General features: G+C 57.0%; 43 protein-coding genes and 5 pseudogenes (2 of these 48 cut by a window edge). 34 read left to right on the forward strand and 14 right to left on the reverse strand.

From position 1 onward, the window contains the following. Positions 1 to 569, forward strand: partial view of a hypothetical protein gene (locus C453_RS00445; protein ID WP_008321995.1) — the 3' portion only. 241 nt of this gene lie to the left of the window's left edge; the window shows 569 of its 810 coding nt (coding positions 242-810); the start codon falls outside the window, past its left edge; its stop codon occupies positions 567 to 569. A gap of 32 nt (positions 570 to 601) precedes the next feature. Continuing rightward, positions 602 to 1,546 carry a glycosyltransferase family 2 protein gene (locus C453_RS00450; protein WP_008321996.1) on the forward strand — a complete coding sequence of 315 codons (945 nt, stop codon included), beginning with the start codon at positions 602 to 604 and terminating at the stop codon, positions 1,544 to 1,546. A 68-nt stretch (positions 1,547 to 1,614) separates the two neighbouring features. On the opposite strand, the gene C453_RS00455 is transcribed toward C453_RS00450, so the two are convergent. Continuing rightward, on the reverse strand, positions 1,615 to 2,652 hold the full coding sequence (locus tag C453_RS00455) for a class I SAM-dependent methyltransferase (RefSeq protein ID WP_008321997.1): 1,038 nt from the start codon (positions 2,650 to 2,652) through the stop codon (positions 1,615 to 1,617). Between the two features lie 797 nt (positions 2,653 to 3,449). Between C453_RS00455 and C453_RS19335 the strand changes: the two genes are divergently transcribed. After that, positions 3,450 to 3,659, forward strand: coding sequence for a hypothetical protein (locus tag C453_RS19335; RefSeq protein ID WP_083881551.1), 210 nt, complete (start codon positions 3,450 to 3,452; stop codon positions 3,657 to 3,659). Positions 3,660 to 3,733: 74 nt separating this feature from the next. On the opposite strand, the gene C453_RS20095 is transcribed toward C453_RS19335, so the two are convergent. The 9 genes and pseudogenes from C453_RS20095 to C453_RS00500 all read right to left on the reverse strand — a co-directional run bounded on the left by C453_RS20095 (position 3,734) and on the right by C453_RS00500 (position 13,280). Beyond that, positions 3,734 to 4,306 carry a hypothetical protein gene (locus C453_RS20095; protein ID WP_160163375.1) on the reverse strand — a complete coding sequence of 191 codons (573 nt, stop codon included), beginning with the start codon at positions 4,304 to 4,306 and terminating at the stop codon, positions 3,734 to 3,736. Positions 4,307 to 5,441: 1,135 nt separating this feature from the next. Further along, positions 5,442 to 6,281: a hypothetical protein gene (locus C453_RS00465; protein WP_008321999.1), complete on the reverse strand. Its 840-nt coding sequence runs from the start codon at positions 6,279 to 6,281 to the stop codon at positions 5,442 to 5,444. 11 nt (positions 6,282 to 6,292) lie between these two features. Further along, a pseudogene (locus tag C453_RS20935) lies at positions 6,293 to 7,058 on the reverse strand (eCIS core domain-containing protein); the annotation flags it as partial. A 55-nt stretch (positions 7,059 to 7,113) separates the two neighbouring features. Further along, complete coding sequence (locus C453_RS00475; protein ID WP_008322001.1) at positions 7,114 to 8,148, reverse strand: hypothetical protein; 1,035 nt, start codon at positions 8,146 to 8,148, stop codon at positions 7,114 to 7,116. A 2-nt stretch (positions 8,149 to 8,150) separates the two neighbouring features. After that, the gene (locus tag C453_RS20885) at positions 8,151 to 9,101 is read right to left on the reverse strand and encodes an eCIS core domain-containing protein (RefSeq protein ID WP_338035945.1); all 951 of its coding nucleotides are present in this window, start codon (positions 9,099 to 9,101) and stop codon (positions 8,151 to 8,153) included. 17 nt (positions 9,102 to 9,118) lie between these two features. Continuing rightward, entirely contained in the window at positions 9,119 to 10,024 is a 906-nt protein-coding gene (locus C453_RS00485; protein ID WP_049907339.1) for a hypothetical protein, read from the reverse strand. After that, positions 10,024 to 10,884, reverse strand: coding sequence for a hypothetical protein (locus C453_RS00490; RefSeq protein WP_008322004.1), 861 nt, complete (start codon positions 10,882 to 10,884; stop codon positions 10,024 to 10,026). Before C453_RS00490 ends, C453_RS00485 begins: the two co-directional genes overlap by 1 nt. 22 nt (positions 10,885 to 10,906) lie before the next feature. Continuing rightward, a complete protein-coding gene (locus C453_RS00495) occupies positions 10,907 to 11,806 on the reverse strand; it encodes a hypothetical protein (protein ID WP_008322005.1) in 900 nt (299 codons plus the stop codon). Between the two features lies 1 nt (position 11,807). Then, positions 11,808 to 13,280: an eCIS core domain-containing protein gene (locus C453_RS00500; protein ID WP_008322006.1), complete on the reverse strand. Its 1,473-nt coding sequence runs from the start codon at positions 13,278 to 13,280 to the stop codon at positions 11,808 to 11,810. A gap of 210 nt (positions 13,281 to 13,490) precedes the next feature. Here C453_RS00500 and C453_RS00505 point away from each other — a divergent pair, with 210 nt between their 5' ends. The 8 genes and pseudogenes from C453_RS00505 to C453_RS00535 all read left to right on the forward strand — a co-directional run bounded on the left by C453_RS00505 (position 13,491) and on the right by C453_RS00535 (position 26,662). Further along, entirely contained in the window at positions 13,491 to 15,842 is a 2,352-nt protein-coding gene (locus C453_RS00505) for an ATP-binding protein (protein ID WP_008322007.1), read from the forward strand. 242 nt (positions 15,843 to 16,084) lie between these two features. Further along, positions 16,085 to 17,698 carry a transposase gene (locus tag C453_RS00510; RefSeq protein WP_008322008.1) on the forward strand — a complete coding sequence of 538 codons (1,614 nt, stop codon included), beginning with the start codon at positions 16,085 to 16,087 and terminating at the stop codon, positions 17,696 to 17,698. Between the two features lie 673 nt (positions 17,699 to 18,371). Then, a pseudogene (locus tag C453_RS19340) lies at positions 18,372 to 18,663 on the forward strand (IS6 family transposase); the annotation flags it as partial. 1,016 nt (positions 18,664 to 19,679) lie between these two features. Next, positions 19,680 to 20,655: pseudogene (locus C453_RS00515) on the forward strand (IS1595 family transposase). A 109-nt stretch (positions 20,656 to 20,764) separates the two neighbouring features. Continuing rightward, positions 20,765 to 21,619, forward strand: coding sequence for a DUF4097 family beta strand repeat-containing protein (locus C453_RS00520; RefSeq protein WP_049907327.1), 855 nt, complete (start codon positions 20,765 to 20,767; stop codon positions 21,617 to 21,619). Between the two features lie 913 nt (positions 21,620 to 22,532). Continuing rightward, entirely contained in the window at positions 22,533 to 23,756 is a 1,224-nt protein-coding gene (locus C453_RS00525) for a tyrosine-type recombinase/integrase (protein ID WP_008322011.1), read from the forward strand. Between the two features lie 774 nt (positions 23,757 to 24,530). After that, positions 24,531 to 25,274: a metal-dependent transcriptional regulator gene (locus tag C453_RS00530; protein ID WP_049907342.1), complete on the forward strand. Its 744-nt coding sequence runs from the start codon at positions 24,531 to 24,533 to the stop codon at positions 25,272 to 25,274. A gap of 218 nt (positions 25,275 to 25,492) precedes the next feature. Then, positions 25,493 to 26,662 carry a hypothetical protein gene (locus C453_RS00535; protein WP_008322013.1) on the forward strand — a complete coding sequence of 390 codons (1,170 nt, stop codon included), beginning with the start codon at positions 25,493 to 25,495 and terminating at the stop codon, positions 26,660 to 26,662. A gap of 1,839 nt (positions 26,663 to 28,501) precedes the next feature. On the opposite strand, the gene C453_RS20100 is transcribed toward C453_RS00535, so the two are convergent. From C453_RS20100 to C453_RS19735, 3 genes are all read right to left on the reverse strand, one after another. Beyond that, positions 28,502 to 28,678 carry a hypothetical protein gene (locus tag C453_RS20100; protein ID WP_160163376.1) on the reverse strand — a complete coding sequence of 59 codons (177 nt, stop codon included), beginning with the start codon at positions 28,676 to 28,678 and terminating at the stop codon, positions 28,502 to 28,504. Positions 28,679 to 28,861: 183 nt separating this feature from the next. Beyond that, on the reverse strand, positions 28,862 to 29,044 hold the full coding sequence (locus C453_RS00540) for a hypothetical protein (RefSeq protein ID WP_008322015.1): 183 nt from the start codon (positions 29,042 to 29,044) through the stop codon (positions 28,862 to 28,864). Between the two features lie 570 nt (positions 29,045 to 29,614). Beyond that, positions 29,615 to 29,830 carry a hypothetical protein gene (locus C453_RS19735; RefSeq protein WP_152417954.1) on the reverse strand — a complete coding sequence of 72 codons (216 nt, stop codon included), beginning with the start codon at positions 29,828 to 29,830 and terminating at the stop codon, positions 29,615 to 29,617. 4,123 nt (positions 29,831 to 33,953) lie between these two features. Between C453_RS19735 and C453_RS00550 the strand changes: the two genes are divergently transcribed. From C453_RS00550 to C453_RS00620, 16 genes and pseudogenes are all read left to right on the forward strand, one after another. Then, complete coding sequence (locus C453_RS00550; RefSeq protein WP_007542092.1) at positions 33,954 to 34,622, forward strand: CIS tube protein; 669 nt, start codon at positions 33,954 to 33,956, stop codon at positions 34,620 to 34,622. A gap of 2 nt (positions 34,623 to 34,624) precedes the next feature. After that, positions 34,625 to 35,653, forward strand: coding sequence for a phage late control D family protein (locus C453_RS00555; RefSeq protein ID WP_008322019.1), 1,029 nt, complete (start codon positions 34,625 to 34,627; stop codon positions 35,651 to 35,653). Then, positions 35,650 to 36,393, forward strand: a complete 744-nt coding sequence (locus tag C453_RS00560) for a phage baseplate assembly protein V (RefSeq protein WP_007542088.1) — start codon at positions 35,650 to 35,652, stop codon at positions 36,391 to 36,393. The genes C453_RS00555 and C453_RS00560 overlap by 4 nt, the downstream gene beginning before the upstream one ends. Positions 36,394 to 36,428: 35 nt before the next feature. Beyond that, positions 36,429 to 36,722, forward strand: a complete 294-nt coding sequence (locus C453_RS00565) for a PAAR domain-containing protein (protein ID WP_007542082.1) — start codon at positions 36,429 to 36,431, stop codon at positions 36,720 to 36,722. 6 nt (positions 36,723 to 36,728) lie between these two features. Continuing rightward, complete coding sequence (locus tag C453_RS00570; protein ID WP_007542080.1) at positions 36,729 to 37,127, forward strand: GPW/gp25 family protein; 399 nt, start codon at positions 36,729 to 36,731, stop codon at positions 37,125 to 37,127. Continuing rightward, positions 37,124 to 40,321, forward strand: coding sequence for a putative baseplate assembly protein (locus C453_RS00575; protein ID WP_008322020.1), 3,198 nt, complete (start codon positions 37,124 to 37,126; stop codon positions 40,319 to 40,321). Before C453_RS00570 ends, C453_RS00575 begins: the two co-directional genes overlap by 4 nt. 2 nt (positions 40,322 to 40,323) lie before the next feature. Continuing rightward, positions 40,324 to 42,276 carry a putative baseplate assembly protein gene (locus C453_RS00580; protein ID WP_008322021.1) on the forward strand — a complete coding sequence of 651 codons (1,953 nt, stop codon included), beginning with the start codon at positions 40,324 to 40,326 and terminating at the stop codon, positions 42,274 to 42,276. Beyond that, positions 42,273 to 44,540: a phage tail protein gene (locus tag C453_RS00585; RefSeq protein ID WP_008322022.1), complete on the forward strand. Its 2,268-nt coding sequence runs from the start codon at positions 42,273 to 42,275 to the stop codon at positions 44,538 to 44,540. The genes C453_RS00580 and C453_RS00585 overlap by 4 nt, the downstream gene beginning before the upstream one ends. 88 nt (positions 44,541 to 44,628) lie before the next feature. Continuing rightward, a complete protein-coding gene (locus C453_RS00590; RefSeq protein ID WP_008322023.1) occupies positions 44,629 to 46,125 on the forward strand; it encodes an eCIS core domain-containing protein in 1,497 nt (498 codons plus the stop codon). Positions 46,126 to 46,489: 364 nt separating this feature from the next. Beyond that, the gene (locus C453_RS20580) at positions 46,490 to 47,026 is read left to right on the forward strand and encodes a hypothetical protein (RefSeq protein ID WP_008322027.1); all 537 of its coding nucleotides are present in this window, start codon (positions 46,490 to 46,492) and stop codon (positions 47,024 to 47,026) included. Then, positions 46,954 to 47,988: pseudogene (locus tag C453_RS00600) on the forward strand (eCIS core domain-containing protein); the annotation flags it as partial. The gene C453_RS20580 and the pseudogene C453_RS00600, both read left to right, overlap by 73 nt. 2 nt (positions 47,989 to 47,990) lie before the next feature. Next, positions 47,991 to 48,890: a hypothetical protein gene (locus tag C453_RS00605; protein ID WP_241430637.1), complete on the forward strand. Its 900-nt coding sequence runs from the start codon at positions 47,991 to 47,993 to the stop codon at positions 48,888 to 48,890. A 32-nt stretch (positions 48,891 to 48,922) separates the two neighbouring features. Further along, a pseudogene (locus C453_RS20940) lies at positions 48,923 to 49,030 on the forward strand (DUF4157 domain-containing protein); the annotation flags it as partial. Positions 49,031 to 49,050: 20 nt separating this feature from the next. Beyond that, positions 49,051 to 49,389, forward strand: a complete 339-nt coding sequence (locus C453_RS00610; RefSeq protein ID WP_008322030.1) for a hypothetical protein — start codon at positions 49,051 to 49,053, stop codon at positions 49,387 to 49,389. Positions 49,390 to 49,393: 4 nt separating this feature from the next. Continuing rightward, entirely contained in the window at positions 49,394 to 50,371 is a 978-nt protein-coding gene (locus tag C453_RS00615; RefSeq protein WP_008322031.1) for a hypothetical protein, read from the forward strand. 275 nt (positions 50,372 to 50,646) lie between these two features. Continuing rightward, positions 50,647 to 51,552: a hypothetical protein gene (locus tag C453_RS00620; protein WP_008322032.1), complete on the forward strand. Its 906-nt coding sequence runs from the start codon at positions 50,647 to 50,649 to the stop codon at positions 51,550 to 51,552. A gap of 103 nt (positions 51,553 to 51,655) precedes the next feature. Here the strand turns inward: C453_RS00620 and C453_RS00625 are convergent, their stop codons facing one another. Next, positions 51,656 to 52,657, reverse strand: coding sequence for a hypothetical protein (locus C453_RS00625; RefSeq protein ID WP_008322033.1), 1,002 nt, complete (start codon positions 52,655 to 52,657; stop codon positions 51,656 to 51,658). Between the two features lie 184 nt (positions 52,658 to 52,841). Here C453_RS00625 and C453_RS00630 point away from each other — a divergent pair, with 184 nt between their 5' ends. From C453_RS00630 to C453_RS00655, 7 genes are all read left to right on the forward strand, one after another. Continuing rightward, positions 52,842 to 54,089, forward strand: coding sequence for a hypothetical protein (locus C453_RS00630; RefSeq protein ID WP_008322034.1), 1,248 nt, complete (start codon positions 52,842 to 52,844; stop codon positions 54,087 to 54,089). Positions 54,090 to 54,284: 195 nt separating this feature from the next. After that, positions 54,285 to 56,039, forward strand: coding sequence for a phage tail sheath family protein (locus tag C453_RS00635; protein WP_008322035.1), 1,755 nt, complete (start codon positions 54,285 to 54,287; stop codon positions 56,037 to 56,039). A gap of 53 nt (positions 56,040 to 56,092) precedes the next feature. Continuing rightward, positions 56,093 to 56,539, forward strand: a complete 447-nt coding sequence (locus C453_RS00640) for a phage tail protein (RefSeq protein WP_007542067.1) — start codon at positions 56,093 to 56,095, stop codon at positions 56,537 to 56,539. Continuing rightward, the gene (locus tag C453_RS20285) at positions 56,539 to 56,691 is read left to right on the forward strand and encodes a hypothetical protein (protein WP_007542065.1); all 153 of its coding nucleotides are present in this window, start codon (positions 56,539 to 56,541) and stop codon (positions 56,689 to 56,691) included. The genes C453_RS00640 and C453_RS20285 overlap by 1 nt, the downstream gene beginning before the upstream one ends. A 3-nt stretch (positions 56,692 to 56,694) precedes the next feature. Continuing rightward, positions 56,695 to 57,225 carry a hypothetical protein gene (locus C453_RS00645; protein WP_008322036.1) on the forward strand — a complete coding sequence of 177 codons (531 nt, stop codon included), beginning with the start codon at positions 56,695 to 56,697 and terminating at the stop codon, positions 57,223 to 57,225. Next, positions 57,222 to 57,491 carry a DUF6760 family protein gene (locus C453_RS00650; RefSeq protein WP_008322037.1) on the forward strand — a complete coding sequence of 90 codons (270 nt, stop codon included), beginning with the start codon at positions 57,222 to 57,224 and terminating at the stop codon, positions 57,489 to 57,491. The genes C453_RS00645 and C453_RS00650 overlap by 4 nt, the downstream gene beginning before the upstream one ends. A 25-nt stretch (positions 57,492 to 57,516) precedes the next feature. After that, positions 57,517 to 57,671, forward strand: partial view of a phage tail protein gene (locus C453_RS00655; RefSeq protein WP_007542059.1) — the 5' portion only. 298 nt of this gene lie beyond the right edge of the window; 155 of the gene's 453 nt are visible here — the first part of the coding sequence; the start codon lies at positions 57,517 to 57,519; its stop codon lies beyond the right edge, outside the window.

Raw genomic sequence — 57,671 nt, forward strand, 5'->3', positions numbered from 1 at the left:
CTGCCACTCTGAATGCACCAGTACTTATTCTCGGAACATTCGCAACAGGACTACTTGCCACTGATTTTGTGATCGTTCTTCGACACAGCGTCGGTCTGAGCGGTGCACATCAGATGTCGCTTGTTGTCAGTGCAGGACTGACCGTTGCTGTCCTTGCTCCGAGTGGGAGCCTCCTCGAACTAGCTGGAATTGGGTTTATCGCTGCTCAGGGTATCTTAGGGTACTTCATCTCTGGAGTAACGAAGGGGATGGGCAATGCCTGGCGCAGTGGTGATGCCGTCCTACTAGTATTGTCAACAACGACGTGGGGTCATCCATGGTTCTACGAAAAGGCACGGTCATTTCCTGGTCTGACGGCGCTCGCCAGTCATGGCGTCGTCCTGTTTGAAATTGCGTTCCCTGTGATCTTGTTGCTATCTCCACCCCTGGTCGCAGCAATATTCGGGGTCGCACTTGCGATGCACATTTCGATTGCCTTTGCAATGGGGATTAATGGATTTATCACCAGTTTCTCCTCAACGTATCCAGCGATCTACTTCGTTTCGAGGCAAGTCCCGACTATACTGTGAAAAGTCAGAAACCACCTAATCCAGAACTTAATATGAAAACTATCGACGCGATCGTAACCACGTATTACCGAAATGAATACCTCAAGACTGCCATCGAGAGTCTCCTCGCATCGAAAGGAGTGGTGGTAGAAGTGTATGTCGTCGACATGTCTTGCGAGCGACACGCTGAGGAAGTCGTACGAGAATATGATGTGAATTACGTTCCGATACAGTCCTACGATACCGACCATACACTCAAACAGATCGCTAAGGCACGGGATATCGGGGTCGCACTCTCGACTGAAGACTACGTTTTCTTCCTCGACGATGATGACACCGTCACGCCTGATGGATTATCGAAATTGGTCAACTCTCTGAATGGCCAATGTGGTGTCGCATTTGGGATGCCTGACTCTCTTCTTTCACCGGAGATGATCAAGCCGTTCTACACCAATGAGAACCCACTCAATCCTGAAAGGCTTCGTTCGTTCATGCTTGGGCTGTTGACTACTCCTCTATCAACGTGCGCAATGGTCGTTGAACGGGAGTCGATCGAATCAATTCCTCCGATTGCGAGTCTCCCTCATGACGACATTGCCACAGTCTTTGAACTCTCAACTACAACGAACATCGCGACTATTGACGAGGTCATCGTCCACTCACAACAAAAAGAGCCAGATGCCGGTCTCTCTAAAGAATCTCTGTATGGCCAAGCAAATATTTTCACAGAGTATCAGGACTATTACGATGAGATCCCAACTGAGTTCAGACTGACCGATAGGCAGTACGAAGCGGCGAAGTCAGAATATCACCGCTACAAAGCAATGGCAGCACTCAGCGATCGCTACTGGTCTTCCTCAGCGATCTACCAGTACTACAATTCCGCGAAGACTCGTCCGTACGGCATCACATATGGATATCTACGGTTTCTCGCGTCGCTATTTGGGTCGCTTGGGCTATTCTTATTTGCCAAGATACAGGGGAAGAAAGTCGCATAGGTGTAGTCTACGGAGATGAATATATCACATCCACAAGTAAATCGGAGCCCAGAGTCAACCTCACCTCCTCACGTGCGCATCCAGAGGCTAGATGGAATGCCGTTCGGACGTTCGAAGCCATACTGTGACCCAAGGGCCTCGTAGCTCTCGAATGCCTCCTCGAGGAGTTCGGGATACTCTTTGTGTAGATAATATGTTGCCCAGAGCACTTCTATGTCATTTCCAGCTAACAATGCACGGAGGAGGTACTGTTCGTTGAAGAACCAGCGGAATTGCGTAATCCAAGGTTTGGGATACTCGTACGGGAAGAAGATGTCATGACAGTGTACTAACACCCCATCATCTAGTCGGGGGATAATGTCGAGATATTCATACAGTACGTCGCTGCCAATTCTTCCAACGTGTGACGAGTCGATGAATAGTAAGTCGTCTTCCTCGAGTGAGTTAAAGACCGACATCGGCACATCCTGAACCTTTGCTTGGATGAGGTTCGCGTCGATTCCTTTGATCGTTTTCTTGGGGTCCGGGTCGATAATGAGGTGCTCTGACCGCTGATCGTTTTTCTGTAGTGCTGCGCTGGCAACCTGAGTCGAATTCCCCCCACCGATCTCAATCACCCGTTTCGGCTTATTTTCCCGAATCATTGAATACAGCACTTCAGTGTCGACTGATTCGAAGAGGTGGTTTTTGATTGCGAACCCGTTAAACTTCTCTGAGCGTTCGTATATCGGGAACTCACTGTACTCATCCCGATATTTGGATTTGAATGTTGAGAGCCGGTCAAGCTGTTCGTCGACCCGGAGGTCGATAGCTGGCATTTCTGATGGCTCTGTCCAGAGTTCGTCTGAGAGGCCTTGCACATTTGCGATCGGAGAAGACCAGTGAACTGGAGTCATATGGACACCAATAGCCTCCCAGAAGTCGAACATATCCACGTCGACGAACTCGGGAATCGACCTCAGAAAGTCAGCTCCAGGTCCGTCTTTGGCCATCGTTTCACGGATCTGTTTTGCGATTCCTGGATACTTCTCGTCAATGGCCTTCGCGAGTTCATGGACCTCCTCATCACTGAGTTCATCTTTGAGCCACAATTCCAAATTGTGCACATTCGTTCTTGTTATTTGAGAGTAATATATGCGTTTTCATGTTGGTTATATCTAGTTATAAATACAGACGGATGCTGTCCGCTGGAGTATTTGCTGCCGCTCTCACCAACAATAGTATTTCAGGTAACCAGCCCCGTAATCGGGTGGCCAGTGTCGTTGACTAACGGATACGTCGTCGGGAAGGAAATGATGAAACTGCTGTTGACACAATCGACGTATTCAGTATATAATATGGACGTTAGTCTAAATTTCGCCACAACCTTGGAGGATGGGTCTGACACGCGACCACGTGTCAATTTATTGTGCGGTTGTGCAGTGATATGCTGTATCGGTCTCATCGTGAGACGGCAGTACTGTTGTAACTGTAGATGCAATTTGATTATTGAATGTCTATTAGTGGCTACGATATTTCAGAATGATTCTGATGAAACGTCACCCAACTACGAAACGCAGCCACCGATAGGGTCCGCAGCAAACCCCCTCGTCGATGCAGGCTTCGCACTCACCAATCCCGAAAGCATCGCTGAATCAGTTGTATTCCGAATAGCCATCCGAACGACCCAGTGACTGGTCGGAAAGGAAATCAGCCTCAGCACTAGTATGCTGACGCGGTTGGGGTCGGTGATATAGGTTTGTGGACTGTGGCCGTTCGGGAAACTATGAGGTACCACAACCTCGAAAGATGAGTTTGATGCGTGGTTTGAGTACACTGTAGTTGTGAGTGAAATGGTCGCCCAGTACTATGGTCGAACGTACCGAAGGAATATTTATCATAAGGCGAGACGAATAATCACGTAATGTCACCAACTAATTCCAATGCGGGAGGATTGAGGTCTTCCCTCCGCACTGTGATTTTAGTTGTCCTCTCCCTGTTCGTTTTCCACCTTGGAAGGGGGTGGGCACGGGGACTTGTGGAAGGGAACTATCTGATAGGCATAGTAGGATTGATTCTTGTTCTCGCTCCGATAGTCTGGTTCCTGCTTATAATCAAAGATGAATATTTCTGAAGGTATCTAAAGAACGATTTTCGATTGGCTGCAGATACTAAGCCCAATGAAACTGGGATCATACTTTTTGACGATTATGAACAATCTAGTGTAGCGGATATTTCTTCGACCTGTTCTTCATCGTCATCAAAAAGCAATATTTGACGCGTAGCCATTTCCCCTTTGTTCAGGTCAGCTAGTTCAAAATAAACCCCAAGCGCTGAATCTGGAACGTCTGGACCAAAACTCGGATTATTAGCAGAGGGTGTCTGAGTAACCCCTACAAAAACATCTTCACTATCACTTGCGGAGGTTTTGCTCTCATTCGCCATCGGTCGTTCAGACTCAGATGTACTGTTCGTGCTCCATCGGGCTACGATCTCGTTATCTGGTGCTTGGACTTCAATTCTATTAATGACCGCTGTATTGATCCACAACGTTATCTGGAAACAACTATTGGCTGTCCACCGGCTACAGTTACCACCTTTATTGACATTGTTGCTCGTGGTGCCAAGATCATACATATATACGTGATCCTCTTCTTCGTTATGGTCATACGATAGTGAGCAATCTGGCCCATTACTAAACGGAGCCATACATCCTGAGGTGACTACAGTAAGGCCAGTCGCGAGAATAGCCCGGCGTGATGGCAAATCTTGGTTAGTCACATTGGATCGTTTTATTGAACAATATGTAAATGAATTGGCCACAATGATTCCGTTATCGAGTTGGTGAGGCGCGTCATGGGATGGGTTACTCAAGAGCTGAGTTAGGTGATTAGACACAAAGAGGATAATATATTCATGAATAAACCCACTCCTTTGAGGTATGGCAGCCCTCCAACCAAGTGAAGCGGCAACGAGGAAGTCGGTTTCAACTAGTCTCCTCACTGGTGTGATCCATGTCGTCCTTGCAGCCGTTTTATGGAGTACGTTTGGTTTTGAAGACTTAGTCGCTACATTTAGCGCTGAACCGCTGTATGTCACCTACGTAGNCGTCCTTGCAGCCGTTTTATGGAGTACGTTTGGTTTTGAAGACTTAGTCGCTACATTTAGCGCTGAACCGCTGTATGTCACCTACGTAGTGGTTGGCATGTCTCTCGTTGGGTTCGTCCCCGGCTTCCTGTACACTCAACATCGGATGTTTTCGCCGATTGTTGCTACTGGGGGACTGCTGGGTGTAACCGCTTTCGCGACGTGGCAAACTGTTCAGGCTGGAGCAACTCCGGTTGACCCGACACCCTTCGGGTGGTACATGCTACTCTGGATTGGGGTTCCGGTTCTCGTTGTTACCCTTGGTGGGGTCGAGTTCTGGATGCGACGTTCGCCGAATAGTTAACAGCCACAACCTCGGAGGATGCAAATGATGTGTGCCTTCTGTTCGGTAGGTAGCAACACGAAACGTCGGTCTACGTCCGCGTAGGACTCCCTGTCAGCCCCCCTCAGGCCGGACGGTCTGCAAGTAGACGCACGACCGTGCCGGTGACGGGTCGCATACTCGTGCTTTCACGAGCGGTACGTGTCGGATGTCACGAGGATTGACGTCTCAGTCACATCCATCGAAGATGCACGTCGCTACTGATCCCGATCAAGTGGCTCTCGGCGGCGGCACCAGTACGTCAGCACGGCTACGAACATACGCTATCGATTCCAATCGTGGACACGACCCTGCGATACCAGTGCCCCTTATTCCTTCCATCGCGGGTTGAATGTCCGGATCCAGCGAATGGCCGGGCGAGGAGATGCCGGTGGCGGACTCACGTGCCGACCGGGACGATTCGACGCTGGGGATTGTCACTGCCATTTAGAAGAGGTCCAGCAGTGGTCCAAACATCCCGGCGTTGAACGTATCGTTTGCTCGGTAGCCGTCCACGTCCGCGTCGTACTCGTGATACGCTGGCAGACAGTCCCGAGTCATACAGCGGGTCATCATGTGGTCCGTGCCAGGACCGAGCACGCGATACTCTTCCGGTGGGTCTTCTCCACGGGAGAGGTACGAGTCGCGGATCTGGCATCGGAGATGGTAGTCGAGGAACGTATCGAACTGCTCCCAGTCGATGTCGAGGACGACGTGTTCGAGTCGGCCGTCCGGTTGTCGGTCTGGATACGGGTCCTCGGCCCAGATATATTGTTCGTCGTTGACGCCACCGTAGTACATCACATGAACGCCGGAGCTCGCTTCGATCTCGCCATTGTCGGTCAGGTAGATGTCGAGTTTGTACTCGCGGTAGTCGTTCATCGCAGCGCGTGCTGGAACCGGATCAGGATGTGGCTGGACGATATCGGCGTCGTACTCGCCGGCTAGCTGTCGGTAGAACTCGTAGAAGTACGTCCTGAGTTCGTCGTCGACGCAGTCGTCGATGGCTGAGCGGACTGATTGCAGGCGCTCAGTATCCAGATACCACGGTACGGTATCGTGCTCGGTTTCCTGTGCGACGTACCACTTCGCATGGTCACGAGCCTGGCGAACCATCTCGTTGCCGTGACTCGTCCGTTTCTCGGAGTTGTCCGGGTAGCCCTCTTGTTCGTGGTAGGATATTTCTCCACTTTCGTATTTAATCTCTATCCAGTGTTCGACCTCCTGGTTGTCGGTGATTTCTAGGCCACACCCTTCGTCATCTCCACCTTCGATTGATGCTTCCATGTATTATTCCCTCATTTATAATCTGCAGAACCCGATCCAGTATTTGCCTCCTCGTCGAGATTTGCTTCGCTTTTCAATCCGAGTATGGCTTTGACTTTCTCGCGATTATCGTAGGTGGCTTGCAGTGCGGCGCCACTGAGTTTCCCCATCAACCCGCCGCCGGGAAGCCCGGACTCTTTGCCGGCTTCTTCCATCCCGAGCTTCAGGCTTTCGCCTATCCCGGCGTCGCCCGCCTTCTCGAACAGCGTCCCCTCGACCTTCATCGACAGCTCGTTGACCTTCGTCTGGAGTTGCTGTTGGTTGTTCGCCAGCGCGTACAATCGTTCTTCGACGCCGGACTTGTCTCCGACGTCGTCCAGTGATACCCCAGTGTCGTTCTCCCCGAACACCGATTCCTTCAGCGACGACAGTTTTTCTTTGACCGACCGCTGGACGTGCACCTCCGTCTGCCCGAGTCGCTGAATGCCCAGATCACCGCCCTCCATGACGCGCTGGGCGGTCTGTTCGGCTTCGCGTTCGAGTTGCGGATCAGGGTCGATCTCTAACTCCAGGTTCTCCTGTGGGAGCATCGACACGGCTCCACCAGTTTGCTGTCTCACGTGCGCGAACTCGTGCGCCAGCACGTGCTGGCCCTCTGGCGAACTTGGGTCGTACTCGCCGGCGTTGAACGCGACGTGAATTGCCCACCGTGAAGGCGCGAGCGTTGATGTCCTCGCAGGCGCGGGCCGCTGATGGCCCGGTGTGGATGCGCACGTCGCCGAGGCTGTCACCTATCTGGACTTTCCCGGTTGCAATGACCGGGAGTCTGTCACTCACCCAGCTGTTGAACTCGTTATCCACCGAACAGTGCACGTTTGATTAGTCCACTCAGTGTTTTCGCTTGCGATGACCCCATAAGGCTGCCACTCTCGATACCACCGGTGTCGAAGCCTGGCTGGCGATAGCCCTCAATCTCGGCGTCGGTGAGGTGGTACGGGTCGTACAGGTCGGTATGTTGGTAGCGGATCGTCTGTTCGTAGAGGCCTTGGCCTAGAATCCGGAACGGTTCCGGCGGGTCGATGCCCAATCGCAGGTATGCATCCCGGACCTGGCAGGTCAGGTGGTGCAGCACTAATCCCTGGATGATCTCCGTCGAGAGGTCCTGTTCGAGTGTCGTCTGCGGTGGGGTCATCTGCAGTTGGGCATCCGCCGGTCGATCCTGCGTGTGAGAGCGCTCGCCGACGGTCTTCTCTTCGATAGTGCCCCTGGAGTCTTTCGTCTGGTAGAGGACGTCCACTGCGGAGACCTCCTTGATTGGATTAGTGCCGTTATCCAGGTGTTCGGTGACCATCTCTCGTAAGGCCGTCACGAGATCGTAATCGTCGGTGATCCCCTCGACGTGGTCGAGTGGGTCCATCGCCTCGGGGTTGTCGAGGTAGTCCTGGAAGTCAAGTCTCAGGAAGACGTCCGCGCGGTAGATGATGCCGCCGATTGGACCGTCTGTCTCTGGGAGCTCGACGATGGGATCGATGTTTGGGCGGAGTGAACTGTGATACTGGTGGGCGTACTCACCGAAGCACTCCGCGAATGCGTCGAAATCGAGGGCGAAGACGGCTCCGAGCGTGTGCGCAAGCCACTCCGGCGTGAGATATGGGTAAAATGTTGGGTATCCTCGCTCACGTTGGACGTAATATCTGGCGTAATACTGCGCTTGTTCGATATAGATTTCATCCTCATCGGTCCGTAGACCGCTGTCGGGATAGCCTTCTTGTTGATAGCCTGTAATTTCTCCAGATTTATCTATCTCAAGGAGATGTTCGACCCCATTGTTATCAATGACACTTAGACCGATGATGTCATCTCCCTCTCCAGTTATTTTTGCATCCATGATTACTCTTCTCGACTGCTTGCTTTGCCTTCGAGTTCCGTTTCCGGCCGGATGTCAGCGTCCATTTTGTCGAAGAACGCCAATACCTGATCCTGGATACCGAGCGTTTTGCCGACCTCGTAGATGACGTAATAATCGTTGCGGTGCAGTCTATCTTTCCCGACGTGTATTGTCCCTCCTACAGCCAATGTCACAGCAATCGCTTCTGGCTGGCTCAGATTGCACTCCGTAGCCACTGTTTGTGCGATTCCGGTGGTCGTCCCGGCCGTGGCGAGATGCTCGGCATACTTGTACGCGTCCCGCAAGCGCTCCGACTCGATATCGACGTCGACAGGATTCAGATCGGCTTCCGCCAGACCAGTTGCGGCCTCGTCGAGTGAGACATCCCCTTCGAGGAGGTCTCGACGAGTCTTGTCAATCCGCGGAATGTGGACCTCAGTATCAGCCAGCCGCTGAATGCCGAGCTCGCCACCCGCCATCACTTGCTGGGCGGTCTCCTCCGCTTCGCGCTCCAGTCGTTCGTCCGGGTCAACCTCCAACTGACCTGGCTGGGGTAGCATCGACACTGCGCCACCCGTTTGCTGGCGGACGTGCGCGAGTTCGTGTGCGAGGACGTGCTGACCCTCTGGAGAACTCGGATCGTACTCGCCAGAATAGAAGGCGACGTGATTCCCCACCGTGAACGCGCGGGCGTTGATGTCCTCGCAGGCTTTGGCCGCTGACGGCCCGGTGTGGATGCGGACGTCACCCAGATTGTCGCCTATGCGGTCTTCCACCGCGCGCTGGATCGACGTATCCAGTGACTGGCAGGGCGAGGAGAGCACGTTTCGAACGCTCTCGGGGGTGGCTGTCTCACCGGCTGGACCGTCCTGATAGGCGGCGACAGTACTCCGCCGGATCGAGAGTTCGTTTTCCCGTTCCTGTGGGTCCATGCCCGAGTCGCGGGTCGACACCGACGAACGCTCTGCGATCATTCGTTCCAGGGTTCCCAGGTGGTGATCGTGGCTGTCGTGTCCCAGTAGTTCTCGTAGAGGTCACAGAACTTCTGGCACTGGAAGCCTTCGTAACTTCCCCAGCCGGGAACCTGGAACGCTGCCGGCGGTTTGACGCCCATCAGCAAGAACCGGTCGCGGATTTGGCACGCGAGGTTCGACACGACGAAATGCTGGAACGGCGCGACTTCGTCGGGGTTGGTGGTCATCAGTTCCACCCGAGCGTCGGGTTCTCTATCCAGCGGCTGCTCGCCCTGCGAACGCTGTTCATTGCCCTCCCCGTCGTTGTGAATCACGTGAATGCCAGAGACAGCCTCGATACCGAAGTCAAGAGCATCCAAGTCTTCCACCACGATTTCGCCTTCGTCGGGGACGACAGGTGAATCTGACTTGCCCTCGAAGCGGCCCCGGAACTGGTCGAGGACAGGTGGGTCGAAGTCTGTGGGGTCTGGCTGGAGGTAGACATCCTGCTGGTAGATAATCGCGTCGTCCGGGTCGGCGTCAGGGAATGGGAGGTCGACTGGGCTGTCGTCGTAGTGGCTGGCGAGGCGGTCCTCTAAGTCGCCGAAGAGTTCTTCGAAGCGGTACTCCGAAAGGTTTGAGACGGCGAGTAAGGCTGCGAGAATCCGGTCGGGATTCTCTGTCGACGGGACAGTGTCGTAGCCACGCTCGCGGTAGACGTACCACTGGGCGTAGCGGCGCGTCTGGTCGACACGTTCGCATTCTTCTCGTGTTCGTAGTGCTGGGTTATTCGCGACCTCGTCGCATTCGTGGTAAGTAATCTCCCCATCAAATGCAACGTGGATTCCGTGACTCGCGCCAGCATTATCCACTACTCGGATACCAGTCCCATCATCGTCTCCATCACCAAGTACCGCTTTCATCATTCAACCGCCTCCGGAGAAGGGATGTCATCAGGTGCCTGACCTTCTTCCAGCCACGTCCCCTCGCGAATCTGTTTCTCGATTTTCTCTGCCCGCTCTTTCAGGTCTCCACTTTCACTGTAGAAGATCTGCTTGATATCCTCCCAGCTCGAGATCTCGCCTTGACGCACTCGCCCGGTCGCCTGTTCTGCGTACTCGTCGGCGTCGTAGCCGGACATCTTGCTGGCGATCTCGGCGACAGGCAAGATGGCACCGATGCCGGTGGCAGAGAGAATGCCCTTGACGACCGTCCAGGGAACTTCGTCCCACTTTTTGGTACTCACCTGACCGAACAGTTCGTTGCGCTGGTCTTGAGTCAGCGCCACGTCTTCGAGGTCGGCGTCGACCTGTTGCTGTAACTGCTCGATTTGTTGTTTGACGTCAGCAATTGAGCCACCGCGTTGGGCGAGTTCCTTCTTAACAGCTTCGGGGTCGGTCGCCTGTTGGACCTCCTGCTTGATGTCCCGCATCCGTTCATGGTCCTGTTTCTCGATAACGTCCTGGGCGACATCGTGGAGGAAGCTAAGCTGATTTTTGTTGTGGGCCTCACGGTGCTCGCTGTTGTCAGCGTCGTCTTCGAGTTCACCCTGGAACAACGCCAGCGCCTCGAACACCTTCCCTTCGGGGATGCGCTGGATGTGAACCTCAGCACTCGTCCCGGGCAATCGCTGAATTTGAGCATCGCCCTCACCACTGAGTGCTTCTTTGGCAGCCTGATCAGCTTCACGTTCGAGGCGCTCGTCTGGGTCGACGACGAGTTCGGAATCCGGCTGTGGGAGTAACGAGAGTGCGCCGCCGGTCTGTTGTTTGACGTTGGCCATCCTGTAGAATCACTAATTACTATCAGGATGGGTTCCAGGACGTGATTGCAGCTTCTGAAGACCAGTAGTCTTCGTACAGCGAGCAGAACTTCTGGCACTGGAATCCCTCGTAGGTTCCCCAGCCCTGCGCGCGGAACGCGACGGGTGGTTTCACACCCATCAACAGGAATCGATCCCGAATCTGGTACGCAAGGTTCGAGACAACGTAGTGCTGGAAGGAGTCGACCGACGATGGGTCGAACGCCATCAACTCAACTCTCGCGTCGGGCTCCCGTTCGAGTGGTTGCTCCCTGCGGGCTACCTGCTCGTTGCCTTGACCGTCGTTGTGGACGATGTGCGTGTCCGAGACTGCTTCGATTTCGAAGACGAGGTCATCCAACTCGTCGGAGGATATGTCTCGGATGTCGTCTGTGACAAGTGAATCTGGCTCGCCCTCAAAGCGTGCTAGGAACTGATCGAGGATTGGCGGCTCAAACTCTACCGGGTTCGACTGGAGGTACACGTCCTTCTGGTAGATGATGGCATCATCTGGGTCGGCATTTGGGAACGGGAGGTCAACCGACGAGTCGTCGTAGTGACTCGCTAATCGTTCTTCGAGGTCGCCGAAATACCGCTGAAACCCCTCGCCAGAGAGCATCGTAATCGCGAGCAACCCCGCCAGCAGTCGGTCGGGATTCTCGATTGGCGGAACTGTATCGTAGCCACGATCGCGATAGACATGCCATTTTGCGAAACGGCGTGCTTGATCAACGCGCTCACACTCTTCGCGTGTCCTGAGTGCAGGGTTGTCAGCGTAGGCTTCGGACTGATGATGGTAGATTTCACCATCGAGTTCCATCTCAATCAGATGTTCGGATTTGATATTGTCGATTACACTTAAACCGACGGCGACTTCGTCTTCGCCGGTTATTGTTGCCTCCATCTTATTCACCACCGATTGTGCTTTGTGAGAGACCGCGAGATGCATCCTCGAGGAACGTACCCTCACGGATTTCTTGTTCGATCTGTTGGGCACGTTCTTCGAGGGTGCCGTTGGTCTGGGTCCAGATCTTTTTGATGTCTTTGAAACTCGTAATCTTGCGTTTGCGGGCGTGAGCGATGGTCTGTTTGGCGCGTTCGTTGATGTCGTAGCCCGCGGCCTGCGTACTCGTATCGGTAGAAGTCACTGCCTCGGAGGCAGATACCTCACCGGCAACGTTTGCGATATCGAGCAGTTGTGGGATTGCGGTTGCTGACAGAATCGATTTGACGACCGTCCACGAGACGTTATCCCACTTGTTCGTTTCCGTTTGTCCGTCGAGCTGGAGGCGCTGATCGTCGGTCAGCGCAACGTCTTCGAGGTCTGCGTCGACACTGTTCTTCAGATCTTCGATCTGGGACTTGAGGTCCGCAATCGAGTCGAACCGCTTCGAGAGTTCTTCAGCGGTTTGGTCGGGGCTCTTTGTGTTGGCCACTTCTTGTTTGAGGTCGAGTTTCTCCTGCGTATCCTGTTTCTCGATAACGTCCTGAGCGACCTCGTAGAGGAATCCAAACTGGTGGTTGTTGTGCTGTTGGCGATGGTCGCTGATATCTTCGTCACCGCGCTCGGCTTCGAACAGCGCCAGCGCTTCGAACACTTTCCCCTCGGGGATGCGCTGGATGTGAACCTCGGCACTCGTCCCGGGCAATCGCTGAATCCGGGGATTATCACCGTTTTCACCTTGGAGGACGGCAGCTGCGGCCTGGTCAGCTTCGCGTTCAAGCCGTTCGTCGGGGTCGACGACGAGTTCGGAGTCGGGCTGTGGGAGTAACGAGAGTGCGCCGCCGGTCTGTTGTTTGACGTGGGCCATCTCGTGGGCGAGGACGTACTTCCCGTGTGGGGTTTTCGGGTCGTACTCGCCGTCGTTGAACACGATGTGGTTGCCCGCGGTGAACGCCCTGGCGTTCACAGCGTCACAGGCTTTTGCGGCGTCCGACCCCGTGTGAATACGCACGTCGCCGAACGTCTCACCCATCTTCTCCTCGATATCGCTCTGGATGGGGCCACATAATCCCCGCCCGGGTGAAGAAAGCACGTCACGGACGGGCTCCGGGACGCCTGGGTCCTCGCCGTCCCAGTCCGGGCGGTCGTCCTTCGTTTTGCGCTGGAGGAGTCCGTTCGCGATGCTCCCCGGCGGGGCATCGTCTCGCTTGGTTTGGGCCGTCGTCTCCGTCTGGGGAGCCGCCGGGACGGTACTGGCGTAGACGCTGTCCGGGTCACGCTCGCCCTGGTAGTACACACCGCGTCCGTCGTCGGGTCCGACGTATGCACTCTGGTTGGTCCGCAGATCCGAGTCGATGTCGTGTGTTCGCCGATGAGAGTGATACGTCTGTGAGTCGTCGTCGGACTTGTTCTGGCGAGATGACCGTCTTCCCATTCGTGTCTCCACCGTTCGCTTGTTGCCTACGTCATCTCCGCCCCGTTATTTATTTGTATTGGTGCTGTAACGATAACAATTATTCACTATAACTCAGAATTTGAACTTCCGTAATAAATATGTGGGCACTGGAACGTTATCACCAATAGAAGCTGGGATGGTGGACCACCGGAACCGCGGCGGACGAGGTCCTGCGTCCTGCATTACGCCATGAGTTACGAGACATCAACCGACCATCTGCTGGCCGAACTCGACCGTGTCGACACGCTATTGGACGGATACCGTGACACTGTCAGTGAGAATATCTCAGCGGTGGAACTCGACGACTCGACAGGGCCTGACGTAGACCCGAAGTCGCTGTCGCCGCTGGTGGCCGACGACGTTCGAGCTGATCTCTCCGCCGCCGCAGAGTCGATCCGCAGTGACATCGAGCAGGCGCACTCGAACGGCGTGCGACTCCGGTTGGCACATCTGGCCGAGACGTTCGGTCTCAGCCGCCGCCATCTCGACGTACTGGTGCTGGCCCTCGCACCCGACATCGACCCCGACTACCACGAGCGGTTTCGCCAACTCCAGGGTGAGGACGCGCTCGACCGGCCGACGGTTGCAATGATCGCGGACCTGTTCGGGGCGACCAAGGCAACGAAACTCGTCGCGACGGAACTGGTCGCAGACGAATCGCCGCTCCGAGAGCACGATCTCGTTCGAACCGAGACAGTCCCCGACTCGGATTCCTCGCGCCAGCTCAGGACCGTCGCAGTCAGCGAGCGCATCTACACCTATCTCGCCACCCGCGACACACTGGCTCCCGCTATCGCCTCCTTCTCGACTCTCGAAACCCCCTCGACGACGCTCGACGATCTCCACCTCGATCCCGCAGTCGCCGAGCGCGTGGCCTCCCTCAACGAAACTCCCACCGAACAGCCCGGCCGGTACTACTTCCACGGCCCGGAAGGCAGCCGGAAGCGTCGGGCCGTCGAAGCGCTGACCGACGACCGTCTCCTCCAAGCAGACCTCGCGGGCGTCATCGAAGCAGGTGCTCTCGACCGACTCCATCGGGAGGCACTCTTGCAGGACTGCCCGGTCCACCTGACAAACGCCGATGCCGTCCACGAGGACGAGACGACGACACTGGAGGACATCTTCGACCGGTTCGCCGACGTACCGACCGAGTGCTACGTCACGGGCACCGACGCCTGGACGCCGACGGGCACCACGCTCGACCTCGACGCCATCGTCGCGTTCCCGCGACCCGGTATCGACCTGCGCCGCGAGTTCTGGGACGACCATGCCGACGCCCTCCCCGACGACGTCGACCCCGAGGTCCTGGCCAGCACGTTCGAACTCACCCAGGGCCAACTCGAGGCGGCGCTGGCGACGGCGCGCTCGCTCGCCGACGGGGATCCGACCGCCGAGAATATCCGGGCGGGCTGTCGCGCCCAGTCCGCCGACGGCCTCGACGAATTATCCCAGCAGCTCGACCCCGCGAGTAGTTGGGAGGATATCCACCTCCGCCAGAAGGCCGAACGCGAACTCGAACTGGTGCGCGAGCACATCGCCCGTCGAGCCCGCGTCTACAGCGAATGGGGGTTCGACGAGGCGTTCTCCCGGGGGACCGGCGTCGTCGCACTCTTCAAGGGGAAATCCGGCACCGGCAAGACCATGGCCGCCGAGGTCCTCGCGAACGATATCGGGATGGACCTCTACAAGATCGACCTCTCGAGTGTCATCTCGAAGTACATCGGCGAGACCGAGGAGAACCTCGAACGCATCTTCCAGGCCGCCGAGCAATCCAACGCCATCCTCCTGTTCGACGAGGCCGACTCCATCTTCGGCGACCGCGCGGAGGTCTCCGACGCCACCGACCGCTACGCCAACGTCGAAGTGAACTACCTCCTCCAGCGCATCGAGAGCTACGACGGCGTCGTCCTGCTTACGACGAACTACTCGACGAACATCGACTCCGCGTTCCAGCGACGCATCGACCACACCATCTCGTTCAACAACCAAAGGAGGAGACGCGGGACGCGATCTGGCGCGGGCTCTTCCCCGAGGACGCACCGACCGAGGGGCTCGATTACGAGTTACTCGCCGAGCTCGAACTCACTGGCGGGCAGATCAAGTCCGTCGGCCAGACCACCGCCGTCCTGGCCGCGGCCGACGGCGACACCATCGAGATGCGTCACGTCGTCCGAGCGCTGGAACGCGAGTTCAGCGCCCAGAACAAGATCCTCAAGGACGTCGACTTCGGCGAGTACGCACAGCACTTCCAGTCCCAGCACGGCCGGGCCGCCCTCGGGAGTACCGAAGAGACTGAGGAGGAATCCGAGGAGGCGGCTGACGATCAGTCGCCCGAGGCGGTCGTCCGACGATTCATCGAGTTGCTCGACGCCGGCGAGGCCGACCGCGCACACGACCTCTACCATTCGAACGCGTTACTCGACGAGGTCCCGTACAAGGAGCGCCAGGCGTTCGCCCACCGCGACGTATCGATCGCGGGCGAGATCGAGCGGCTTCGCGACGAATCGGACAAGGTCGTCGTGCGGTTCGACCGCCAGTTGAACGACCGGCGAACCAGCAGGGCGTACGAACTGCGGAGCGACGAGGCCGCCGACGGCGCCTGGCGGCTGTTCAACCTCCGCGAGAACCTGGCGAATCGTCGGTGAATGGAGTGGTGGGGCAGTCGGTGCAGGTCGGGCTGGTAGCAAGCAGTCCCTGCTTGCGGTTGTCGACGAGAACACCGGGACAGCGCGAACCCACGTTCACTTCCGTCGTGCTGATGCAATCAAGAGTCGATATCGGAGATGCTGGACCCACACTCGGAGCGTGCCTGCCGCATTACCAACGCCTACAAGACCGGAATCGAGCTCCGCGATACACTGCAAGATGGAGTGTGTCTCCGGGCTGCAGTGAGCGCGGTCACCATCTCCACAGACGAGCTTGAAGACGGCTATCCGGAGTGGCACCCGGCACCCGATTCGTTCCGGGGAATGCTCCGGCTGTTCATATACCGTGAGATAACTGGCGAGAGTTACCGAACGCTCGAAACCTTGCAGGAACTGGCCGAGGCGTTCGGACTGGAGCACGTCCCCGACGAGTCGGTGCTGTCTCGCACCTGGCGCAATCGCTTCGACGACAGCGTCCGTGAGTACGTGACCGTCACCGCCCACTTGGTCGTCAAGGAACTCCATGACTACGGTCCCAGTATTTCAGCGATACGCCCGAAAGAGGAGGTCACTGGCTCGAAGCCGGAGTCGGTTGAAGACGATTACCAGGACGAATCTATGGGCGGTGAGTTCTCGGACGAGCAGATTCGCCAGACGACCCGCCTCGCACGAGACCACGGCTTCGATGGATTCGACTCTGGTCGAGCGCAGAACGCCTCCTACGAGGATACGCAGTTCTTCGAGCTACAGACGTTCATGGGGATGGTGGGTTGTGGGACCGCACAGGGAGCCGCTCGCTTCCAATTTCGACGTGGTGAGGACTACGGTCCACATGGCGACACCCACCTGCGGGCGGTCAAGCAATTCGAGCCCACAGAACTCGTCGAAGGGTTCGACCAAGCCACCGATCGCTTGCTGTCTGCCATCGCTGATGAAGCATCATTTCGACGCCCAGTGACAGCCGCGATCGACATCACGACCGTCCCCTACTACGGCGACGTCGAGGGGATGACGATGGTCAGTGGGATGCACGGCGATGAGGAGCGAGCGTTCAAATTCGCGACGCTCTCAGTTGTCGGTGAGAACATCCCGCTCGTCCTGGCGATCGAACCCGTTCGTGAGAGCTCTGGCTGGGACGAGAATCCGTCGAATCAGGTCCACCGTGTCGTTCGGCGGTTGGTGAGTCGAGCGAAGGAGCACGTCCCGATCGAGACGGTCCTGTGCGACCGTGAGTTCGATTCCATGCAGGTGTATCAGACGCTCGCCAATCTGAACGTGAACTATCTCATCCCCAAACGAATCTCCAGTACTGAACGGGAGGCTATCCAGAGGATGGAGGCAGACGGCCACGACGTTGCGGTGGAGAACGCCTCCGTCGATGTCGAGGCTGGCTCCCACGCGATGCGGTTTCTGTACGTCCCGTCGACGAACGGTGGAGGAACAGCTGTGTTCGCGACGAACCTCCGGATACGACCTGAGGAAGCGGAATCGTTCTGTCGACGGTACAGTCAGCGCTGGCAGATCGAAAACGAGTACAAGAGCATCAAGCGAGACTTTCTGGCGAAAACGTCCTCGAAGGATTACCGTGTCAGGTTGTTCTACTTCGTGTTCGCAGTGCTCTTGTACAATATCTGGCGGCTCACGGACTTTTTGCTAAAAGCGGGCGTCGACGCTGAGATGGACTATCCGCCAGTCCTCACCGCGGGTGAGTGTGTCGAACTCGTTGCTTCGGCGATGATCCCGCCCGATTAACCGATTGAACCCACGCTGAGTCTGCTGCTGGGGAGTGGCAACACTTTCCAGCAGCGCCAGAATTCGCGAATTTTCTCACGCCTGACCGACAGATAGGCCCGAAAGGGTTCAGGTTCGGGGGTTGATTAGATAGAACCACTACGAATCGACGAAGATTCGGTCTAAAACTGGCCTATCCTCCGAAACTGTGAACAGCGTCGCCGGGGAATTTCATATAGCATCATACAATTCATTAACCTCAAAGCGAAGAGGCACGCTATTATGCTAAATTCGGTTGTCTGCACAGGACAACGTACTAACAAAATTGGTAATATTGTTGACTTCTCTCGCGAAATGGTGAAAAGCCCCGACTCTCAGCGCAGCGCAGGCCGAAGCCACGACTCTTTGATCGGTGTATCCCCACGACTACGATTTGCAGACAACGTTTTCGATGCCATCCCTGACTCCAAGCAATCCCACATCACTTGAGAAGCTTCCCGTGCCCAGACTTGCTAAGAGCTGGTGGGTAGTCTTCATACACTGTATTTCGATATATTGTCTTTCATTCGCTTGCTGTCGTCACTGATCCCTCACGACTAGAGGCGAGTTGGATCTTTGACGCGGTTGAAGCCACGAGTACCGCCTTGTATTCCGTGACAGCCGATCGAACAAAGCACAACCAATTAACAACTAATTATTTGGACGATATGGTATCGATCTGGCTGCTGTGTTTCTCGTTGATGGCTACGGTTATCAGACTGCACTCTCTCGATTAGGATTGAGTGGTCGGCTTGACTACGTCAAGCAAAACCTCATCCAGAAGTGGTTTCATACTCTCAAAATGTGAGTCGACCACTTCCATAATCGTGGGTGGACAGTCACAGAAGCGTCCGCGAGTGGTTTATACAATTTGGCAATACTATAACTTCCAACGTCCATATCAAGCGCTCAACGGACGAACGCCAGTTGAGGTAGTCACTAACTAGACAGTGCACGAAAAGCAAGACATCCAAGAATTGATGAAAACCAAGAGTAGTAAACTGAGTGTTGACGTTGACCACTCACTTCCAGACGAGTCGACAGGAAGTCCGGAACGAAGATATATCGTCGTTCATGATCGCCGCTATTCCCGCGTTAACGGTTCTCGAACAGCAATCACGGAAGAAGGTACAATTGGCAATAATGGTGGCTTCTCGATTTTAGCCACCAAATGTGAGAAAAGGGCTGGGTTTTGTGTTGCCGATATAATGGGGGGTTTCTTGGGATGTACACCAGGGCTCCTTACTTGTTCTATCACAGGACCAGTTGCAGCTGGTTGTGCAGTTGCATTGCTAGCGATTTGTGCTCCGGAAGCCGCGTTAGTAGCTGTCTCTGGAAATTGTTCTTACATCGTCAAAAACTGTGAAGTCGATATCTAAGTATGTTCGGCTCTGGTGAATCAACACGTGGGGGACACGGGTCGTCCACTAACAATACACCTACAAACCCACATTCTGTAACCAGTTTTCACTATGACACCACCCTAATCAGGACCACGTGACCTCAGCCGCAGTAGTGTAAAATACGTGGGCATTGTGTGTGTCGCGACGGTTCTCGTCCCGGTGCTCTTCGTCCTCGTAAGCCTCGCTTTTACCCCTGCCCCACTTTGGCTGTATGATAATCGGCTCATCGCGGCACTCGCAGTGCTGTTGGCTGCCGGTGCTGGCTATGGGAGTGCGCGAACCATTGGGACGCCCCGTGCAGCGGGCTGGACTGCACTCCTCATCTGTGGCGGGGAGTGTTGTTGGATGGGTCACAGTCCATGCATTCGGAGTCTGACCACGTCCTGATGGCTTCGATTCAGTGAGGACAGCAGGTTGTCTCCCCCGTTCAAGGGAGTTGAATCAAAATTCAGACTCCACTGGTTTGTCTGAGGGTCGTATCTCGATCTGAGAGTACCGCTCTTATGTAGAGCTGCGGAACGACCGTGTAGTTACGGTGAACGAGCCGAAACCATGAGGTTATGCCTCAAACTCAGCCAGCGTTCGGTGGGATGCTTCGCCAGCTCGTTGATCTTGGATTGTTCGAGTTGGACACCGAACCGCTCGATGCCGTCATCGAGCGGCGACTCAGGAGTTCTGGGAGTATACCACGTGTCCTCGTTGCGGCTACCCCAGCATCCACACGTGGGAATCGTCCGACCGCGTTATCTGCCGAAACTGCGATTTCAAACCCGTCTACACCTATGGCACGCCCTTCCACGAGAAGCACCTCGCCACAGGAGAGGTGCTTCTCGCGTACCTTCTGTTGCAGACACGTTGCTCAGTATCTCTCAAATCGCGGTTGTGCTCGACAGGACGTACAAGACCGTCTATTACGCGATTCGAGAGGTGGAAGCCGCGCGTGACCGCGGCTTCCCCCTCGTCTGGGAGCAATTCCAACACTCCATCTCGGGCCCAACGCAAATCAACGAATCGAGCACTGTCTGCTCAGGCTACAAAGGCCAAGACCCGCCGTGGAACAGCCGGTACCGCGGCGGGTCGTCCCAATCCGGGCGCTCACGATGGAAGGGAAGACATGGTGACCAGATAACGCTCGTCGCGGCCTGCCGCGACGTGCTTCGGGTGATTCGCGGTCATCTTGGAATCAGCTACCAAGGGGACCTCGAACCAGTACTGCAAGAGGCTGAAGACCTCTCCCAACCGCTGGGAGAGGTCTGGACAGATGGTCTGCAAGCGTATCGAGAGATGGAGTACGACCACCGAATTGTTATCCACGACGAACGGTACGTTTCGGCCGACAGCGTCCACATCAACTAGGTCGAGTGCCTCTTCTCACTGGTCAAACCGTGGCTGCGGAAGTTTCGCGGCCTGTTCCAAGCCCTGCTTGGACAGGCCGCTCACACCTTCGGTATCGTTCGTTCATTGAACCTGGTCGGCGCATCCCTCGAAATCGTCGTCGATTGCCTTGCTACGGGGGCACTCCGCAGTTCTATATAAGAGTGTCGAGCGGAGATTACACCAGTTAATGTCAATATAGTTTTCTATACAATTGAAAAGTAATTTGACCGAGAACGCCTTCTGTTAGTCTGTGAGGTAATATCCCCATATGGACCCCAATATGACTCGTCGACGAGCCCTTATTGCTGGTGCTGCCATCACAGTCAGTGGACTTGTATTCGGAGGGGTTGTGACCAGCCAGCTAGCTGATGAAAAAAGTGAGGAACACACGACAGATACGTTCAATGAAACCTACAACGCTACTGAAATCAGCGTGAATACTGACGTTGGTTCCGTCTCAGTAACTGGTGCTGACCGCGAAGCTGTCGAACTCGAAATCGAACAGTCCGGTTCAGTGAGTTCTCTGGATCGAACGACGTTAACAGTTGATAAGAGTGACAGTACCCTCAACGTGACAGTCAACTACGAGCAAACGATCATGGAGCGGTTCGGGCTGACAGACGACTCAAGGCCAAACTCCGAAATCGCACTTACAATCCCACACGAACTCGAGCGAGCGGTACTCGAAACCGAAAACGGGGCTATAGATGTAAGGGATATCGAAGCGACCGTAACCGCGAGTAGTACTAATGGAGAGGTCGGCGTCGATAACGTCTCGAAAATTGCAGGACTTAAGTCTACAAACGGTAATATCGACGCCGTTTCCAAGGCCCTCGCTGATGAGGCATTAATCGAAACAACGAATGGTGACGTTACTCTCGAGACGGATGCGCTCAATGGCGACGTGACATTCGAGTCGACGAACGGTGAGATCGACTACATGCTCGGCGACATCGTCGATGCGACCGTTACCGTTTCAACGACTAACGGCGAAATCAAGTTCAATAGCGACCGAGCGAGTGTCGAGACACAAACCGACGAGGAACTCGAAGCGGTCGTGGGTGAGGGGACCAACGATTTGCATTTCGAGACGGTCAACGGAGATATTACAATCGTCGATTGAAGTCCGCTACGGGAGCAGTTGGTTCGACCAATCGTCTCCGGCCAGGTCATTTCAACCATCGGAAACGTGATTCGAGTCGGATCTACCCAGAACAGAACGGGATTCCCGTCCGGTTGTCTCCGGGTGTCCGATTTGCATTCGCTCCGATCGGCGTGGAGTGTTCAATCATCGCCTCTCTTCTGTATCTAACGCTTTGATTCCCTGCTGATGTTAGGATGAAACAGCCGACAACGGGGGTCGTTCAAAGTACTGCCAGGCTATAGTATCAGGTCCCTCGGGTAACGAATCCTTTTTCAATACTCATACAAATTAAAATACATATTGTGATGCGGAGATTACGCCAAGTATTCTCTCCAGGAAGGATTGATCTAACTGAGACACGGACCTTCATTATGGCGTTGGTGCAAGTAGGGCTGGCTATCATTCAATTTTCGCTCATATTTTGGGTGGTAGCTGCCCTTCGGCTTGTAGAGCTTGATCCATCTCCGCCTTCGACAGCAATCTCAGCACTACTTTTGGGCTGTATTCCAGCACTTGCACTTGGCGCGGGTACCCCTTATCTTATTCAAAATCACAAATTTTTCAATAAAATTAATGCTCCTATGAAAAATAGATATCTCGGTGTTGTAATAACATTTGGAACATATTTCATACTGTTTTTTTACCACCCTGTGTCAAGTGTCGTATTTGCGGTTGTATATGTGATTAGTCGGATTATTACAGTCACAGGAATCTATAGCCGACCTCGGCTAGAGATGGTGCTGAGCTAACTTCTGACGATAAGACAACCGAATCAGGAGAATTAATTAGACTCTGATACGTGCGGTCACTAACCAACAAATGCGACGCACACGAACGCCCACCGCCGAAGCAAGCAAGCTTCTCCAGCCAAAAATCTACGGCTACAGTACAGATGAGTGAGTACCGCTGGTCGCAGAAGTCGCTCGACGAACTGCGAGAGTTCCATTGGGACACTATCAATCCTCAAATGATGCGCGACGGCCTCGACCCGGACGAGCCACCGAGCTATCAGTGGCTCGCAGACAAGGGCTGGTCGGGGCTCGCGTACACGCTTCGAGAGCACCACGACCTCACTGTCAAAGAGTTCTTCACCGATGTTGTCGGCCTCGAAGACGGCCGAGACAGTGACACCTACGAGTGGGGAATCGACGACTGCGACACCATCGAAGCGTTCGACGCCTATCTCTCGATGCTCGACCGTCGTCGCGGCCTCGCTGACTCCACACTCCCGACGAGACAAACCCATCTCGCGCGGTTCGCTCGCGTCTATCGTGACCTGCACGGCCGCGCCGACCTCCTCGACCGCCTCGACGACCGCGACAGCGAACCCGAGGAAATCGACCGCTGCCTGCGCGTCCTCGACGAGTTCGACCGAGAACTCTCGACCGACGGAACGAAGCTCAAATACCTGCAGACGGTTCGAAGTTTCTACGAATACCTCGTCGACTTCCGCCGGGCAGTCTACAACCCAGTTGCGAACGCCGCGAAGCAGTTCCGCTGGGAGCAAGGGACGCCAGACAACCGAACGATGACGGCCGACCAGATTCGAGCGATGTACGAGGCAGCGTCGTCTCTCGAAGACGAACTCCTCGTCTTGGGGCTCGCATCCTGGGGGTTGCGCCCGGGAGAACTGGCCTCCATGCACGCCTCACAACTCGTTCTCGACGTCGAGGAAGATACTGAACCCTACATCGCGTTCGACGAGCGAAAGAATGGCCCCGGTACGGTCGCGCTCTTGTACGGCGTCGACGAACTCTATCACCGTATCGACCACCTCGACGAACGCCCGTCGTGGAACGGGTACATCTTCCCGTCGTCGCAATCGACCAGTGGGCACCTGACGACCGACACCATCAACAACCGATTCAAGCGCCTCGCACGGGCGTGCGACGTTCGAGTCGATGGCTCGGTTCCGACGGCAAAGCTGTGTCGTCGCTTCTGGTATACGACTTACCAGTCAGCAGTCGGTGAGTTGCTCACGCAACTCGAGGGCGTCGCCGAGGACCAGGGAAGTTCGTCGGCAACAGTTGTAATGTCGAACTACCTTTCTGAAGAAAAACGCCGGCAGTTCCGTCGTGAAGCCATGCGAGAGTCACTCGCGGAGATATTCGAATAGGGAAAGCGCCTGTATGGTGGATTCTAAGTCCCGGAGGATAACCAAATCCATTACAAAAATACACATGTAATTGTGAACAATGGAGGAGAAGAAAAGTACGAGTAGAAAACATTTTTGGCCAATATGTATCTCCGTCACCGAGACTAGGGGCCCTCGACGATGTCGTAAACGATAGGCAGTCACATATGACAGGCGTACCCCACTGATGCTCCACAACAGAACCTCGACTCTGCCCGAATAAACTCTACCACTCGTATAAACTCTATTTTGCTATATTCAATCTATTTGCATCTGTAATCACACAGTCTCAGAAGCCAAACTGTTCGAGAGTCGCGGTGAGGCCCAGTGAGAAGTACTTGTCGTCGCTCGGTTGCTGGACAGTGACTACGAAAACTCCTGTTGCTCATGATTTGGTTGTGAACACGGGGAAGAAGCTGAACTACGAACTCGACCACCCCCGTGTTACAGGAGCTCATCCGGTAATCGGTACGGTTTGCGTCCCGACACTGTCGGAACGCACTCACAACTTGCCCCCGGAGGAACATAATTCTACCCATCTACACTCTACATTAGACAAGTCAAAATAATAGATTCGATAATAACGATTAAATAATTTGGAGCGGAAAGGTATTCTGAAACAACACAGAAGTCCATGTCCCAAGGTAGGGTTCGCCCGCGCACGTTTAACAAAAACAAAACGCAAAGCAGGTGTTCGAGCGCCGGGACGAGGTGAGAATCACCCGCTATCGATTCACTACAGAGACCACGCCACAGATGTCACGTTACAATACGTCCGAACCGACTGTTCGACAACTCACGACTGCGATGGAGGACGCGATAACAGGAATCTACCGCCTCCAAGAGACGACAGACGACCGCGTCTCAACTTCTGCACTCGCCTCAGCACTCGATGTAAAGCCGGCGACGATTTCGAGCATGTTCACTCGACTGAACGAACAAGAGCTAATCGAACGGGAAAAGCACCGGCCGGTCATCCTCACAGACGCTGGCGAGCGGCTCGCACTTCGAATCCTCAGACACCACCGATTGCTGGAGACCTTCCTTGTCGAGTGTCTCGGCTATGGGTGGGAAGAAGTCCACGACGAATGTGACCGTCTCGAGCACCACATCAGCCCACGGTTTGCCGACGCCCTCGAATCGTTTCTCGCGTCGCCCGAGGTGGACCCACACGGCGACCCGATACCAAACGAGAACCTCGAAATAGAAACCGAACACGAACGCGTCCGACTGGAGACCGTCGATACCAACGTTCCTGTAGCTGTTCGTCGAATTCTGACTGACGACCGAGACGTCCTCGACTTCCTCACGGACGCCGGCCTCGAACCAGGAAACCCAGTGCTCGTTGACGAGCGGTTCCCGATAGAGTTGCTGGCTGTCCGCACGCCCACTGGACGCCAGCAGCTTCCACTTTCTGTGGCGCATATTGTCGAAGTCGCTCCAGTCAACGAAGGCTCCGAGGTTCTGGCACCGCTTTTGGGCGATAGTCAGCACCCATGAGAAGCCCTGATGCTGGGGATTCGAGAATTATTGTCTATCTACAATCAGGACCATCATCTTTATAACCTGAGACTTGTTTTTATGTATTTAGTAAATGTGTGAATCGAAGGATGCCGGTATTGGTCTCCCCTTCCGACCGAACGTGAGCGGTGCGCCTGGAACGGGACGCAATGGTCGCTTCGTCGAACCAGCAGACAACCTAATTCACCCGTGAGAGCATGATTCGGCTGTTCCCCAAAATCCGAATGAAGATTAAGCGCGTCCACAAGCGACTCGGTCCAATCTTCCCGATTCTCGTCACGGCTCTAGTGACTGGACTCCTGACGTGGGGAATAGGTCGTCTTTTCGACCTCTTCCACCTCGCGCCGTCGGTTGCAATCAACGGGGTATTCAGTGGCAAGACGCTCTGGGTCATCGACCGACCAGAAGTCACGTTCATCACCGCGTTTATCTTTGGAGCGCTTCTCGGGACGTGGTACTTCGCGTATCGCCCGAATCGAGAGACAGTCTACGAGTACTGGGAGCAGATTCCCATGTGGGGGCAAGCGACGACGCTTGGGCTCGGAGGTGCCATTTTGGTGGTCCTTTGCTTGCTCGCATTCCGACACTATTGGACCATCTCCGACCTGACTGTCTTGGCTGCGTTCCTCGTCTCGTGGCCGTTAGCAACCGGTGCAGTCATCCTCGCAAACCGTCGCATCGACGACTGCCCCCGCTCGACGTCCATCAAAATCGGGTACATGCACGCGAGAGGATTAGAGAGTCGAACGATGGCCATCGTCGTAGGGGCGCTGTTCGCGGTGGCAAGCGGATTCGTGACCTGGGCACTCTCGACCCGGTTCACGGACTCGGATTCGGCACTCCCCGCCGTACTCGTCGCAGTTCTCCTGTGGATGCTCGTCACCGTGTTCGTCTACAATCGCTACGACGCGCAGACGAGCGAGCTATCCGGGCTGGCGATTACCTCCGTCAACCGTCCTGACACGCGAACGGCGTGGGAACTGACGATTAGGAACGAGTCGAACGAGACTATCGACCTCTCGCTCGCAAAAATTCGCGATACGAAGTTCGACCTCTATCAGTTCGGCGTCGATACGGACCTTGGTCCTGGTGCACTCTGTACGTTCAATGCACCCGAAGAGTTCCAATTGGCACCAAACGACGACTCGTGGGAGCTCCCCCTCGGGTACACTCTCAAACAAGGGTCGGAGACGCCGGTCATCCTGACCCGAACTGGACAGATATATGCACTGCAACGAGACAAATTCGACGGGACTGACATTGATTCGATACTCTCTGAGGGAGCCGACGAAGACGTAACAGGAACTGGCCAGCCCACCAGTTCTGCAGGTCAGTCACCCGGGACTAATCCCTCTACTCAGGACTGACTCTTCACAGGTCAGTTCACTGTTTGCCGCACGCGCTTCGACCAGCGGACGAGACACGCGCAAAGACTGCCGCGATGTCTTCCGGTTCCAACCGACAGATACGTAAGATGTCAACTCATGATGATTAGTAAGAATACCGCGTGCCACCGGACGCGGACCTTCGACACGCCGAGACAGTAACAAGAACGCACCCATGACTCGAGAACACTCACATCTCACGCTCGAATCATCCTGTCGTAACGTCGGTACGCTAACCGACTCCGACACGATTAGCTCGGGAGAAAGTGGTACGCCGCGCGCGACAGTTGGCGGGCTCCAACAGCGAATCAGCCCGATTTCGACGCTCGATGCGGACCGTCTCGGTGGGGCGTTCGCACAACGAATTATCCACAAACGAGGTGCGGCAAACCTCATCTTTCGGACGTTCCAGAACGCCGTCCAACAGCAAGCGGGGGAGCAAACCGACAGCTCGGACGACTACTCGGTTTCGTATCCGTCTCTCGAAGACACACACCCACAATACGGCGGAGAAGCACCCGAACTAGACATTCCAGACAGCCGAACATCACGTGCTAACACGGTCCTCAGAACGAACCGCACGAGCACTCCCGAGCCAACTTCCAGTGAGCAATCAGGGCAACCTGGGCAACCAGAACAAGCAGGCGTCTCACAACTGCAGATGCAGGCAGAGGAACAAACACGCTCACGAGGACATACAAACGACTCTGCACAGGCGCGGACACCTGCGCAGACGCAAACACGGACACAGGACTCAGCACAGACACGAGCACAGACAGCCACGCAGACTTCTGACCTACTTGCAGAGAGCGAGAGTCCAAACCACACGTCTCGAAGCACTCTTGGGAGGGTCAGCGAAGCGACGACGGGAGTCGATACGACGGGTAACTCAGAAAGTAAGTCCCGAGAGATTCCTCCAGTTACCGCGTCTTCCGGCCTTACAACCACTGCTAGCGACAGACAGGAGAACGGCCGTGAGACCGTCACTCGACGACAGACGGAGCGAACCAATCGTACCATTCGAGCGTCTCAGCAGCAACTTCGTCGCGTGACGCGCCGAGCTTCGGGAACACGAACGGTCCTTGTCGACCGGACCGACCAACCACCCACCACTTCGGACAATCGCCGTGTCGTCGGGGGCGACGCCCGGCAGCAACCAACCACGGAAGGGCCGACTTCACTCTCTGACTCCCCGTCTGAACATGACGCAGGGCAAACTTTCTTGTCCACAGACCAGCGGAGCGATTCCGGCCAGTCACAGTGGGCTTCGGGTGGAGTCAAGGGTTCCACAGACCGGCCTCAAGAAGTCGACTCTTCAACCGCGTCGAGACTGCGTTCGCCAGACAGTCATCAGGAATCTGCCTCCCAGCCTGCGGCGTCGCGACCAACATCCGAACCGGCAGGCCCGGCGACTGACGACGTGACCCCCAGCTCAGCAACCATGCAGAGTTCGACTGGGGAATCCCCGTCACTCCGAACACGGCACACGACATCAACAACTCAACAGCCAGAATCGCCAATACAGGCATCGACCGCAAGAGAGCGTCAGCCGAGGTCAGACTCGATATCGAGGGACTCACGGTCCAGGATGCACGAGCCCGTGGCATCGAGTGCTTCGCTCCGCGTGACAGCGTCCACGATTCCAGGACCCGATAGTAGAGCACTAACACAGGCGACGATGCGAACATCCGAGCACTCTTCGAACAGGGAGGTTGCACATCGTCCAGCTAGTCCAAGTCGGACCTCCCCCAATCGCGAACAGACCAATCTCTCGGGCGAGTCGGCACCGCCCACGACTAATTACAGGCGAATTCGAACAGGTCAGAATGCGGAGGCGAATTCGAACTGGTCAGGGACGACCGCGAGTGACACAGCCACAAGCAATTCAACCACAAGCAACCCAGCCGCAAGCACCTCAGCGGCAGCGAGGAACGAGGCTGCGACGGGGACAAGCAGCCCACAGAGCCCACTGAGGGCGACGGGCACCTCGCGAAGCACGACAAACCCCTCCCAACCAATCCAAGGTACGGGAGATAACACTCCGAGCCGACCATCGCTGGAGGTCGCACCGACGACGGTACTGGACGTTTCGACTCACCAACAGCACACTACTACGAAGTCGGTCGCTTCTGACCACGAGAGAGCTGGTCAGGCAAGCAGTCGAATTCGAACGGAGACGAGTCAGGCACCGGTTCGGTACCCAGGGAGTTCGGTGCCGACTCCATCTGACTCGTCGAGGATGCCAACCGATGTGGTGTCGAATACGAACGACTCGGCGACGACGCCCATTGATGTGGTGTCGAATACGAACGACTCGGCGACGACTACAACTGGTTCGACGCAACCAACGGCGACGAGAACCATAACGGACTCAACCCGACCCTCGTTGGAGAGAGCACCAACAACGGTTCTCGACGTTTCAGTCGCACAGCAGACGATAGATAATCCAGAAGCGGCAGTGCAGCAAGTTAGCGCTGAGTCGGTGACGGGTTCGCGGAGGCATGTGTTCGCTGCCGCAAACCCGAGGTCCACACCCGCAGTAGACTCATCTTCCGTGCCGGCTTCGGAAGCACGTTCTCAGTTCACTGAGACCACTTCTGCAAGCTCCAGTCGCACAGAAAGCAGGCTCACAGACCCGACGATACAGGACCGCAGCTCAGCATCCATTGAAACGAATCGGAATCACCCACAGACGACAGCGCTGGCTACGGGAACTCACCGTCACCCAACTGCTGATAACCCAGTCGCTAACGATTCAGCATTTGCAGAATCGACCACTGCAGTCACTGTCACAGACCTGCATTCCCGGACGGGTAAGTCGGCAGCACCGAATCGAGAGTCCTCTACGGGTACACCGACACAGGGACCACGACGAACGCTGACGAGGGCACTCGATACGAACTTACAATCGGTAGATACGAACGAAAGGCCATCTCAGTCGTCGTGGTCGGTGTCCGGTTCTCCCGAGACGAATGCCACGGACCTCCCGAAGAGCCAAACCAGAAGCGCGTCTCCGGTGTCTAAGCAGCCTCCCCAGACGAACTCCAACGTTCCAGTGGGTGGCTCTAATCCCACCGTACCAACAGCCGAGTGGACGTCTACATCATCGACAGACACCTCAACAACCGCGAACACGCTGTCGACAGCCACAGACACACCAGTATCGAGTGACAGCTTCGACAGACAGCAACCAAGACCGACTGGTCGAGACGGTCCACACCCAACAGCACAACGTTCCACCGTCCAGCGCCAGTCAACTGCACCCGACACGATAGCTCGACTAACAGTACACCGCCTGCCGACTCAATCGTCAGTCACAACTGTTCCAACCGGGCGTGCCCAGCCAAACAACTCACTGGGTGACGTGGAATACAGCAACACGTCGGACAGGAATCGCGACAGCCCGGGTGAGCAGTCGCCAGTGACCCGAGCAGCGCTGAACAAAAACTCACCAGCAACTCGGTCCAGTGTAATCGAATCGGATACCCACTCGACCGCCATGGAAGCGACGCGGCATCGGTCAGGGCTTCCAGCAGCGAAGAAGGGTACAACGACCCTCAGCAACCAGGTGTCCACCACCGGGTCGTGGGGGTTCGGACAACGCGCTGCTTCTAGCCCAGTCCCCTCCTTCGATGCCCATAGTCAACCCTCGAAAGCGGGTGGCCAAGCCTTCGATAGTGGTGGTAATGGTGATAGTGATAGTGGTAGCGATGGTGGTGGTGACGTTGATGGTGATGTGAGCGCCCATCAAGGAACGAGGTCGACGCTGACAACCTCCCGGTCGTCAGTCGCCGAGGGGCAGCACGGTCGACCGTCGGCGTCCCGTGCCACTGTCGAAGACCGTCTCCGAGAACAGAGTACACGGAGTGCAACCGAAGGCCAACCACCGACAATCGTTCGTAGCCAACGAGGCACGCAGTCAGTACGAACTGGCTCGCGAACCGTCGACTTACCGACGGTCGGGTCTGGACTCCGAACGTCGAGCGTATCGAATCTCGGGACCCAAACGAGAGCAACTGGAGACAGTGAAACCCACCTCACGGGAGACACCCCGAGGAACTCCACTGGGGACGGCACACGCCTGAGTCGGTTGCAGAACGCGTCGGCGACACAGCGTGTACAGCAGGCATTCCCACGAGGAGCACAGCAATCTTCCTCACCGAACTCCGCTGGCGATTCAGTCGACGACGTGGTGTCGGCGGCGGATACGTGGTCGTCTACTCCAACTGAATCCGAATCCGTATCTCGGATGCCACGTAGCCGACAGCAACCGGCTGGTCAGTCTCCGTCTAACCTGACCGAATCGTCGGTTGACCACGGACGACAGAGCGTGACTGGAGACCGATTGCAGAGAAGAGAGCCCGTATCCTCACGTTCATCTTCATCCTCGGGACGCGACACCCACCGAGAGACACCAGCCGAACGACCGCACCGGAAGCACCCCTCCAACGTTGGTCATCGACCGCAGTCTCGCACGGGCGAGATGACTACGCAGTACATCGAGACGGAGTCTACCAGCCCTCACAGTAACACAGGAATGGCTGGGGGTGTTGAACGCCCGTCGATTGCACAGAGAACGTCGGGGGCAGTCGGTCTGTCGTCGATTGCACAAACTGTGCTCGCACGTGCGCATCGATTCGGTCAGCGTGGGAGTCAAGCACCTTCGACCGGTCCATCCGCCAGACAACCATCGACTCACCCACAACGTCGAGACGTAACTCTACAACGTGACGCTGGGGTACCGACATCCGGGGCAACGAATACATTCGCGACACTACCCACCCAAGTCACGGGCCAGTCTGTGGAACAAAAGCCAGCCGATTCGGAAACAGCACGTCCGGACCTCGTTGTCGCATTCGGGGAGTCGCGTACGCCGACACACTCCGAAGGTGTCGATGCTGGTTCTGCTGGCCACGACAGCCAACCTGAGCAAACGCCGACCACAGCACCAACACATGGTGAACGCTACTCAGACACGCTGAGTCGTGACGCACCCAGAATACGGTCACGAGGAAGTAGCGAAATCCATCAACGTACGGGACTCGATACGAATGACTGGCGCGATGACTCGCGTGAGGGGAGTAATACGAGCACGCTATCGGGCGAGGTTACAAGCGCGCCATCGACCGACGATACAGCGGCGGCACTAGGTGAGCGTCGGGGGCCGGTGCAACGTAGGACATCGAACGTAAGCCAGCGTACAGCTCCGAATCCGGGGCGGCGAAAGACGCCTAGTTCGGTCCCAGCCAGTGTCGATGGCGATGACGCCAGTCAGTACACGAGCCAGAGCCGTTCGGTCGAAGGGGCTGCGAGACAGTACACGGGCGAAGTCGAAGCTGGGCAGTCGGGAGCGCTTCGGGACACTACCCAGACACGTGTCGCGTCTGCGGCGGCAACTCAATCGGGAGAGCAAAGCCAGGAAGACAGCCGAGAGGCAACCGACTGGTCGTCGCCAACGAGTGAGACAACGCTTCGGAGACGAGCGTCCCAAAGCGGCAGATTCGAGACAGCAGTGGTACAGCGACATCGGCCAACTGCAATTAGTACACCGGCACTCGGGTGGGTTGCGGAGACGACCCAGTTCGGAACGACCGGGGCGGAACAGTCGCCAGATGGCTACTCGGACACCCGAAGTCGGGACGCGGGGAGCACGACAGTTCGACGAACCACCGGAGGGCAGAAAACGAGTGCACCGAACCGCGGAGCCACACCATCGACTTCGGGAACCACGAGCGGGCAGCAACGAATCGACAGTGTAGACCGGCGAATCGCCGCTGTCCAACAGGAACGAGGCAGTGCAGACCCGTCTCGTGTGACAGGTTCATCTGACGTTGCAGGAGGGCGTCCGCAACGAGTCGTTCGTAAACTGGGGGCGTCAGCATCCCGTGGAGCGGCCGAAAACGAGCCAATCGTTCGTGGACCAAACACGTCGCCGACGGGGCGCAAGTCGGGCCTGACTGAAACTGGAATTGGAGGTATTTCCGAACGCGAGAGCGGAAGTTTCCAAGCCCAGAGTGTGGCATCGCCGGTATCACAGAGTGTGGCTCCCCGAGATTCGCAGAGCGCGACCTCTCGTTCCTCACAGAGTCAAAGCGTACCCCCCCGAGCTTCGCAGAGAGTGTCATTCTCGACAGAACACTCGTCGCCAAGTGTTTCGGCACCCACCTCAGGTCACACGCAGATAGGGACGACTGCCAGACTCTCATCGAGAGTCGCTACGGGAGAGCAGATGACCCAACAGACAGGGGACGCGTCGCCTGTCGAGGCCAACAGCGAAGGTGGAACTGTTGACCAACAGTCGGTGGCGAGTGCGGGTGGAGCAGTGTTCCAGCCGACGAACCAGCGTTCGAGCAGAGGCACTAAGAGAACCGAATTGGGTGCGACCGCTGCGAGCGATTCCTCGTCGGAACAGCCGTTCACCCGAGCCAATCGGGCTCGTACCGTCCTCTCAACGACGGCGAGTACCGAGTCAGGAGGTGAGAGTAGTTCGGTGGCCAACGCACGCGTACAGCCAGTATCTAACTCGGCTGGTGATATCCCGACTGATGAGTCTGAATCGACTGCTGTCGATTCGGCCGGTGTCAGTCCGTCGATGGACGTTGGCGTCCGCCATGGGGACACTTCATTCCGGGGCACCACATCATTTGTCGAAAGAATCAAATATCGGAATAAGAATATTGAATATGACACCACAAAAGAAGGACAGCGCGAAGGAGCCAGTGGCGTCACGCGGAACACTATGCTGGAATCACAGACCAAGCCCTCGCTCGTCTATCGACAGGACAGTCGGTCTGCTACCGACGACAACGTAGCCAGCGGTATGCAACACGCCTCACAGGCTGGCGCGTCGATGGGTGGTCACACACAATTCGCTCAACACCAATCTGGCTCGGCAAATCCACCTGCCCATCGAGACGGATTCGACACTGGGTCGGTATCCAGCCACGGACGACGAGGGACTGGTTCGAACCAGTCCCCCCGCCAGCAACAACACTCCGCGTCCCGTGTCGGTGATTCGACAGGCGGTTCTCCATTCGAGACGAGACGTTTACAGAACCCAGATACCGGCTCCACCCTATCACCGACGGGCGACCACAGGCAGCCCTCCGAAGACAACCACTCGCAGCGTGCACAGGGTCGCATCGACGACCTCGACGTTCAACTGGGTGAACAGTCGATGCAACTCAACGCCGACGTCGACCGACTAGTCGACGTTCTGTATCGGAAACTCGAACGCAAACATCGCATGGAACGACAACGGAGAGGATTCTAAATGAGTGCATCAGGGAAACTCGAGAAAGCACAGATTATCATCCTAAACGGGAACCACGAGAACACGACTATCGACTGCAAGTTCAATCCAAACTCCTACACGCTCGAAAAGAGCGTCAACTACGGGGAGTTGAAGGCGACGGGGTCGGGTGCATCCGTCCAGCAGTTCGTCGACGGAAACGCCGAACGACTGTCGATGGAACTGTTCTTCGACACGACAGACGAAGTCGACAACGCCAAATCGGTCGACAAAGTCGACGTCCGAGAGCAGTACACGAAGTACATCGACTTGCTGCTCTCGGTAGACGGTGAGCTTCACGCACCCCCAGTGTGCCGTTTCGTCTGGGGCAAAGGTATCGACTTCACGGCGCTCGTCCACAGCGCGAACAAGCAGTTTACGAAGTTCCTCCCCAGCGGTGTGCCAGTCCGCGCCCGCGTCTCTATCGTCTTTCAGGAGTTCAAAACGGCGGACTACCACAAGTCCGAGGTCTCCCCGGAATCGACCGACAAGACGAAGGTGTGGACGGTGAACGAGGGCGACACGCTCTGGCTCATCGCGTCCGAGGAGTACAGCGACCCGGCGCACTGGCGGACCATCGCCGAGCACAACAACCTCGATAATCCCCGAGACATCCGAGCAGGGGAGAAACTCGAACTCCCACCACTGTAAGCATGGCACCGCCCATCAACAACCACCCGGCCTATTCGCCGCGATTCAAGGTGCAAGTCGGGAGTAAGAAGTTCCAAGAACCAGGCGGTCGGATTGCAGACCTCGTCGTCGAAACCACGTTCGACGGGGCCGACCGGTTTTCGTTCACGTTGAACTACCCCTTCGACGAGGAGCGAGACCAGTTTGCTGGACTCGATTGGGACTTGTTCAGTATCGGAACCGACGTCGAAATTGCGATGGGGTACGGCGACGACGGACAACTCACAGACCTGTTGACCGGGAAGATTCACTCCATCAACACCGAATTCACGACCGACAGAGGGCCGTCGGTCCAGATTTCTGGATACGGACTGCTCTGGGAGATGATGCAAGGGACGAACTCGGATTCGTGGGAGAAGACCACGATTGGTGACGCCGTCAAGGACGTGCTGTCGTCGTACTCGTTTTCGACGACCAAGGTCAAGAAAGCGAACATCAAACGAGAGAAGCTCATCCAGGACGACCGTAGCGACTACAAGTTCGTCGAACAACTCGCGTCAGCCTACGGATTCGAGTTCTACGCGGAACGCGACACGGTGAAGTTCATCCCGCGGTCGTCACAGCCGAACGACAAAAAGCCGGTCGCCGAGTTGTGGTACGGTGAAGACCTCCACGACTTCTTCGGTGAAATTACCGAGCAGCGACAGAGCCATCAAGTAGAAGTTCGGTCGTGGGACATCCACAAAAAGGAAGAAATCAAAGCGACTGCGGGCAGCCGAAGCGCCAAACACAAAGAAGTATTCAGAATACCAGCCATGTCACGCGACGAAGCCAAACACATAGCCAAGACGAAACTCGGGAAGTTCTCAGACGGAATCGTTCGGGCTCACGGTGAGACCGACGGCATTCCCGCTCTTCGAGCCGGGGTTACAGTGAAACTCGAAGAACTCGGAAAGCGGTTCTCGGGGAAATACCACATCACGAACGCGACCCACCGAATGGGGGCGAGTGGCTATCGAACCACGTTCGAGGCGACGGAGGTGGCAGGATGACGCACCCAGACTTGTTCGGGTCCGAACAGTCCGGAAACGATGGTATCAGCGGCGTCGCGGTCGGCATCGTCACCGACAACCAAGACCCGAAAGACCTCGGGCGAGTCAAACTCCAGTTCCCGTGGCGAGACGCCGACGACGAGAGTTACTGGGCGCGCATCGCGACGGAGATGGCGGGCAAAAAGTACGGGACGTACTTCCTCCCCGAAGTCGAAGACGAAGTCCTCGTCGCGTTCGAAAACGGTGACATCCACAAACCGTTCGTCATCGGGTCACTCTGGAACGGGAAGCAGAAACCCCCGCAGAAGAACAGCGACGGGAAGAACAACACCCGTGAAATCCGGTCCCGGAGCGACCACAAAATCGCGTTCGACGACGCGAAAAAAGGGAGTATCACGATTCAGACGAGTGCCGGAAACGAAATCGTGATAGACGATTCGGGCGACTCCGAGACAATCGTCGTGCGCGACGAGAAAAACGACAACAGTCTCTCCATCGACTCGGGAAGCGGGTCGGTGAAACTCGACGCCAAGAAGGAGATAGAACTGTCGGCGCAAAATATAAAGATAAAAGGTAAAAAGAGCGTCAAGATTTCGGGGAACAAGGGCGTCAACGTCGCAAGCAAGGGCCAGATGAAGCTCTCCAGCAAGGCGAAGTTAGATATCAAGAGTAACGGCCTCATGAGTGTCAACGCGACTGGTCCGCTTCAAATCAAGGGCGCCCTCATCCAGTTGAACTGACGACACACTGCCACACAATCACAACGACTCAACCAATGAAACCAGCAGCCAGACTCGGCGATTCGACCGCTCACGGGAAACCACTCAGCGGCGGTACAGGGAGTCCGAACGTCCTCATCGGAGGAAAGCCAGCGTGGCGCGCCGGAATGGACATGCACGTCTGTCCGCTCGTCACGGGAACCGTTCCGCACGTCGGCGGCGTCGTCGCCAAGGGAAGCACGAGCGTCCTCATCAACGGGATGCCCGCCGTGCGGATGGGCGACAAAGTCATCGAGAGCGGGCCGCCGAACACCATCATCAGTGGCGACACGACCGTCCTCATCGGCTGACTGGACATGTCTGAAGACTTTCTCGGCAAAGGCTGGGCCTACCCAGTTCGACCCGACCACCGGGGAGACATCGAACTCTCGGAGACTGACGAGGACATTCGGGAGTCGATTCGTATCATCCTCGGAACTGCGAAAGGCGAGCGCATCATGCGTCCCGAGTTCGGGTGCGACATCCACGACCACGTCTACTCGGCCGCGACACCAGCCACACTGAACGTCATCGAGACGAGTGTCAGAGAAGCACTCGTCCGCTGGGAGCCCAGAATCGACATCGAAGACGTCGAAGCGTACACCGACGAGGACGACCCGAACAAGATACTCATCGCCATCGACTACCGCGTTCGAACCACGAACGCACTCGCGAACATGGTCTACCCCTTCCACATCACGGAGGGTGATGGATGAAGACGCCGCCGACGATAGACGACAGAGAGGAAGACGAGCTATTCGACGAACTGGTCGAACGAGCCGACGTCTACACCGATAGCTGGGACCCTCGGACGCCGGACACCGGCCAAACAGTCCTTCGAATCTTCTCGACGTTCGAAGCCGACGTCCGAAACCGCCTCAACAGCGTCCCCCAGAAGCATCGCATCGCGTTCCTCGACGCGTTCGGCTTCGACCGACGGCCCCCGAAAGCGTCCCGGGTTCCGCTTACGTTTCACGTGCCCAGTGACCTCGACCGGAACGTCGTCATTCCCGGTGGGACCCAAGCGGTCGCCAGAGCAGGCGACACCTCCCAGTTGTTCGAGATTCCGCGTGACAAAGGGTTCGAAGCGACGGGAGCATCCCTGACCGACGTTATCGCCGTCGACCCCACAGCAGACGCTCTCGTCGACCACTCAGACGTGCTCGACTCGGACGACCCGGTCGAACTGTTCGTCGGCGACAGTCTCCAACAACACCACCTCTACGTCGCAAACGAGAACGCGTTGAACCTCAAACCGGGGTCGACGCTCTCGATTACTGCACAGACTGATACCGATGCCGACGCGTTCGCAGACGCCGTCGTGTGGGAGTACTACGGTGAAGACGAATCTGGAGAGGAAGGATGGCACCCACTCGTCCCACCACGAACGGGGTCCAACACGCTCACGCCCGACAGTGGCATCGAAGCGGTCAGAGAGCAACTTCGTGGTCGCGGGTCGGAACAGGATTCGCTCGCCGGTGTCCAGTCCGAATCAGGAGGTGCCGCGAGCGATGGGTCGACGTACGAAGCCACCTTCCAGATACCCGGTGCCATCGTCGAGCGGTCGGTGAACGGGGTCGAGAGTCGCTGGCTTCGGTGCCGACTCACTGACACCAGTCCCGAACTGTTTTCGACGTCGATTCGGGACCTGTCGATTCACGTGGGGAGCACCGACGACGTAAACGGATTAGAGCCAGACCTCCTGCTGTCGAACGACATCCCGCTTTCGACCGACGACGGCGACGTCAAGCCACTCGGGCAACTACCACAACCACCGACCTCGTTCTACGTCGCGTGCGAAGAGGCGTTCACCAACTCCGGCGGGACTGTCACCCTCGAATTTTACCCGCCGGAAGCGGATGAAAACGCGGATGGCGACGACGACGCAGACGAGGAGGATGCGGCCGACGAAACGACTACCGCGTCTGGACGCGGTGCCGATATCGGAGTTATCGGAGGCGACCCACGGCTGTCGTGGGAGTACTGGAACGGCGACGGCTGGTCCCAACTCGACGCCGTCGAAGACGAGACAGACACGTTCCACCATGCGGGGACGGTCTCGTTCCAAATCCCAGACGACATCGACCCGACGACCGTCTCAGGACACGAAAACGTCTGGATTCGCGCGCGACTCGTCAGTGGGAACTACGGACAGCCGTCGATTTCGATTCCGGACAACGACGCCTTCGACGGGTTCCAAAGCGAACCAGACCCACCGGTGTTCGGTGACATCTCGATTCACTACGAACACCGAGAGCAATCGTTCGACACGGTGTTCAGACACAACAACGCCTCGTACAGCGATGACCTCACGGAACACATCGAGGCGTACGCGCCCTTCCAAGACCTCCCCGACGACGGCCAAACGGTGTATCTCGGATTCGACGACACCTTGCACGATGGGCCACTGACGCTTTTCGTCCCCATCGACGACACGACGTATCCACAGTCGTTCGACCCGGGAATGGAGTGGGAGTACTGCACGAGCCCAACAGAGTTCTCGTGGACCGAACTCGACGTTCGGGACCGAACTGGTGGCTTCACCGAGCGCGGTATCGTCACGCTCACCTTCCCGGAAGAGACGACAGCGTTCGACCTGTTCGGACGGACACGGCACTGGATTCGAGTTCGGACGACACAAGACGAGTTCGAGCGTCCCGACGCGACCCACCACGCAAACGGGTCCGCGACTGCCCAGCGTGTCGCCGACCGGTCGAGTCGAACGACGACACCACCGCTCTTGGAGGGCCTGTACCCCAACACGCGATGGGCGTACAACAAGCGCACCATCGAAGACGAGATTCTCGGGTCGTCAGACGGCTCTCACGACCAGTCGTTCAGATGCGCTCACGCCCCGATGATTACCATCGAGTTGTGGGTCGACGAGAGTGCGACGTTGTCTGCAGGAGAGCAACGGACGTTACTCGAAGAACGACCCGACGACGTCGAGCGAGTCTTCGACGACCGGGGCGACCTCGCTGAGTTCTGGGTGCGATGGACGGGCGTCGAGGACTTTCTCGATTCGGGGCCGACAGACCGCCACTACGTCGCCAACAAGACTACCGGGAGCATCACGTTCGGTGACGGAGAAAAAGGAGCAATCCCACCGAACGGACAGGACAACGTCCGGGCGACGTACACCACCGGCGGTGGAAGCGACGGGAACGTCGATGCCGGGACGGTCTCCGACCTGAAGAGCTCGATTTCGCTCGTCGACGACGTATCGAATCCCGAGTCCGGCGACGGAGGGGCTGACGTCGAGTCGATGGACGCTCTCGTGTCGCGGTCGGCGAATCGAATCAAACACCGCGGGAGAGCCGTCACGCCGTCGGATTACGAACAGGTCGCTCTCTCGGAGTTCAGAGAGCTCTCGACCGTGAAGTGCGAAACCACGTCGAACGGAGACGAAACACGGGTGGCCGTGATAATCGTCCCCGAGACCGAACGCGACAAGCCGGTTCCGTCGATGGCGTTGAAACACGAGGTTAGAGACGTGCTGACGGACTGTGCACCCGCGACAGTCGTCGAGTCCGACGACACGGACATCGTCGTTCGAGGGCCGGGATACGCGGAGATATCGGTGCAAGCGACCGTCCACGCGCCGAACGTCAAGAGCGTGTCGCTGCTCAAACAGACGATTCGCCGAGAACTCGACGAGTATCTCCACCCACTCACGGGGAAGGACGGAGCAGGCTGGTCGTTCGGCGAACTCCCCGATTCGGACACGCTCGTTCAGCGCCTTGACCGACTCGACGAAGTCGAAGAGACACTCGAAGCGACGACGTACGTCGAACTCAACGGTGAGCGTCGAGCGCTCACCGGACGAACGACAGACGAGATTCTGCCGCAGAACACGCTCGTCTGTAGTGGTCAACACGACCTCAAAATCACCATGGACACGGAGTACTAACGATGGGAATCGACACCCCAATCCTCGACGACAGGTCCTACGAAGAGTATCTCGAACAGGCGAAGAAGCTGATTCCGGCCTACTCAGACGACTGGACGGACTTCAACCCACACGACCCGGGTATCACTATGCTCGAGGTCCTCGCGTGGGTCACCGAGACGTACACTTACCAACTGGACCAAATCACGGACGAGCACCGTGAGAAGTACCTCCAGTTGATGGGCCACCAAAAACAGCTTCAGGAAGCAGCGTCGGCGCGACTGTCGCTGTCGCCGCCTGAAGCCGCGTCTGGAACGAGACTCCCGGCAGGAACGAGATTCCTCGTCACCGACGGGACCAACGACACCTACCGGTTCGAGACGGACCACGACGTCGTGCTCACCGACGCCACACTCGACCGAATCGTCACCGTCGACGAGAGCGGAAAAACCGACAACAGCCAAGAAAACGCGACAGACGGGATGTTCTATCGGGCGTTCGGGAACACGGTCGAACGCGGGGATACGATGTATATCGGCTTCGATGGTGACCCGTTTGCCGAGTCGAATTCGTTCACCCTCGTCGTCGAGTATCACGACGACGACCTCCCGGAACCCACGGTGAGTCCGACCGGAGAGTCGTTCTTCGAGCCATCGGTCGAACTGCAGTGGGAGTATCGACCACCGAGCAGCGACAGTTGGGTACGACTCGACGTTGTCGCGGACGGAACGAAGTCCCTCTACGAGGGTGGTGCAATCGAACTGGCACTCTGTGAAGACAGCCATGGCCCCACCAGACAGACTGCCGAGGCCCCGGACGACGTCGAGTCGTCAGACCTCGCGTGGTTCAGGTGCCGTGTTGAGACCGCAGGGTACGAGATTCCACCGCAAGTGGACCGAATCGAACCAAACGTCGTCGAGGCGAGCCACCGTGCAACCGTCACGAACGAAGTGCTCGAACAGGTCGCGGCGCTCGGTGAGCCGACCGCACTCGATGGGCAGACCTACGAAACCGAACATACGCCGATTCTCTGGGCCGACGTTCGCGTCGACGGAGAGCAGTTCGTCGAAGTGCCTGATTTCGACGCGTCCGGGCCAACCGACCCGCATTACGTCCTCGACCGAAAGACGGGACGAATCACGTTCGGTGATGGCGAACGCGGCCGAATACCGCCGTCCAGCGCGACCATCAGCGCAGACTACGTCTACGGCGGCGGTGCCGACGGGAACGTCTCACCTAGTGCAGGCTGGCAGTTCGAAGACCCGACGAAGTCACTCACGGAAACCACGTCGCTCGGCGACATCGAACTCACGGCGGCGGGTGCTGCCACTGGAGGAAGCGACCGCGAGACGATTTCGGAAGCGCTCGAACGCGTTCGTCAGGACCTTCGGACACCGTACCGCGGTGTGACAGTCGACGATTACGAGGCGATTGCGTCGCGGACGCCGGGTGTGAGAGTCGGTCAGACGAACGTCCTCGTCGATGGCGACCGCGTTATCGTCGTCGTGGTTCCGTACGCACCACCGGACGTTTCACGACCGACGCCGAGCGATGGCTTTCTCGACGCCGTCCGTCGCCACGTCACCGAGCGGGCCATGCTCGGTGACAGAGTGACCGTCACCGGACCGACGTACGTTGGCCTCGACATCACCGTCACTGGACAGGCACGCCCGAGATACACCGAGAACGGTTACGAGGAAGACGTACGGGCGGTCATCGAGTCCTACGTTCACCCACTCATTGGCTTCGACGGAGAGGGATGGCCGTTTGGCCGTAGTCTGCAGACCGAAGCGATAGCCGACCACGTTGCATCTCTCGATGGCATCGACTACGTCTCGGACATCGACATCACCGCACACGGTGGGGCAGCACTCGAAGACGCCGTCGCTATCGGAGACCAAGAACTGTTTTCCGTGGTGAACGTCTCGACGAACTTGACGATTCCAGCAGCGGATGATGGAGGACGATACCCGTGAAATTCTCGTATACGACGACGACGAGTGACGCAGATTGGTCGAACGGCGTGCTGGACAACGTCGAACTCCGAAACGGCGGTGTTCGCCTCGCGACGAAGACGACGACGAGACGAACCGAGGTCGTATCGGAGGTCCGCGACATCGCCGCCGACCCCGACGGAATCCTGTACACACTCCGAACCAACGGTGCTGTCTATCGGTACGACCCGGCGACCGGGTTCCGAGAGCGACTGCTCAAGGGCACCGACAGAGCGGTTCGAGACCCGCGTGCGATTTGCGCGAGTTCGAACAGAGTGTTCGTGTGCGACGCGACAGATGGGACGATTACGGCGCTCTCACCGCGACTCCACCGTGTCGTCGGGACGCTCCAGCCCGACCTCGACGAGCCCACGGCTCTCGCGTACGCGTCCGGGACAATCTACGCACTCACTGCGGGCGGACTCGTTGCTGTCGACCGGAGCGGAACAGCAGACACCGCCTTCGGCGACGAACTCACCGACCCCGTCGATTTCGCGGCCCGGGAGGGAGCGCTCTACGTGTTGGACAGATATGGTGGCGACGCCGGTACAGCAGGCAAAGCCGGTACGACGGACGAAACCGGCACGACGGGCGAACTCACAGACGCCGAGCTATCACTCCGGGTCCTTGGACCCTCGGGGTCGACCACCTCCGATTCGACACTGGGCCCCGACGGGACGTTCGACTTCGGCGACGAGACGTTCACGCCCACTTGTGTGACAACGTTGGGTGAGAAACCTGTCGTCTCGGGTCCTATCGACGCCGAAGGCGGTGACGAACACGGGATATTCGTCTACGACCCGGCAACGGAAACGTTCGACCAGCGGGTCGCGCTCGAAGCGTATCCTCGCAAGATGGTTGCACAGTCTGGAGACCCAGACACCCAGACGCTCCACGTCGTGACTGGCGAAGAACGCACGTGTCATGGCTTCCGTGCGCTCGACCAGTACGTGAACCACCCTCGACAGAACCGCCACGTCGGAACCGCGATACTCCGGTACGACTCGGGGACGAAGGATATCGACTGGCATCGGGTGACGCTCGACATCATTCGGTCATCTGCCAGTACGCAAGTTCGAGTTCGATACCGAGCGACTGACGAGCCACCTCTCGTGGCGTTCGACGCCGACTGTTTCGAGGAAATGTCGCAAGCCGAGGCGTCGACGGTTCGCGGACTGGGTATCGAATCGATGTGGGAGTTCGTCACAGCAGAGCCCGACGCCCTCGTGCCGCAGGATGCAGCATTCACCCGAAACGACATCCACTCGTGGCAGGCAGAGGGACGCACGGTGCTGGCGTCGCACGCGGCGTCTGAGTGGACTACAAGCGACGTCATCGACCCCGAGGACATCCTCTTGGACGACGCCAACGGGCGGTATCTGTACGTCGCCGTCGAACTGCTCGGGACGCCAGACGCGTCGCCACTGGTCGATTCGGTGCGTGCGTACTGCCCCCGGACGTCGTACCTCCGCCACATGCCCGAGATTTACCAAGAGGACGAGCAGTCTGCGGCGTTCCTCAAACGGTACCTCTCGGTGATGGAGAGTTCCTTCGTCGATATCGAGTCGGAAATCGAGTCTATCGGCACGCACTTCGACCCCTATGGCGTGGCGAGCGAGTCTCTCGAATGGTTGGAGGGGTGGCTCGCTGCGGACCTCGGCCAAGACTGGCCCGAGAGCGCCCGGCGCGAACTGCTGGCCCGCGCCCCAGAACTGTACAAGAAGCGAGGGACGAAAGCCGGACTCCTCGAACTAATCGAGTTGTATCTCCGGCATACGAACCCGAGAGTTAGTAATCCGCTGCAGCAGTCACTCCCCGAACCATCGAAGCCTGTCCGCGCCAGTTCCGACACGAACGCACAGTCGGGGTTCGAGACAGACCAGACCACTCCGAAGAACGGCGTCTCGGACTATCGGCTGTTCTTTGTGGAGCAGACCGACCTGAGCGCGCTCGACGAGGACGTCGTCGACAGACAGTACGGGTCGTTCCTCTCCGGGAGTCGGTCGTTCGCACTGTTCTGTGGCTCACTCGACTCCGACGAACAGGTCGAAGCGCTGCAGGACATCATCGACGCGGAGAGTCCGGCACACGTCAACGGAACCGTCGTCGAGATGGAAGACGAGTTCACGCTCGGTGAGAGTTCGTTCCTCGGGCTCAACAGTCATCTGGCGTCGCGGGAGTTCTCGATGGGCGAAGCCCGACTCGGCGAGGACACCGTCCTCACGCCTCGCGGCGCTGTGGAATAGCTCGATTCGACTGTCGGAAGTCGCTGATTTTCTCCCACTCGCTTCAGCAATAAAGAATTAATAGTCTGAATGTCAATCCGTCGTAACGATGGGATTTCGGACCGCACGAGAGAGCACCACAGAGGCCGAGCGGTCCTCCGTTTGGAGTCGTGACGAAGCGGATTCGTCACAACACCGACGCCGTCGGCGAGGTCCCCGCCTGTCGGCGACGGAGTGTGAGAACCTCTTCGGCCTCGATATGTACAGAGACGGACTGGAGGTAACGGTCCAGCGTCTCGCGGATAGCCACGGCGCAGGCCAAGTTCGGCAGTGGGCCGACGAGGGCATGACCGTCGAGACGATGGGCAAGCCGCGAGACATGCGAGAATTCCGCGAGCGTCAGGAAGCGCGCCCGGCGGAAGTGCCGACTGACATCGAGCGCCGGAACGCGAAATCAGTCCAGCGCAGTCGCAACGCACACCACGAAGCGTCGAAAGCCGGTGACGCGCAGGTCCCCGACTCGGTTCGGGACGTGATTTCCTCGCCCGGCCAGCAACTCGATAGCTCGATTCAACAGACTATCGAGGAGCGCATGGGCGACAATCTGGGCGACGTTCGGATTCACACCGGCCCGCAGGCCGCGAAAGCCTGCGAGGACATCAACGCCCGGGCGTTTACTGTCGGGAATCACATCGCGTTCAATCGCGGTGAGTACGACCCGTCGTCGCCGGAGGGACAGCACGTACTGGCCCACGAGTTAGCGCACGTTCGCCAGCAGACCAGTGGGGCGGTGTCGATGTTGCCGCAGTCTGGTGAATTGGANGGACAGCACGTACTGGCCCACGAGTTAGCGCACGTTCGCCAGCAGACCAGTGGGGCGGTGTCGATGTTGCCGCAGTCTGGTGAATTGGAGATTGACCCCGACGAGCGTCTGGAGCGTGAGGCTGAGGAGACGGCTAAGCGTGTGATGCGTGGTGGGGATCTGGGGGTTCATCGGATGCGGAACTCCGACGTGCACGTTCAGCGGATGCCTGCCGACATGGTCCCAGAGGCACTGGAGATGTTCAAATCGGAGAACCAGAAGGGTTCTATCGGGTCATTCCAGCAGCGACAGAACAAGGAACGTATCGAGTTCATCGAAGAGGAAGTCAAGTGGGCCATCGACAACGTCAAATCACACGACGAGGCACTCAACATACAGAATGAGAAGATCCTGGATGCGAAAGCCGCTGGAGACACCAAGCGAGAGGTGAACCTGGAAGCGGGGAAAGAATCGATTCAAGACCGCATCGCAGAGTTATACGAGCATATTGGCGAGCGCGCCGAGCAGATTGCACTCACTGACGAGCAACGTGAGAAACTGTACGGCGACAACGACTTCGATGGTGGAGAAGTCTTCGCGGAACTCGGGTGGACTGCCGTCAAGGGCCTCATTTCGCTCGTCCCCGGAATGGGCCCGATTATGGCTGCCTACGAAGTCAGTGAGACGGCACTGCGTCAGTTCTGGGAGCAGACCGATGGCTCGCTAACTGAACGGCTTGCACAGGTTAAAGAACAAATCGTCAACGACGCCGATACCGGACAGAACAAACCGCGGGACCTGTAAAATGAAGGCTACCATATATGGGGAAGACGAAGTTGTTACTGGCGTAGAGGTACTCGATAACAACAGTGTAGAGCACGATATCCAAGTTGAGCGGGATGGAAGCATATATTCTCATCACCAAAACGGCTACCCAGACAAAGCAACCAAACGTACACCGGAAGGTAACGAACACGTCAACCAAGCCCGTCGCTATGCGAAGTGGCATGTTTATCGTGAGCGGGGTTACGACACTGTTACCCCACCGGAGAATCCGGATAGAATTCTAGCTGCCCTTGTCGCCATTGCGAGACTACCAGAGGATGTCTTCAATGAGCAGTTCGGCGATCTGCAAGCCCAGATTGAAAGCCACTATGACAATACTCCAGTGGATCTCCCGTTCTCGGATGCCGACCCTGACGACGTACTCGTCTACCGAAAAGATGTGTATGTCCAACCCGAACCAGTCGAGTTCGAGCCACCAGTCTTAGACCAGTACCTCGGCCACTTCGAGGGTGAGTCGGGTTCGCCAGAGATTCCATCGAAGGGAACACTCAACAGCACTGAGTTCGACACGCTAAATTTCGAGATTGAAGCGGTCTCGGACATGCACTACCTGCACATGGACGGTCCGGGTAGTGAGCAGACCAAGCGCGGTGCTGACCCACTTAACCGCGAACCAGACGCGACCATCGAACTCGTCCCATTCGACCCCGACGAGATAGAGTCGTTCCATCACTACATCGTCTCACACCTCGCCTACCAGATTCGTGATTGCTTCCTCCGGATGGGCGTGAAACCGCCAGTTGCGTTCCGACAGACTGGCTGGGGGAAATACCGAGCGTTCCACGAGCAGAAGTTCAGACCACAGTACGAGAACTACTGGGACGCGACAGCAGATATTCAGTCGTGGGAACCGAAGTAGCCCACGCTCAGGGCCGCAAGGACATCAACGCCCGAGCGTTCACGGTCGGGAATCACATCGCGTTCAATCGCGGTGAGTACGACCCGAGTTCGGCAGAGGGCCAGCACGTACTGGCCCACGAGTTAGCGCACGTTCGCCAGCAGACCAGTGGGGCGGTGTCGATGTTGCCGCAGTCTGGTGAATTGGAAATCGACCCCGACGAGCGTCTGGAGCGTGAGGCTGAGGAGACAGCCAAGCGTGTGATGCGTGGTGGGGACCTCGGGGTTCATCGGATGCGGAACTCCGACGTGCACGTTCAGCGCGTCCCGAAGGACCAAGTGTTCGGTGCGCTCGCGGTGTTCGAACTCGAAAACGAGAACAAGCGAGGCGACATTGGTGACTTCCAGCGCCAGCAAAACGAACGGCGCATCGGGCAGATGCGCGAGTGGCTCAGTCAATACAACCAAGACACGACCGAGGTCGAACGGAAGCTGAACGAAGTCGCAGCGCAAAACCTCATCGAGACAGAAGTCGAATCCCAGGGTGGAACCGTAACTGGCAGCCGAATCGAGGGGCCAACCGAGATTACTGACGAGTACCTTGACCACGAGGAGGCAAAACAGATCCTCGAAAAGGATCTGCCCTCGAAGTCCGAGTTGGAGGCCCAAAAGAGAGACATCGAGAACGAACTCGGTGAGAAGATGGAACAGGTCGCCATGACCGAAAACCAACGTGACGAGCTAGAAGTTGGTGTCGAGCGAGGATTGCTGGGAAAACTCGGAGAGAAGACTGCATTCTGGCTGCTTGCGAAGGTTGAACCACTTTTCAAAGCCGTCAAAGGTGGCTACGAAGTGGTCAAGAACAACTGGGGGAAAGTCGATGGCGATATCGTCGAACGGGCGATGAAATTACGCAAGGAGTTGCTTGATGAAGTCGTGCAAGACTGGACACCTAACACCGATAGCGATAAAATAGACTTCTAATTATGGATGCAGAAATAAAAAAAGAGACTGATGACGGATTTGGCCTTCTAGTCGCCGACAACAATCTGGTTGAACACAAAATAGGAGTCTGCCACGACGGAAGGATTGACGGCCATGTACAGGAAGGCTACTCTGATGACCCTTCCCAACGAACCAAAGAAGAGACTGAACACGGTAACCAAGCCCGCCGTCTCGCCAAATGGCACGTCTACCGCGAGCGAGGCTACGATACACTCACTCCGTACGAAAACCCCGACCGACTGGTCGCAGCAGCGATGGCCATACTCGACCTGACCGAGGTCGAAACGCACCACTACTTCGGAGACCTCCAGAAGACTATACAGCAACACCACGAGCACGGTGAGATCGACGTTCCGTTTGAGGACGCCGACCCGGACGACATCATCGTCTACCGGAAAGACATTTGGCTAAATCCGGAACCAACTGATACTAAACCGCCACTACTCGACCAGTTCTGCGAGTACGTGAGTAACCCACTGGACACGCTCGCCGAGATTTTAGGTGACGGTCCAGACCCCCGCGACTCACTGCCTGACTACAAAATCGAGGCTGTCTCTGACATCCACTACCTCCACAGCGATGGGCTCTCGCGCCAAGAACACTGGAACGACCAACCTCTCGACCGCGAGCCAGACGCCCGTCTCGAACTTACGGCCGTCGACATCGACGAATTCGACTCAGTCCAAACGTTCCTCGCATCTCATCTGGTCAATCAAGTCCGGGATTGCTTCATCGAGATGGGAGTCGAACCACCAGAACCGTTCCAAGTGCAGGGTCTCGGGAAACACGACTCGATGGTAAAGCAACAGCTGATGCCGATGTACGACCGGTACTTCCAAGCGGGGACACCTATCACTACTTGGGACCCAGCGTCGAAGTAATCGACTCTCAGTTACAACCTCTTACAGACTATGAGTTTGCAGCCGAAGAGACAGCCAAGCGTGTGATGCGTGGTGGGGACCTCGGGGTTCATCGGATGCAGCATTCCGACGTGCACGTTCAGCGAATGCCTGCCGACATGGTCCCAGACGCACTAGAGAGTTGGACAACCGGCTGAAGCAGACGATTGGCCGGTCGAATATCCGGCTCTCCGAAAAGCAGAAAGAGGCGCTGAAAAACCTCGCCGACCAGATCGACAGCCCGTATTCAGGGCAGGCAGTCAGCATTCTACTGAACTACATGTCGGTCGCGTCTGCTGACAAGACACTGTCGGGTATCCTTGCGAGTACAACGGCAACCGGTCCAATGGGTGGTGTCATCCTCGCTATGGGCGTGGTTTCGACCATTACCACTATACTACCGCAAGTCGTCTCCATGCTTGAGAGCGGTCTGACGGGTAGTGAGGGCGACAACACGACTGAGGAGACTCGATTCGACTAAGCATATGAACGTGAAAATCATCGACAAAGACAATCGGGGCATTGGTGTGAGCGTCACAGATAATAATGGCGTTGAACACACTGTGGCTGTCGGTTTTGATGGCGATATTCAAGGACACTCACAGGACGGCTATGGAGACCAACCAGAAAATCGAACACCCGACGAAAACGAACACGTAAGCCAAGCAAGACGCCGTGCCCGCTACCACGTCTACCAAGAGACCGAGTTCACTCCATTCCCACCCGAAGAAAACCTCCCGGGAATTAAGAAGGTCAAGCAGGCAATCGAGGACCTCTCAGTCGAGGAGTTCGAATCGTACTTCAGCGATGCCTACGACCAAGTGCTATCTAACCACCCCAGCGTCACTCCACCTGTTCCACATCCAGAATCAGTCCCACAGAATGGGTATCTCCTCTACCTGATCGACGTATATCTGAATGACAACGACGAAATCGAGGCTGTCTCGGACATTCACCTCCAGTATCTGGACGACAACGGCGACAAGACGCAAGACTGGAACGACGACCCGTTCCCCGACCGACAGCCCGACGCGCGCCTCCAACTCTTCGGAAAGTACGTTCCATCGATGGAAGTGTTCCAAGAGTTCGTCGTCTACCATCTCCGGTGCCAACTTCGGGATGTCTACATCGGTGCAGGCCTCGAACCACCCGAAGAATATCGAGTTCTTGGCCGCGGTAACGACGAACTCACAGGACGGTACCACAACGAGGAGATTACCGTCTACGAAGACTACCACCTCGAAGAAGCCGACATCCCCGGATACGAACTTGAGTTCGACTACGGATTTGGGGAACTCGGCAAACAGAGTGTCATCAACGCCAAACGAAAGGGAATCAGCGGTGGGAATCCAGACGACGCCGACAGTAGATTAGCCAATCCATCACAGGATGGAAAAGAGGGGCTGCTCGAAACGATATCGTCGGTGCTTCGAGGCAGCGACACCGACCAGACTGAGACGTGATCGACCTCGGCGACGTTGCACTGACCGAGGACCAGCAACAATCGCTGCAGAGGAGTGTTGAGACCAACGGCTGAGACAGTGTGGCGTTGGGAACCGTCAAGAGGAGCACAAACGCGCAGAGGTGAAATTTCGAGCTGGGATGACATCAAGGACATCTGGCGAAAAACAGATGGGACACTTGAACAGCGTGCCGAACAGATCGAACGAGAAATCCGAGAGGGTGTCTGGATGAAAGATGATTCACAGGGAGTCAGTGGTAGTAGGAGGAAGTAACAATGGATGGATTAATAACTGGAGAAAACGACGAGCGGGTCGGATTGAGTGTTATCGATAACAAAGACGCTGAACACCTCATCGAGATGGAATTCGATGGCACAATAAAGCACCACCAATCTGAATCCTATGCTGACAATCCAGCACTCCGAACACGCGAAGAGTGTGAACGCGTGGACCAAGCGCGCCGATTCGCTCGCTGGCACGTCTACCGAGAGCGTGGCTACGACACGGTGCAACCAACAGAGAACCCCGACCGACTGCTAGCGGGGCTGCTCGGCATCGCGATGCTATCAGAAGCAGAGTTTGACGAGTACTTCGGTGACCTCGAAGACCAACTTCACCACCACTACGATGGATCGTCGATTAATCTCCCGTTCCCAAACGCTGACCCCGACGACGCCATCATCTACCAGAAAGATGTGTACCTCACACCCGACCCTACCGAGTTCGAGCCACCGGTCCTCGACCAGTATCTCGCACGGTTCGAGGGTGAACCTGATTCACCGGTGACTGGAGGAATTCGAGATATCGAACCTGACGAGATGGATGGCCTTACCTTTGAGGTTGAGTCTGTCTCTGAGATGCACATCCTCCACAACGATGGACAGGGTTCAGAGCAGGTGTCCCACGGCGACCAACCACTTGACCGTGACCCAGACGTACGAGTCGAATTGATGGCATTCGATCCGGCGTCGGTCGACTCGTTCCACCAGTACGTTGTCTCGAACCCCGCCTACCAAATTCGGGATCGCTTCCTGCTGATGGGTGTGAAACCACCCGTCGCCTTCCGTGCGCAGGGCTGGGGAACCTACGAAGGGTTCCAATGTCAGAAATTCTGCTCGCTGTACGAGGAGTACTGGTCGAGCGAGGCCGAGATTACCTCTTGGGACCCTGAGACAGTATGAGTATCAGAGTCTAAGGAAACATCAACGCGCGGGCGTTCACGGTTGGAAACCATATCGCTTCGATTCGAACCCGCATATTGTACGCGAAGGTGAAGGGTTCGGGCTAGAACTCCGGTCGCGGTGCAAGCCCGGCCCAGTCGAGAATCGCGTGTTCGTTGTGGTAGTTCTGCAGTTGGTCAGCACGGTCGTAGCGGTCGGTACACGCCGCAATCCCGTGGCCCGTCACTTGTGTATCCGCCGGTGGTCGAAGCCCCATTCCGACGTAGCAATCCCGAATTTGACACCGGAGATGGTCGACGAGAGTGCGCTGGAAGGCCGCCATCGAAATAATCGGCGTGTGGGCGGGCGTGAGTTGGATGCGAGCAGCGAGTGTGGCGTCGCCATCCGACGCTGTGCTGTCGCCGTACTCGACGCATGTCGGCCCGTCGTCTGTATTCCAGTGAACTCGGAGTGGGGCGGAGACACGGAGGAACTGCTCGCTGGACGCATCGCCGGCAGATGTAGTCCCGGCAGTCGAGAGGAGACGGGTCAAGCGCGCGAACAGGTCCGAGTCGTCTCGGTCGGGGCGGACGTCGAGCGCATGTCGAATCTCGCCGAGGGCGTTCATCTCGGTGAGTACGTCGGACAGTTGCCGAATCTCTTCGCTATCCAGCGTGAGGTGGACGTCCTGTTCGACGAGTTGCCACGGTGTGTCCCGTGTCGCCTGGGGCGGTGCAACCGGTGGGTTATCGTTCCTCCTGTGGGCAGTGAGTTGGTCGTAACACGGCTGGAGATGCGAGGCGAGTGTCTCCTGGGACATCGCGCCGACGAGGAGTGTCGCCACGGCAAGTCGGTCCGGGTCGGCGATTTGGTCGGTACTGCTGTAGGGCGAAAGCACGTCGGCGTCGGTCGTGCGCGTGAGATAGTATTTGGCGAATCGCTCGACACGAGCGAGTCGTTCTTCGTCACCGAGAGAGCGAGATTGACCGTCAGGGAGAGACTGGTCGTGCCAGTGGTCCTCGACCATCCCGTCCGCGGAAAGTGTGAGGTGGTGTGCTGTGTCTTCGTGGTCGGTAATTCGTAACTCGACTGTGCGACCCGTGTCGGAGTGTTCGGAAACCTTCATACTGTGAATGCGGGGTCTCGGGGAGGTGCCGTCGCTTCTCGTAATCGGTCTGTGAGACTGCGTCGGCTCGTTCGTCCGAGGTGGAATTTGGTAGTGGGTGTGGGGTGTTGAATGTGACCATCCTGTCTATCGGCCAAACAGTTTATATGAAAACAGTGTTACAGTCAGTATACTTACTCATCGTATGGCACGCGAGGAAACATATTCGGACTCGGATACGCCTGACCTGACGCAGTTCCAGAAGAACCGTTTCTTCAAAGGGAAGCTGATGACGCCCCGTGATATGGAGGCAGAACAGGCGTATCACGCCGAACGGTTACATACGATAAACCGATTTCTCAACGGAAAGGGAATCGTTCACGGCATCGACGTGCAGTCTGTGACAGAGACGAGCGACGGCCTCGACGTCACCCTGACGCCCGGGCTGGCGCTCGACGGGAACGGCCGACCAATCGTCGTCGAACAGGTCACGACCAAATCCGTACCGATGCCGGCCGACGACTCCGTGTACCTCTTTCTCGAATTTACTGAGGCTGCGATGGAGACGATTCCAGTGCCAGACACGGAAGGTGCAGTTGCCGACGACACCGCATCCAACCGTGCTGTCGAATCGTTCACGCTGACGTACCACGAGACGGAACCGGACGAAGTAGCGACAACCCCGGACGTCGAGATACCCAACCTCCAATCGGACGATTTTACTCCAGAAACGCTCCGTCAACTGCTCTCTGAGCAGTACGAGCAGAAGCAGTGGACTCGGGGAACCACGGGGCCAGCCGTCTTTATCGGTGCCTTCGAGCGTACTCCTGACGGAAGTTGGGTCCCCATCGACGACGCCCCAGCACGGCCAGTCGTGCTCGACAGCGAATTCCTGTTTAGCGTCCTCGTCGACCACGTTGCAGACACCGACAATCCACACCGGACTCCGGTCACGAAAGAGCCGATGGATGTCCCCGAAGACGTCGACGAGATTATGAATGCGCTGGAAGGGCTCCAAGCACAGGTCGAGACGCTGCAAGACGACCGCCGGTCGCTGACGAGGTACGTCATGCGGAAAACCATCAAAGACCGAATTCGCTTCTTCGAGGAACTGGCCGACAGAGTCCAAGAACAAAGCGGTCAGGCGAGTCAACTCGCACGGGGTATCGTAGACCGCTCCCGCGAAGACCTGCAGGCGGTGCGTGTCCGCGAGGAAGACTACGAAGACCAGTTGGACGCACTCATCGACCCGTTAGTCGAGCTTGGAGACCACCTCGAACCAGTGACCACCGAAGAGAGTCTCGAGAATTACTTGCGAGCCGTGTCGAACATGCAAGCGGCCGTCGAAGAACGACGGTCGTTGTTAGACCAAGTCGACGCACACGACGAGGTGTGTGAAGCCGCAGACTCCCTCGAAGTACTCCTGAACGTTGTACCCATGGATGGAAACTAATGAACCAGTCCAGTTTACCGACTACAATCGTTTGAGCCGGCATTAATCAACACACTACTGAACCGTCGCTGATAGCCTCTCCGGTCGGATTTTCGGGTGGTTAGCCGTAGTTCTACATGTTTAAATTAATTCATCAAATAGTAACATTTATCAGTAACCGATTGGATTATTGACACCGTTGGAGTCAGCAAACAAATGAGTGAATATCAGTCTCCAGGCGTATACGTCGAAGAGGTGCAGAGCGGAAGCAAATCCGTCGAAGGAGTCAGCACTAGCACCGCTGGCTTCCTCGGTCAGACCGAGCGCGGTCCTGTCGAGCCTCGCCTCATCACGAACTACTCCGACTTCGAGCGACTCTACGGTTCGAGTCCGAAGTCATCCAACCTCGATTCGGCTGTCGATGGCTTCTTCAAGAATGGCGGGAGTCGCTGTTACGTCGGACGGGTTTGTGGTGCCGACGTCAACGACGTAGCGACTGGTATCCTCGCCGACGACCAGGGTAACGAAGTCGCCGAAGTCGAAGCCATTGGTCCCGGCAAGTGGGGTGAATCCGTCGCAGTCATCGTCGAAGAAAGCCAGTACCCCGGTCAGTTCGACATCATCGTCCGCTACTGGTCCGATGATCTCGAGACGGTCAAGAAACCGCACGGCGACCGTCCTGACCCATCTCCTGACGTGGAGGAAGTCTTCGACGGCCTGTCGGCAGACATGCAGTCGAGCAACTTCTACGAGAAGCAGCTCGAAAGCTCGGTCCTCGTCAACATCGAGTACAAAGGCGACGGCATGCCCGTCGAAGGCCTCACCTGGCTGCACCGCGACAGTCAACCCACTCTGTACTCCGACGGTGGTGTTGTCGAAGCCGAAGAAGAGGAAGACGAAGCAGAGGAGGATGAGGACGAAGAAAAGACCGTCGTCCACATCCCCGAAGACCTCGACGAACTCGAACAGGAGAGTCTCGAAAGCATCGCCGAACCCCTCGAACTCGAACTCGACGGCGCCGACAAAGACGACCTCGTCGTCGAACTCGAAGAAGTCCGCGAAGGTGAACGCGAGGTCGACGCCGAAATCATCACCGAAAAGCCGGAAGCGGACGGCGAAGTCACGCTCAAGGACTACGAAGGCGTCAACAAGCCCGGCCTCCGTACCGGACTCGCAGCCTTCGAAGCCATCGACGAGATTTCGATGGTCTGTGCTCCTGACGAGAACGACGTCGAGGGCCTGACCGACGCGCTCGTCACCCACTGTGAGAACATGGGCGACCGCTTTGCGATTCTGCAGTCTCCGCAGAACCCGGGCCCGATCTCTGAGATCGAGACGCCCGTCGACTCTTCGTACGCGGCGTACTACTACCCGTGGGTCAAGGTGCTCGACCCCGTCACGAACCGAGAGAAACTCGTCCCGCCAGGCGGTCACATTGCGGGAATCTACTCGCGGACGGACCAGGAACACGGCGTCCACAAGGCACCCGCAAACGAGACGCTTCGTGGCATCGTCGGCCTGCAGCACAACATCACCAAGGGCGAACAGGACGTTCTCAACCCGAAGGGAATCAACTGCATCCGCAGCTTCCAGGGTCGTGGCATTCGCGTGTGGGGTGCCCGCACCACGTCGTCTGACCCTGAGTGGAAGTACCTCAACGTCCGTCGCCTGTTCCTGTACATCGAACAGTCCATCAAAGAAGGAACCCAGTGGGCCGTCTTCGAGCCGAACGACCAGGACACCTGGGGCCGTATCCGGCAGTCTGTCAACAACTTCCTGCGTACGGTCTGGCGAAACGGCGGTCTGCAGGGTCAAAGCGAAGACGACGCGTTCTACGTGAAGTGTGGCGAAGAGACGATGTCACAAGACGACATCGACAACGGTCGTCTCATCGTCGAAATCGGCGTCGCTCCGGTCAAGCCTGCCGAGTTCGTCATCTTCCGTATCAGCCAAGATACCGAACAGGCCTAACGAATCACCCGAAACCGAACGTAACCAAACGACTACCATAACAACATCCAACAATGTCCAAGTCTCAACCAATCGCCAACACGCAATTCGATGTCGAGCTCGACGGAACCAACATCCCTGGCGTCGTCGAAGTCAAACTCCCAGAAAAGAACGTCCAGACGCACAACTACCGTGAGGGTACTGACATCGCCTCCGGAACGAAGCACCTGGGCGAAGTCACCTACACCAAGCTCGAATTCGCACGGTCCGCCGACAAGTCGAACTCCGCGCTCGACGACTGGCTGAAGGCCGCCGAAGAGGGTCGCGAAAAGGACGCCAAAAAGCAGATTGCAGTGCTCCTCAAGGACCGCACCGGTCAGACGGTCGCTCGCTACAACATGGAGGGCGCGATGGTCATCCAGTACAGCCCGCCGACGCTGAACGCGACTCCCGGTGGCGACCAGATTGCAGTCGAGACGTACGTCGTCGACTTCGACACGATGCAGGTCGACCGCTCGTAATGGGCACTCACACTACTGACCCGACGGACGGCTACGCAGTCGACCGATTCCGGGAGGAGTGTCATCTCGACTCCGAGGGATATCTCCACACCGGGACCGCGTCGGCACACGTCAACAGAATAATTATCAACACGAAAGGACAACGCCGGTAACAGATGACTAATCAGACGCTCCAGACCGAATTCGAGTTCACCCTGCCGAAGGGATACGTCGACGACGAGGGTACCCTCCACAAGGAGGGCCGGATGCGGCTCGCAACTGCCGCAGACGAGATTCAGCCACTGAACAACCCGCGTGTTCAGTCGAACTCGTCGTATCTGACGATCGTATTGCTCGCGCGGACGGTCACGGAGCTGGGCTCGCTCGATACCGTCGACGAGAACGTCATCCAGAGTCTCTTCGTGTCGGACCTCGAGTACCTGCAGGTGATGTACGAACGCGTCAACAACAGCGGTTTGAACGCGGTCGACACGGCCTGTCCAGAGTGTGGTGAGCCGTTCACCGTCGAGGTCGAAACCGGCGCACACGTCACGGACGCGACCGACGACGGAATCGCGACGACGGAGCCAGACGTGTCTCTAGATGACTCCGATGGCGTCCGCGACATCTCCACGGTGTCCGAAGCACCACAGGAAGAAAACGAGCCCATCGCAGAGGACGCAGAACCGGGAAACCCAGCCGAATGATCCACCTCCACGACCCTGACGTGCTGTTCGAGGAAGTCGCCTTCGTGGCGTACCACTTCGGGTGGAGCCGCGAAGACGTCTTGGGAATGTCCCACTGGGAACGTCAGCGGTGGTGCGAGGAGATAAGCGACATCAACGATGAGATGAACAGGAACGACGGCACTGCGTCGGGGCAGGAACCCGAACAGCAACGTCCGAACTTCCTCGATACTGGGGACGGCGGCAAGGTCCTCTCGAAGTCGTTAGACGAACTACGCGACGGGTAATCGCCACGAGATACCCCATTCAACCATGGCTAAAAAATCACAATCTCCCTACGGACAATACAACTTCGAGGTCTTGATAGACGGGAAATCTGTCGCCGGCTTCTCTGAAGTCTCTGGAATCGCGATGCAGTTGGAAACCGTCTCGTACCGAGAAGGCGGTGTCGACGAGTACGTCCACCA

Source organism: Haloferax elongans ATCC BAA-1513 (genome assembly GCF_000336755.1).
Taxonomy (GTDB): Archaea; Halobacteriota; Halobacteria; order Halobacteriales; family Haloferacaceae; genus Haloferax; species Haloferax elongans.

Bases quoted from the DNA above. Each gene is read 5' to 3' on its own strand.
- C453_RS00450 (WP_008321996.1), top strand. From the start codon at position 602: ATGAAAACTATCGACGCGATCGTAACCACGTATTACCGAAATGAATAC.
- C453_RS19335 (WP_083881551.1), top strand. From the start codon at position 3,450: ATGTCACCAACTAATTCCAATGCGGGAGGATTGAGGTCTTCCCTCCGC.
- C453_RS00465 (WP_008321999.1), bottom strand. From the start codon at position 6,281: ATGGAAGCATCAATCGAAGGTGGAGATGACGAAGGGTGTGGCCTAGAA.
- C453_RS00475 (WP_008322001.1), bottom strand. From the start codon at position 8,148: ATGGATGCAAAAATAACTGGAGAGGGAGATGACATCATCGGTCTAAGT.
- C453_RS00485 (WP_049907339.1), bottom strand. From the start codon at position 10,024: ATGAAAGCGGTACTTGGTGATGGAGACGATGATGGGACTGGTATCCGA.
- C453_RS00490 (WP_008322004.1), bottom strand. From the start codon at position 10,884: ATGGCCAACGTCAAACAACAGACCGGCGGCGCACTCTCGTTACTCCCA.
- C453_RS00495 (WP_008322005.1), bottom strand. From the start codon at position 11,806: ATGGAGGCAACAATAACCGGCGAAGACGAAGTCGCCGTCGGTTTAAGT.
- C453_RS00500 (WP_008322006.1), bottom strand. From the start codon at position 13,280: ATGGGAAGACGGTCATCTCGCCAGAACAAGTCCGACGACGACTCACAG.
- C453_RS00505 (WP_008322007.1), top strand. From the start codon at position 13,491: ATGAGTTACGAGACATCAACCGACCATCTGCTGGCCGAACTCGACCGT.
- C453_RS00510 (WP_008322008.1), top strand. From the start codon at position 16,085: ATGCTGGACCCACACTCGGAGCGTGCCTGCCGCATTACCAACGCCTAC.
- C453_RS00520 (WP_049907327.1), top strand. From the start codon at position 20,765: ATGGACCCCAATATGACTCGTCGACGAGCCCTTATTGCTGGTGCTGCC.
- C453_RS00525 (WP_008322011.1), top strand. From the start codon at position 22,533: ATGAGTGAGTACCGCTGGTCGCAGAAGTCGCTCGACGAACTGCGAGAG.
- C453_RS00530 (WP_049907342.1), top strand. From the start codon at position 24,531: ATGTCACGTTACAATACGTCCGAACCGACTGTTCGACAACTCACGACT.
- C453_RS00535 (WP_008322013.1), top strand. From the start codon at position 25,493: ATGATTCGGCTGTTCCCCAAAATCCGAATGAAGATTAAGCGCGTCCAC.
- C453_RS00540 (WP_008322015.1), bottom strand. From the start codon at position 29,044: ATGGTTCTCGTCGCCGTTGGTTGCGTCGAACCAGTTGTAGTCGTCGCC.
- C453_RS00550 (WP_007542092.1), top strand. From the start codon at position 33,954: ATGAGTGCATCAGGGAAACTCGAGAAAGCACAGATTATCATCCTAAAC.
- C453_RS00555 (WP_008322019.1), top strand. From the start codon at position 34,625: ATGGCACCGCCCATCAACAACCACCCGGCCTATTCGCCGCGATTCAAG.
- C453_RS00560 (WP_007542088.1), top strand. From the start codon at position 35,650: ATGACGCACCCAGACTTGTTCGGGTCCGAACAGTCCGGAAACGATGGT.
- C453_RS00565 (WP_007542082.1), top strand. From the start codon at position 36,429: ATGAAACCAGCAGCCAGACTCGGCGATTCGACCGCTCACGGGAAACCA.
- C453_RS00570 (WP_007542080.1), top strand. From the start codon at position 36,729: ATGTCTGAAGACTTTCTCGGCAAAGGCTGGGCCTACCCAGTTCGACCC.
- C453_RS00575 (WP_008322020.1), top strand. From the start codon at position 37,124: ATGAAGACGCCGCCGACGATAGACGACAGAGAGGAAGACGAGCTATTC.
- C453_RS00580 (WP_008322021.1), top strand. From the start codon at position 40,324: ATGGGAATCGACACCCCAATCCTCGACGACAGGTCCTACGAAGAGTAT.
- C453_RS00605 (WP_241430637.1), top strand. From the start codon at position 47,991: ATGGATGCAGAAATAAAAAAAGAGACTGATGACGGATTTGGCCTTCTA.
- C453_RS00615 (WP_008322031.1), top strand. From the start codon at position 49,394: ATGAACGTGAAAATCATCGACAAAGACAATCGGGGCATTGGTGTGAGC.
- C453_RS00620 (WP_008322032.1), top strand. From the start codon at position 50,647: ATGGATGGATTAATAACTGGAGAAAACGACGAGCGGGTCGGATTGAGT.
- C453_RS00625 (WP_008322033.1), bottom strand. From the start codon at position 52,657: ATGAAGGTTTCCGAACACTCCGACACGGGTCGCACAGTCGAGTTACGA.
- C453_RS00630 (WP_008322034.1), top strand. From the start codon at position 52,842: ATGGCACGCGAGGAAACATATTCGGACTCGGATACGCCTGACCTGACG.
- C453_RS00635 (WP_008322035.1), top strand. From the start codon at position 54,285: ATGAGTGAATATCAGTCTCCAGGCGTATACGTCGAAGAGGTGCAGAGC.
- C453_RS00640 (WP_007542067.1), top strand. From the start codon at position 56,093: ATGTCCAAGTCTCAACCAATCGCCAACACGCAATTCGATGTCGAGCTC.
- C453_RS20285 (WP_007542065.1), top strand. From the start codon at position 56,539: ATGGGCACTCACACTACTGACCCGACGGACGGCTACGCAGTCGACCGA.
- C453_RS00645 (WP_008322036.1), top strand. From the start codon at position 56,695: ATGACTAATCAGACGCTCCAGACCGAATTCGAGTTCACCCTGCCGAAG.
- C453_RS00650 (WP_008322037.1), top strand. From the start codon at position 57,222: ATGATCCACCTCCACGACCCTGACGTGCTGTTCGAGGAAGTCGCCTTC.